The sequence below is a fragment of the Streptomyces sp. NPDC101152 genome (genome assembly GCF_044768275.1).
Taxonomy (GTDB): domain Bacteria; phylum Actinomycetota; class Actinomycetes; order Streptomycetales; family Streptomycetaceae; genus Streptomyces.
In genome coordinates this window covers 1-55,356 of sequence record NZ_JBIWPO010000038.1, presented here as the reverse complement: position 1 = coordinate 55,356, position 55,356 = coordinate 1, and the positions used below count along the sequence as shown (strand labels likewise).

General features: G+C 72.1%; 53 protein-coding genes and 3 pseudogenes (1 of these 56 only partly in view). 24 read left to right on the top strand and 32 right to left on the bottom strand.

The annotated features are described in order from the left end of the window. Together rho and ACIRVK_RS33825 are read left to right on the top strand one after the other, a co-directional pair. Nucleotides 1-250 carry the end of a transcription termination factor Rho gene (gene rho / locus ACIRVK_RS33830; protein ID WP_404253923.1) on the top strand. The gene continues 893 nt to the left of window position 1, outside the view, so 250 of the gene's 1,143 nt are visible here — the last part of the coding sequence; its start codon lies off the left edge, out of view; it ends in the stop codon at nt 248-250. A gap of 98 nt (nt 251-348) precedes the next feature. After that, a pseudogene (locus ACIRVK_RS33825) lies at nt 349-1,179 on the top strand (D-alanyl-D-alanine carboxypeptidase family protein); the annotation flags it as partial. A gap of 83 nt (nt 1,180-1,262) precedes the next feature. On the opposite strand, the gene ACIRVK_RS33820 reads toward ACIRVK_RS33825, so the two are convergent. The 11 genes from ACIRVK_RS33820 to ACIRVK_RS33770 all read right to left on the bottom strand — a co-directional run bounded on the left by ACIRVK_RS33820 (nt 1,263) and on the right by ACIRVK_RS33770 (nt 12,457). After that, nucleotides 1,263-2,615 carry a glycosyltransferase 87 family protein gene (locus ACIRVK_RS33820; protein WP_404253921.1) on the bottom strand — a complete coding sequence of 451 codons (1,353 nt, stop codon included), beginning with the start codon at nt 2,613-2,615 and terminating at the stop codon, nt 1,263-1,265. Continuing rightward, entirely contained in the window at nt 2,612-4,006 is a 1,395-nt protein-coding gene (gene mptB, locus ACIRVK_RS33815) for a polyprenol phosphomannose-dependent alpha 1,6 mannosyltransferase MptB (protein ID WP_404253919.1), read from the bottom strand. The genes ACIRVK_RS33820 and mptB overlap by 4 nt, the downstream gene beginning before the upstream one ends. Before the next feature lie 97 nt (nt 4,007-4,103). After that, entirely contained in the window at nt 4,104-5,042 is a 939-nt protein-coding gene (locus ACIRVK_RS33810; protein WP_404253917.1) for a glutaminase, read from the bottom strand. 50 nt (nt 5,043-5,092) lie between these two features. Beyond that, the gene (gene aspA / locus ACIRVK_RS33805) at nt 5,093-6,505 is read right to left on the bottom strand and encodes an aspartate ammonia-lyase (RefSeq protein WP_404253915.1); all 1,413 of its coding nucleotides are present in this window, start codon (nt 6,503-6,505) and stop codon (nt 5,093-5,095) included. Between the two features lie 144 nt (nt 6,506-6,649). After that, a complete protein-coding gene (locus tag ACIRVK_RS33800; RefSeq protein WP_404253913.1) occupies nt 6,650-7,666 on the bottom strand; it encodes an asparaginase in 1,017 nt (338 codons plus the stop codon). Nucleotides 7,667-7,843: 177 nt separating this feature from the next. Continuing rightward, a complete protein-coding gene (locus ACIRVK_RS33795; RefSeq protein ID WP_404253911.1) occupies nt 7,844-9,271 on the bottom strand; it encodes an amino acid permease in 1,428 nt (475 codons plus the stop codon). After that, the gene (locus tag ACIRVK_RS33790; RefSeq protein ID WP_404253971.1) at nt 9,268-9,945 is read right to left on the bottom strand and encodes a FadR/GntR family transcriptional regulator; all 678 of its coding nucleotides are present in this window, start codon (nt 9,943-9,945) and stop codon (nt 9,268-9,270) included. Before ACIRVK_RS33790 ends, ACIRVK_RS33795 begins: the two co-directional genes overlap by 4 nt. Before the next feature lie 173 nt (nt 9,946-10,118). Next, the gene (gene crcB, locus ACIRVK_RS33785) at nt 10,119-10,496 is read right to left on the bottom strand and encodes a fluoride efflux transporter CrcB (RefSeq protein ID WP_404253909.1); all 378 of its coding nucleotides are present in this window, start codon (nt 10,494-10,496) and stop codon (nt 10,119-10,121) included. Further along, nucleotides 10,493-10,870 carry a DUF190 domain-containing protein gene (locus tag ACIRVK_RS33780; RefSeq protein ID WP_404253907.1) on the bottom strand — a complete coding sequence of 126 codons (378 nt, stop codon included), beginning with the start codon at nt 10,868-10,870 and terminating at the stop codon, nt 10,493-10,495. The genes crcB (ACIRVK_RS33785) and ACIRVK_RS33780 overlap by 4 nt, the downstream gene beginning before the upstream one ends. Then, the gene (crcB, locus tag ACIRVK_RS33775) at nt 10,867-11,328 is read right to left on the bottom strand and encodes a fluoride efflux transporter CrcB (RefSeq protein WP_404253905.1); all 462 of its coding nucleotides are present in this window, start codon (nt 11,326-11,328) and stop codon (nt 10,867-10,869) included. Before crcB (ACIRVK_RS33775) ends, ACIRVK_RS33780 begins: the two co-directional genes overlap by 4 nt. 166 nt (nt 11,329-11,494) lie before the next feature. After that, nucleotides 11,495-12,457: an SMP-30/gluconolactonase/LRE family protein gene (locus tag ACIRVK_RS33770; protein ID WP_404253903.1), complete on the bottom strand. Its 963-nt coding sequence runs from the start codon at nt 12,455-12,457 to the stop codon at nt 11,495-11,497. 179 nt (nt 12,458-12,636) lie between these two features. Between ACIRVK_RS33770 and ACIRVK_RS33765 the strand changes: the two genes are divergently transcribed. Then, entirely contained in the window at nt 12,637-13,476 is an 840-nt protein-coding gene (locus ACIRVK_RS33765; RefSeq protein ID WP_404253901.1) for a ribonuclease BN, read from the top strand. A gap of 15 nt (nt 13,477-13,491) precedes the next feature. Here ACIRVK_RS33765 and ACIRVK_RS33760 read toward each other — a convergent pair whose 3' ends face one another. From ACIRVK_RS33760 to ACIRVK_RS33750, 3 genes and pseudogenes are all read right to left on the bottom strand, one after another. Beyond that, entirely contained in the window at nt 13,492-13,779 is a 288-nt protein-coding gene (locus ACIRVK_RS33760) for an ArsR family transcriptional regulator (RefSeq protein ID WP_404253899.1), read from the bottom strand. 223 nt (nt 13,780-14,002) lie between these two features. Next, nucleotides 14,003-14,314, bottom strand: a pseudogene (locus ACIRVK_RS33755) (glycosyl hydrolase 53 family protein); the annotation flags it as partial. Beyond that, nucleotides 14,314-14,709, bottom strand: a pseudogene (locus ACIRVK_RS33750) (beta-galactosidase); the annotation flags it as partial. The pseudogenes ACIRVK_RS33750 and ACIRVK_RS33755, both read right to left, overlap by 1 nt. Nucleotides 14,710-14,935: 226 nt before the next feature. Between ACIRVK_RS33750 and ACIRVK_RS33745 the strand changes: the two are divergent. Together ACIRVK_RS33745 and ACIRVK_RS33740 are read left to right on the top strand one after the other, a co-directional pair. Next, nucleotides 14,936-15,286, top strand: coding sequence for a VOC family protein (locus ACIRVK_RS33745; protein ID WP_404253897.1), 351 nt, complete (start codon nt 14,936-14,938; stop codon nt 15,284-15,286). A gap of 72 nt (nt 15,287-15,358) precedes the next feature. After that, on the top strand, nt 15,359-15,757 hold the full coding sequence (locus ACIRVK_RS33740; RefSeq protein WP_404253895.1) for a MarR family winged helix-turn-helix transcriptional regulator: 399 nt from the start codon (nt 15,359-15,361) through the stop codon (nt 15,755-15,757). Here ACIRVK_RS33740 and ACIRVK_RS33735 read toward each other — a convergent pair. Next, on the bottom strand, nt 15,752-16,357 hold the full coding sequence (locus ACIRVK_RS33735; protein WP_404253893.1) for a TetR/AcrR family transcriptional regulator: 606 nt from the start codon (nt 16,355-16,357) through the stop codon (nt 15,752-15,754). The two genes, ACIRVK_RS33740 and ACIRVK_RS33735, sit on opposite strands and share 6 nt — an antisense overlap. A gap of 100 nt (nt 16,358-16,457) precedes the next feature. On the opposite strand from ACIRVK_RS33735, the gene ACIRVK_RS33730 reads away from it, so the two are divergent. Beyond that, on the top strand, nt 16,458-17,381 hold the full coding sequence (locus tag ACIRVK_RS33730) for an oxidoreductase (RefSeq protein ID WP_404253891.1): 924 nt from the start codon (nt 16,458-16,460) through the stop codon (nt 17,379-17,381). A gap of 84 nt (nt 17,382-17,465) precedes the next feature. On the opposite strand, the gene ACIRVK_RS33725 is transcribed toward ACIRVK_RS33730, so the two are convergent. The 6 genes from ACIRVK_RS33725 to gndA form a co-directional block, all read right to left on the bottom strand. After that, nucleotides 17,466-18,575, bottom strand: coding sequence for a hypothetical protein (locus ACIRVK_RS33725; RefSeq protein ID WP_404253889.1), 1,110 nt, complete (start codon nt 18,573-18,575; stop codon nt 17,466-17,468). Between the two features lie 73 nt (nt 18,576-18,648). Next, the gene (locus ACIRVK_RS33720; protein ID WP_404253969.1) at nt 18,649-19,050 is read right to left on the bottom strand and encodes an SseB family protein; all 402 of its coding nucleotides are present in this window, start codon (nt 19,048-19,050) and stop codon (nt 18,649-18,651) included. Nucleotides 19,051-19,339: 289 nt separating this feature from the next. Beyond that, entirely contained in the window at nt 19,340-19,996 is a 657-nt protein-coding gene (locus ACIRVK_RS33715; RefSeq protein WP_404253887.1) for a Type 1 glutamine amidotransferase-like domain-containing protein, read from the bottom strand. Next, nucleotides 19,885-20,433, bottom strand: coding sequence for a cysteine hydrolase family protein (locus ACIRVK_RS33710; protein WP_404253885.1), 549 nt, complete (start codon nt 20,431-20,433; stop codon nt 19,885-19,887). The genes ACIRVK_RS33715 and ACIRVK_RS33710 overlap by 112 nt, the downstream gene beginning before the upstream one ends. Then, on the bottom strand, nt 20,430-21,926 hold the full coding sequence (locus ACIRVK_RS33705) for a purine-cytosine permease family protein (protein ID WP_404253883.1): 1,497 nt from the start codon (nt 21,924-21,926) through the stop codon (nt 20,430-20,432). Before ACIRVK_RS33705 ends, ACIRVK_RS33710 begins: the two co-directional genes overlap by 4 nt. Nucleotides 21,927-22,165: 239 nt before the next feature. Next, nucleotides 22,166-23,605, bottom strand: coding sequence for an NADP-dependent phosphogluconate dehydrogenase (gene gndA / locus ACIRVK_RS33700; RefSeq protein ID WP_404253881.1), 1,440 nt, complete (start codon nt 23,603-23,605; stop codon nt 22,166-22,168). A 187-nt stretch (nt 23,606-23,792) separates the two neighbouring features. On the opposite strand from gndA, the gene ACIRVK_RS33695 reads away from it, so the two are divergent. The 6 genes from ACIRVK_RS33695 to ACIRVK_RS33670 all read left to right on the top strand — a co-directional run bounded on the left by ACIRVK_RS33695 (nt 23,793) and on the right by ACIRVK_RS33670 (nt 30,832). Beyond that, nucleotides 23,793-25,247 carry a glyceraldehyde-3-phosphate dehydrogenase gene (locus ACIRVK_RS33695; protein WP_404253879.1) on the top strand — a complete coding sequence of 485 codons (1,455 nt, stop codon included), beginning with the start codon at nt 23,793-23,795 and terminating at the stop codon, nt 25,245-25,247. Nucleotides 25,248-25,351: 104 nt separating this feature from the next. After that, nucleotides 25,352-26,803, top strand: coding sequence for a purine-cytosine permease family protein (locus ACIRVK_RS33690; RefSeq protein WP_404253877.1), 1,452 nt, complete (start codon nt 25,352-25,354; stop codon nt 26,801-26,803). Nucleotides 26,804-26,934: 131 nt separating this feature from the next. After that, a complete protein-coding gene (locus ACIRVK_RS33685) occupies nt 26,935-27,597 on the top strand; it encodes a YceI family protein (RefSeq protein WP_404253875.1) in 663 nt (220 codons plus the stop codon). Nucleotides 27,598-27,746: 149 nt separating this feature from the next. Beyond that, a complete protein-coding gene (locus tag ACIRVK_RS33680) occupies nt 27,747-28,169 on the top strand; it encodes a YciI family protein (protein ID WP_404253967.1) in 423 nt (140 codons plus the stop codon). Then, entirely contained in the window at nt 28,162-29,307 is a 1,146-nt protein-coding gene (locus ACIRVK_RS33675) for an RNA polymerase sigma factor (RefSeq protein ID WP_404253873.1), read from the top strand. The genes ACIRVK_RS33680 and ACIRVK_RS33675 overlap by 8 nt, the downstream gene beginning before the upstream one ends. Nucleotides 29,308-29,449: 142 nt before the next feature. Further along, a complete protein-coding gene (locus tag ACIRVK_RS33670) occupies nt 29,450-30,832 on the top strand; it encodes an MFS transporter (protein ID WP_404253871.1) in 1,383 nt (460 codons plus the stop codon). Between the two features lie 53 nt (nt 30,833-30,885). Here ACIRVK_RS33670 and ACIRVK_RS33665 read toward each other — a convergent pair whose 3' ends face one another. The 4 genes from ACIRVK_RS33665 to lnt form a co-directional block, all read right to left on the bottom strand. Continuing rightward, entirely contained in the window at nt 30,886-32,820 is a 1,935-nt protein-coding gene (locus tag ACIRVK_RS33665) for a helix-turn-helix domain-containing protein (protein ID WP_404253869.1), read from the bottom strand. Between the two features lie 76 nt (nt 32,821-32,896). Further along, entirely contained in the window at nt 32,897-33,697 is an 801-nt protein-coding gene (locus ACIRVK_RS33660; RefSeq protein WP_404253867.1) for a 3-hydroxybutyrate dehydrogenase, read from the bottom strand. Between the two features lie 54 nt (nt 33,698-33,751). Beyond that, a complete protein-coding gene (locus ACIRVK_RS33655) occupies nt 33,752-34,231 on the bottom strand; it encodes an NUDIX hydrolase (RefSeq protein ID WP_404253865.1) in 480 nt (159 codons plus the stop codon). A gap of 10 nt (nt 34,232-34,241) precedes the next feature. Beyond that, nucleotides 34,242-35,864, bottom strand: a complete 1,623-nt coding sequence (lnt, locus tag ACIRVK_RS33650) for an apolipoprotein N-acyltransferase (RefSeq protein ID WP_404253863.1) — start codon at nt 35,862-35,864, stop codon at nt 34,242-34,244. A gap of 259 nt (nt 35,865-36,123) precedes the next feature. On the opposite strand from lnt, the gene ACIRVK_RS33645 reads away from it, so the two are divergent. Further along, a complete protein-coding gene (locus ACIRVK_RS33645; protein WP_404253861.1) occupies nt 36,124-37,125 on the top strand; it encodes an O-antigen ligase family protein in 1,002 nt (333 codons plus the stop codon). A 33-nt stretch (nt 37,126-37,158) separates the two neighbouring features. On the opposite strand, the gene ACIRVK_RS33640 is transcribed toward ACIRVK_RS33645, so the two are convergent. Both ACIRVK_RS33640 and ACIRVK_RS33635 read right to left on the bottom strand, forming a co-directional pair. Then, entirely contained in the window at nt 37,159-37,692 is a 534-nt protein-coding gene (locus ACIRVK_RS33640; protein ID WP_404253859.1) for a hypothetical protein, read from the bottom strand. Nucleotides 37,693-37,775: 83 nt separating this feature from the next. Then, nucleotides 37,776-38,561: a glutamate racemase gene (locus tag ACIRVK_RS33635; protein ID WP_404253857.1), complete on the bottom strand. Its 786-nt coding sequence runs from the start codon at nt 38,559-38,561 to the stop codon at nt 37,776-37,778. A 39-nt stretch (nt 38,562-38,600) separates the two neighbouring features. Between ACIRVK_RS33635 and ACIRVK_RS33630 the strand changes: the two genes are divergently transcribed. After that, a complete protein-coding gene (locus ACIRVK_RS33630) occupies nt 38,601-39,794 on the top strand; it encodes a glycosyltransferase (RefSeq protein ID WP_404253855.1) in 1,194 nt (397 codons plus the stop codon). Between the two features lie 4 nt (nt 39,795-39,798). Here the strand turns inward: ACIRVK_RS33630 and ACIRVK_RS33625 are convergent, their stop codons facing one another. Next, entirely contained in the window at nt 39,799-41,085 is a 1,287-nt protein-coding gene (locus ACIRVK_RS33625; RefSeq protein ID WP_404253965.1) for a TerD family protein, read from the bottom strand. Between the two features lie 295 nt (nt 41,086-41,380). Between ACIRVK_RS33625 and ACIRVK_RS33620 the strand changes: the two genes are divergently transcribed. From ACIRVK_RS33620 to ACIRVK_RS33605, 4 genes are all read left to right on the top strand, one after another. Then, nucleotides 41,381-41,812, top strand: coding sequence for a DUF6643 family protein (locus ACIRVK_RS33620; protein ID WP_404253853.1), 432 nt, complete (start codon nt 41,381-41,383; stop codon nt 41,810-41,812). Between the two features lie 43 nt (nt 41,813-41,855). After that, nucleotides 41,856-42,683 carry an MOSC domain-containing protein gene (locus tag ACIRVK_RS33615; protein ID WP_404253851.1) on the top strand — a complete coding sequence of 276 codons (828 nt, stop codon included), beginning with the start codon at nt 41,856-41,858 and terminating at the stop codon, nt 42,681-42,683. Between the two features lie 195 nt (nt 42,684-42,878). Next, complete coding sequence (locus tag ACIRVK_RS33610) at nt 42,879-43,484, top strand: hypothetical protein (protein WP_404253849.1); 606 nt, start codon at nt 42,879-42,881, stop codon at nt 43,482-43,484. Nucleotides 43,485-43,595: 111 nt separating this feature from the next. Then, nucleotides 43,596-46,037, top strand: a complete 2,442-nt coding sequence (locus tag ACIRVK_RS33605) for a right-handed parallel beta-helix repeat-containing protein (protein ID WP_404253847.1) — start codon at nt 43,596-43,598, stop codon at nt 46,035-46,037. Here the strand turns inward: ACIRVK_RS33605 and ACIRVK_RS33600 are convergent. Next, nucleotides 46,007-48,349 (bottom strand): hypothetical protein, encoded by a 2,343-nt coding sequence (locus tag ACIRVK_RS33600; RefSeq protein ID WP_404253845.1) that lies wholly within the window; start codon nt 48,347-48,349, stop codon nt 46,007-46,009. The genes ACIRVK_RS33605 and ACIRVK_RS33600 overlap by 31 nt on opposite strands. Nucleotides 48,350-48,642: 293 nt before the next feature. On the opposite strand from ACIRVK_RS33600, the gene ACIRVK_RS33595 reads away from it, so the two are divergent. Then, nucleotides 48,643-49,461, top strand: coding sequence for a DeoR/GlpR family DNA-binding transcription regulator (locus ACIRVK_RS33595; RefSeq protein WP_404253843.1), 819 nt, complete (start codon nt 48,643-48,645; stop codon nt 49,459-49,461). A 94-nt stretch (nt 49,462-49,555) separates the two neighbouring features. Continuing rightward, a complete protein-coding gene (locus ACIRVK_RS33590; RefSeq protein ID WP_404253841.1) occupies nt 49,556-50,026 on the top strand; it encodes an SRPBCC family protein in 471 nt (156 codons plus the stop codon). 132 nt (nt 50,027-50,158) lie between these two features. Here ACIRVK_RS33590 and ACIRVK_RS33585 read toward each other — a convergent pair whose 3' ends face one another. Continuing rightward, a complete protein-coding gene (locus ACIRVK_RS33585) occupies nt 50,159-51,283 on the bottom strand; it encodes a PLP-dependent cysteine synthase family protein (RefSeq protein WP_404253839.1) in 1,125 nt (374 codons plus the stop codon). Nucleotides 51,284-51,602: 319 nt separating this feature from the next. On the opposite strand from ACIRVK_RS33585, the gene ACIRVK_RS33580 reads away from it, so the two are divergent. Then, on the top strand, nt 51,603-51,926 hold the full coding sequence (locus tag ACIRVK_RS33580) for a hypothetical protein (RefSeq protein ID WP_404253837.1): 324 nt from the start codon (nt 51,603-51,605) through the stop codon (nt 51,924-51,926). A 205-nt stretch (nt 51,927-52,131) separates the two neighbouring features. After that, the gene (locus ACIRVK_RS33575; RefSeq protein WP_404253835.1) at nt 52,132-52,662 is read left to right on the top strand and encodes an ATP-binding protein; all 531 of its coding nucleotides are present in this window, start codon (nt 52,132-52,134) and stop codon (nt 52,660-52,662) included. 101 nt (nt 52,663-52,763) lie between these two features. Here ACIRVK_RS33575 and ACIRVK_RS33570 read toward each other — a convergent pair whose 3' ends face one another. After that, nucleotides 52,764-53,045, bottom strand: coding sequence for an SHOCT domain-containing protein (locus tag ACIRVK_RS33570; protein ID WP_404253833.1), 282 nt, complete (start codon nt 53,043-53,045; stop codon nt 52,764-52,766). Between the two features lie 167 nt (nt 53,046-53,212). On the opposite strand from ACIRVK_RS33570, the gene ACIRVK_RS33565 reads away from it, so the two are divergent. Beyond that, nucleotides 53,213-53,725, top strand: coding sequence for a DUF4865 family protein (locus ACIRVK_RS33565; RefSeq protein WP_404253831.1), 513 nt, complete (start codon nt 53,213-53,215; stop codon nt 53,723-53,725). Between the two features lie 29 nt (nt 53,726-53,754). Here ACIRVK_RS33565 and ACIRVK_RS33560 read toward each other — a convergent pair whose 3' ends face one another. Next, entirely contained in the window at nt 53,755-54,153 is a 399-nt protein-coding gene (locus tag ACIRVK_RS33560) for a VOC family protein (RefSeq protein WP_404253963.1), read from the bottom strand. 92 nt (nt 54,154-54,245) lie between these two features. Here ACIRVK_RS33560 and ACIRVK_RS33555 point away from each other — a divergent pair, with 92 nt between their 5' ends. Continuing rightward, nucleotides 54,246-55,235, top strand: coding sequence for a helix-turn-helix transcriptional regulator (locus ACIRVK_RS33555; protein WP_404253829.1), 990 nt, complete (start codon nt 54,246-54,248; stop codon nt 55,233-55,235). The last annotated feature ends 121 nt before the right edge of the window (nt 55,236-55,356 follow it).

Here is a 55,356-nt window from a genome sequence, read left to right as displayed (position 1 = left end):
GGAGCTCCGCCTCAGCCAGGAACTCGCCGCGCGCCGGGTGTTCCCGGCCGTCGACATCAACCCTTCGGGCACCCGTCGCGAGGAACTCCTGCTGCCCCAGGCCGAGTTGACCACCGTACGAGGGCTGCGGCGAGCGCTGCAGGCACGGGACGGACAGGGCGGCCTCGAGACCCTGCTGGAGCGTATGCGGGCGACCCCGGACAACGCGACGTTCCTGCGCCGCGTCCAGCCGACACTGCCCGCCGAGTGACCCCACGCCGGATATCCGGCGTCCATCCGAGTGCTGGCGCACCGTGTTCCGGCCCGGTCACCGTCGCGTACCCCAGACCGATTCCTACGTTGATAAGTATGACCATCGGATTCCCATCCCGGACGGGCATCGTGGCCTGCGCGCTCTGCGCGGCGGGCGTCCTGACCTTCGCGCCCGTCGCCCTGGCCGTCGGCGCGCAGCCCCCGACGACCGCCGGGCCACGCCCGACGCTGCCCCGCCCCTCGCTGCTGTACCGGGAGGGCACGCAGGTCCGGGCCGCACGCGGAGTGCCGAGGGTGCCCGGTGTCTCCGCGTTGTCGTGGCTGGTGGCCGACGCGGACAGCGGTGAGGTGCTGGCCGCGCACGACGCGCATCGCAGGCTGCCGCCCGCCAGCACGCTCAAGACCCTGTTCGCCCTCACCGTGCTGCCGGGACTGCCCGCGGGCCTCCGGCACACGGTCACCGAGGAGGAGCTGGCGGACATCGGCCCCGGCAGCAGCATGGTCGGAGTCGCCGCGGGGCAGACGTACGAGGTCTCCGATCTCTGGCGTGGGGTGTTCCTCAACTCCGGCAACGACGCCGTGCACGTGCTGGCCGCGCTGGACGGCGGCTGGCAGGCGACGGCCGGGCGCATGCAGGCCAAGGCCCGTGCGCTGGGGGCACTGGACACCCAGGTCCGCTCGCCGGACGGATACGACACCCCGGGCCAGGTGTCCTCGGCGTACGACCTCGCGGTGTTCGGCAGGGCAGGGCTGCGCAACGCGGACTTCGCGCGCTACTGCGGGACGGCCGAGGCGCTGTTCCCCGGCCTGGGCGGGGCGTCGTACGGGATCCGGAACACCAACCGGCTGCTGACCGGCGCGGACGGCGTGGAGCGGTATCCGGGGCTCATCGGTGTGAAGAACGGTTACACCACGAACGCGGGCAACACCCTGGTCGCCGCCGCCCGACGGGGTGGCCGCACGCTCGTCGTGACGGTGATGAACCCGCAGGCGGGCGGCGGCTTCACCGTCTACGAGGAGGCGCGGGAACTGCTCGACTGGGGGTTCGAGGCGGCCGGGCGGGCGGCACCGGTCGGGTCGCTGGACGGGCTTGTGGTCAGGCCCCGGTCGCAGCCGAGCGCCGTTCCCGCCGCCGCCGTGGTCGCGCCGGATGGCGGGCCGGGGTGGGAGGAGGCGGGTGCCACCCTGGGGGCGGCCGTGCTCGGCGCGGGTGCGGTGGCCCTGGTGCTGCGGGGCAAAAGCGCGTCCGCAGAAGGGAGTTGACCGACCGGCAGCCACAGCAGGAGGCCGAGCGTGATCCAGGCGTAGGTGTTGCTGCCGAGGAATCCGTCGATGCCGGACGCGTCGTGGAACCACAGCCACACCACGCTGGTGCACAGCACCGCGTAGAGGGCGCCCGCGACGCGCCTGTGCCCGGCGCGGACCAGCACCGCGAAGGCGGGCAGCAGCCACACCAGGTGGTGCACCCAGGTGATCGGGCTGACCAGACAGGCGGTCAGACCGGTGAGCGCGAACGCGGCCGGCCAGTCGCCCGCGGTGAGGGCGCGCCGGGCACGGAGCGCCCAGACGCCCAGCACCAGCAGGACCGCCGCCGCCCAGACCGCACGGTCGGTGTCGCCGAGGCGGGCCAGTATCCCCTGCAGGGACTGGTTGGAGACGTAGTCGAGGCGACCCACCCGGCTGGTGTCCCACAGGGCCTCGGTCCAGTAGAAACGTGAGGCCCGGGGGGCCACGAGCGCCGCGAGTCCGGTCGCCGCACAGGTGACGGCGGTCGCCACGGCGGCCGCGCGCCGGCGGCGGGCGAGCAGGAGCAGGGCGATGAAGACGGCCGGGGTCAGTTTGATCGCGGCCGCCACACCGATGCCGACACCCGCCCAGCGGTCCCGGCCGGTGCACAGCAGCCGGGCGTCGACGAGCACCAGGGCCAGCAGCAGCAGGTTGACCTGGCCGAAGCTGAAGGTGTCCCGCAGGGGCTCGAACAGGGCGAGCCCACAGGCGCCCAGGGCGCAGCCGTACCAGCCGTGGCGTCGCCACGCCCCCTCGGTCAGCAGGTGCGCGATCAGGGCGAGCGCCGCGAGGTTGAGCACGAGGGCGAGCGCGATCGCCGTGTGCAGTCCGACCAGGGCCATGGGCGACATGGCGACGGCGGCGAAGGGCGGATAGGTGAAGCCGTAGGTCGTGCCCGGGACCAGGTAGTCGTAGAGGCGTCCGCCGTGGTGGACCCAGGTGTTGACGGCACCGTAGTAGACCCGCAGGTCGAACCAGTCGCGCAGCAGTGGCACGGTCGCGGTGAAGCCCGTGACGGCGGCGGCCACGGCGAGGACCAGCAGCAGCCGGCCGCGGTCGGTGCGGGGCGGGGTCACGCCGGGTGTCCCGGCGCGGGTGCCTGGGCCGCCTGGTGGGCCTGCCAGAGGACCACCAGGGCGAGCGCGCCGCCGGAGACGGCCAGCACCAGTTGGCCGGTGTCCGCCGGGCCGCCGCTGGGGAGGGTGGCGAGCGCCAGGACACCCGTCACGGCCGCCACCCGGCGCCGCACCGAGGTGGTGGGAGCGGCGGCGGCGATCAGGAACAGGCCCCACAGGGCGTACCAGGGGCGGATCGCCGGGCCGAAGGCGGCGACCGCGGCGAGGCTCAGGCCGAGGGCGTAGACGGGGTGGGGCCGCAGCCGCCACCATATGGCCGCCGTCAGCAGCGAGGTGAGCGCGAGGCCGAGTAGGTGCCAGGCCGGCAGGGCGAGCGGCGCGAGGTCGCTGCCGAGGTGTTCCAGGAGGGCGCCGGTGGCGCGGCCGAGGAGGCTGGTGAGCGCCCAGTTGTGCGACGAGACCGGCGTGTCGAGGGCGCCTATCCAGCCGTATCCGGTTCCGGCCAGGGCGGTCGCGGCGACCGTGGTGGCCGCGGCGGCGACGACGGTGGTCAGCACGGCCCGCGCGGGACGGCGCCCGGCGCGCACCTGGAGGACGACGACCGCGGCGAGCCCGAGCAGGGCCGGCGCCTTGACCAGCGCGGCGAGCGTCACGAGTACGGCGCCCAGGACCGGCCACCGGCCCGACGCGGCGACCAGGCCGACGCCGAGCAGGCCGAGCATGATGGCGTCGTTGTGGGCACCCGCGACCAGGTGGAGCAGCACCAGCGGGTTGAGGGCGCCGAGCCAGAGCGCGGCAGCCGGGTCGGCGCCGCTGTGCCGGGCGAGACGGGGCAGCGCGGCGGCCATGAGCGCAACGCCGAGCAGCGCGAGCAGCCGCATCCCGACGAGTCCGGCGGGCAGTTGCCCCCGGGTCAGGTCGGCCAGGCGGGAGGCGACGGCGAGGAACACCGGTCCGTACGGCGCCCCGGTGTGCTGCCACAGCGGCGCGACCTCGCCGGCCAGCGGGCCGCCGAGTTGGGCCGGACCCTGCGCGTAGACGTCCATGTGGGCGTCGACCATGGCGCCCTGGGCGAGGTAGCTGTAGACGTCCCGGCTGAACAGCGGCGGGGCCAGCAGCAGCGGGGCCGCCCAGACGGCGAGCACGCCCAGCAGGGCGCGTGGGCCGGGCGGATCCGCGCTGCGCACGAGTTGGCCGAGCAGCACCCAGGCGGCTATCAGGATGACGACGCCGAAGTAGACGCCGACCAGCCCGAGTGCCGCGCGCACGTTGGCGGGGGCGAGCAGTTGCTGCACGGGCAGGGCGCCGGCCGTCTCGCCGCCCAGGGCGAGGAAGGCGGTGCCGGCCAGGCCCAGGACCTGACAGCGGCGAAGATCGACGGGGAAAGCCATGGCCAACACTCGGGCAGCGTGTCAACGCCGGGTGGCCGGAACCTGACGCGCCGACTTCCGTCCGGGGACCTGCGTGTGACCGGAGTGTGAGCGGCGTTCAGAACACCGACAGTCCGGTCAGGGTCGTGAAGCGGTCCAGGGCGGCGACGCCGGCCACCGAGTTGCCGCGTCCGTCGAGACCGGGGCTCCACACGCACAGCGTGCACCGGCCGGGGACGACCGCGATGATGCCGCCGCCGACCCCGCTCTTGCCGGGCAGGCCGACGCGGTAGGCGAATTCGCCCGCCGCGTCGTACGTCCCGCAGGTCAGCATGACCGCGTTGACCTGCTTGGCCTGGCTGCGGGTGAGCAGCCGGGTGCCGTCGGCGCGCACCCCGTGGCGGGCCAGGAAGGTGGTCGCCAGGGCGAGGTCGGCGCAGGACGCGGTGACCGAGCACTGCCGGAAGTACTGGTCGAGCAGAACCGGCACCGGGTTGTCGATGTTGCCGTAGGACGCCATGAAGTGCGCGAGTGCGGCGTTGCGGTCGCCGTGCCCGGCCTCGGAGGCGGCGACGTCCTTGTCGAAGTCCAGGGCAGGGTTGCCGCTCTCCGTGCGCAGGAAGGTCAGCAGTTCACCGGCCGCGTCCCCGGTTCGTGTGTGCAGGCGGTCGGTGACGACCAGCGCGCCCGCGTTGATGAAGGGATTGCGCGGGATGCCGTTCTCGTACTCCAGCTGGACAAGGGAGTTGAACGGGTTGCCGGAGGGCTCGCGCCCCACGTGCTCCCACAGTTCGTCGCCCTCGCGGGCCAGGTCGAGGGCGAGGGTGAAGACCTTGGTGATGGACTGGGTGGAGAACGGCTCCCGCCAGTCCCCCACGCCGTACACCGTGCCGTCCAGCTCCGCGACCGCCATGCCGAAGCGGCGCGGGTCGCAGGCCGCGAGCGCCGGGATGTAGTCGGCGGGCCGGCCGCGGCCCGGGGTGCGCCCGATCTCCTCGGCGATGCGCTCCAGGACCGGCTGGAAGGAGTGGGCCGACGTCGTTGTCATGATCACCATTGTGCCTCCGTGCCGATCCGGGCGCGTCGTTGTGGTCGTCCCGGTGCGGGTCAGACGAGGGGTGAACCGCTGCCCGCGAGGGCCTCGGGCCGGAGCAGGTCGGCGAGGGTCTCGGCGGGCAACAGGCCCTTCTCCAGGACGAGTTCGGCCACTCCGCGGCCGGTGGCAAGGGCCTCCTTGGCGATGTCGGTGGCGGCGGTGTACCCGATGTGCGGGTTCAGCGCGGTGACCAGCCCGATGGAGTTCTCCACGCTCGCGCGCAACGCCTCGGTGTTGGCGGTGATGCCGGCCACGCACCGCTCGGCGAGCGTGACACAGGCGTTCCGCAGGTGCGTGACGGACTCCGACAGGGAGTGCAGGATGATCGGCTCGAACGCGTTGAGCTGGAGCTGGCCGGCCTCGGCGGCCATGGTGATGGCGACGTCGTTGCCGATCACCTCGAAGGCGACCTGGTTGACGACCTCGGGAATCACCGGGTTGACCTTGCCGGGCATGATGCTCGAACCGGCCTGCACCGGCGGCAGGTTGATCTCGCCGAGGCCCGCGCGCGGTCCGGACGACAGCAGCCGCAGGTCGTTGCAGCTCTTCGACAGCTTGACGGCGATCCGCTTGAGCACGCCGGACATCTGGACGAACGCGCCGCAGTCCTGGGTTGCCTCGACCAGGTTGGCGGCCGTGACCAGGGGCAGCCCGGTGATCGCCGCGAGGTGACGACGAGCCGCCTCCGCGTACCCGGCCGGAGCATTGAGCCCCGTGCCGATGGCCGTGGCCCCGAGGTTGATCTCATGGATCAACTGGACGGCCTCGTCAAGACGGTTGCGGTCCTCGTCCATCATGACGGCATAGGCGGAGAACTCCTGACCCAGCGTCATCGGAACCGCGTCCTGCAACTGTGTACGGCCCATCTTGAGCACGTCGCGGAACTCGACGGCCTTGGCCGCGAAGGCGTCCTGCAGGACGGCCATCGCCCTGAGCAGCCCGCGCACCGCGAACACCGTCGCTATCTTGACGGCGGTCGGATAGACGTCGTTGGTCGACTGCCCCAGGTTGACGTCCTCGTTGGGGTGCAGGAACCGGTACTGCCCCTTCTCATGCCCCAGCAGCTCCAACGCCCGGTTCGCGACGACCTCGTTGGCGTTCATGTTGGTCGAGGTCCCGGCGCCGCCCTGGATCACGTCGACGACGAACTGGTCGTGCAGCTTCCCGTCCCGGATCTCCCGGCACGCCTCGACGATCGCGGCGGCCTTCTCGGGCGCCAGCAGCCCCAGCTCCTCGTTGGCGAGCGCGGCGGCCTCCTTGACGGCGGCCAGGGCGTCGATCAGATGCGGGTAGGCGGAGATCGGCGTCCCGGTGATGGGGAAGTTCTCGGTGGCCCGCAGGGTGTGCACACCCCAGTACGCGTCGAGGGGAACATCCCGGTCGCCGAGCAGATCGTGCTCACTACGGGTGACGGCGGTGGTCATGAGGGTACGGTCCTCTTTCTGAGGTACGGAAGTTACAGCGCCCCTGACGGGGGCGCGGGGCGTCATTGACATGCGGCTACCGCCGTGTGGGCGCGACCAGCCACGAACGGCCCGCAGTCGCCGAATCACACACGTGGCACACCCTTAGGCGCACGTCGACGAAACAACCGGCTCGAGCGAACGAACGGGCCGCACGCACCCGACCGGCCGCCCACCACCGAGAAGGGCCTCCCCCTGGAACTCGGTGAGCAGCGCCGGATCCACCCCGGCCCGCGCCAACGCCGCCGCAGCGACCGGCACCCGCGCCCGGCTCGCCCCGTCCGCGATCTTCACGGCGACGGCACGCCCGTCGGGCAGCGCGGCGACCTCGACGCCCTCGAACCCGTCCTTGGCCAGCAGCCCGGGCACGGCCGCCATCAACGCGGCGACGTCCCGCCCGGTGCCCGACGCCATCTCGGCGTGGGAACGCATCGCGTCGGCCACCCGCGCCTCCGGTGTACCTGCGGCGGCCGTGGTGATCCGCGCGGCGGCCCGGGCGAGACCGTGCAGGGACACGGAGAACAGCGGCGCCCCGCACCCGTCGACCGTCACGGCCGCGATCCGCTGCCCCGTCAGGTCCTCGACGATCTCGGCGATCGCCTGCTGCAGCGGGTGCCCGGCCTCGAGGTAGCCCTCGAGGGGCCAGTCGTTGAGCACACAGGTGTACAGCATCGCCGCGTGCTTGCCGGAGCAGTTCTGGGCGAGCCGGGAGGGCGGACGCCCCTCGCGCACCCAGGTGTCCCGGACGACGGGGTCGAACGGCATGTCCGTGACGTTGCGCAGGTGGTCCTCGGTGAGCCCGGCGAGCTCCAGGATGCGCCGGGTCCCGGCGAGGTGGCGTTCCTCGCCGGAGTGACTCGCCGCCGTGAGCGAGAGGAGCTCGCCGTCGAGCGGCAGCCCGGCCCTGACCATGGCGACCGCCTGGACGGGCTTGAGGGCCGAGCGGGGGTAGAAGGCGGCTTCGATGTCGCCGAGCTGGAAGTCGACCGTTCCGTCGGCGCCGAGGACGACGACGGAACCGTAGTGGATGCCCTCCACGACCCCGCCGCGTATCAGGTGGGCGACGGGGGCGTGGAGGGGCTCGCGGATCAGGGGTGCGTCCGCGACGGAACTGCTGAACATCACTGCCTCTTGTCAGGAAGCGGCGCGTGGCTCACGCGCCGGCTCCGGTCGATGTGGTCCAGGGCGTGTCGGAGCCGCCCTAGGGGGTGTTTCGAAAGTCCTGTGCGGTGCCCCCGGTGTTCGGCGAGGGTGCCTGCCGGGCGCCGTGGGTGCTGTGCGGGGCTTTCAAGACGCCCCCTAGATGTTGGACGTGCGCCCGACCCGGCGGCGGACGCCGAACCATCCGCCGACCAGGGCCCCCACGATCAGCGGCAGGCACAGCACGGTGGTGCGGCCGGCGCCTCCGTCGGCGTACATGAGGACCAGGACGGAGGCGAGGAAGGCCAGCGTCACGAGTTCGGTCCAGGGGGAGCCCGGCAGCCGGTAGCCGGGGCGGGTCAGCTCGCCCTTCTGCGTCTTCTGCCAGAAGAGGAGGTGACAGATCATGATCATGCCCCAGGTGGAGAGGATGCCGATCGCGGCGAAGTTCAGGACGATCTCGAAGGCGTCCGCCGGAACGACGAAGTTCAGGCCGACGCCCAGGACACAGATACCGCTGGTGAGCAGGATGCCGCCGTACGGGACCTGGCTGCGGCTCATCACCGAGGTGAACTTCGGCGCGGAGCCGGACATCGCCATGGAGCGCAGGATGCGCCCGGTGGAGTACAGGCCGGAGTTGAGCGAGGACATGGCCGCGGTGAGGACGACCAGGTTCATCACGCCGCCGGCCGCGGGGATGCCGACGTGGGACAGCACGGTCACGAAGGGGCTCTGGGCGGCGCTGTACTTGTTCCACGGCAGCAGCATCGACAGCAGGACCACCGAGCCGACGTAGAAGAGGCCGACGCGCCACATGATCGAGTTGATCGCCTTCGGCATGATCTTCTCGGGGTTCTCGGTCTCGCCGGCCGCGACGCCGACCAGTTCGACGGAGGCGTAGGCGAAGACGACGCCCTGGATGATCAGCAGCATGGGCAGCAGGCCGTTGGGGAAGACGCCGCCGTTGTCGGTGATCAGGGCCGGGCCGGGGTGCGTGCCGTCGACGGGGTGCTGGGTGACCAGCAGGAAGATGCCGATGCACATGAAGACCACGAGCGCGCTGACCTTGACGATCGCGAACCAGAACTCCAGCTCACCGAAGATCTTGACGGAGATCAGGTTGACCGTCAGGACGACGGCCAGGGCGATCAATGCGATCAACCATTGAGGGATGTCGGAGAACATGCCCCAGTAGTGCGTGTAGGTGGCCACCGCGGTGATGTCGGCGATGCCGGTGGTCGCCCAGTTCAGGAAGTACATCCAGCCGGCGGTGTAGGCGCCCTTCTCGCCGAGGAACTCACGGGCGTACGACACGAAGGCACCGGACGAGGGCCGGTACAGGACCAGTTCGCCGAGGGCGCGCACGACCAGGAAGGCGAAGACGCCGCAGACCGCGTACGCGATGAACAAGGAGGGTCCGGCGTCGGCCAGGCGGCCGCCCGCGCCGAGGAAGAGACCGGTGCCTATGGCGCCGCCGATGGCGATCATGTTGACGTGCCGGGACTTGAGGGACTTGCGGTAGCCCGCGTCCCCGGCGTCCACATGTGCGGCCGCTGTGCGCGTCTCGTCTTTGAGGTGCTCGCTCACGCCTCGGGTCCGCCTTCCGGTGGTGTTTCCGCGCGCGCGGGGCGCACGATGTCGGTGAGGGTCGTCTCGACGCGGTCGAGGTGGTGCGCCATGGCGTCCACCGCGTCGAGTTCGGAACCGTCCATCAGCGCCTCGACGATCGCCCGGTGCTCGCGGTTGGACTGCTCGCGGCGTCCGCCCAGTTCGTTGAGGAAGGCCGACTGACGCGCCAGTGCGTCGCGGATCTCCTCGATGACCCGGCGGAAGACCGGGTTCTGGGCGGCCTGGGCGACAGCGAGGTGGAACAGCGTGTCGAGGGCGACCCACGAGGTGGTGTCGGTCTCCCGCTCCATGCGCTCCAGCAGGTGCGCCAGGTGGTCCAGGTCCTCGGGCGTGCGGCGCAGGGCCGCGTAGCCCGCCACCGGGATCTCCACGTGGCGGCGCACCTCCAGCAGGTCGCTGGCCGCGTAGTCGCCGAAGGTGGGGTCCTCGACGGCGTTCGCGACGACGAAGGTGCCCTTGCCCGTCTTGGAGACGGTCAGGCCCATCGTCTGCAGCGCCCTGAGGGCCTCGCGCAGCACGGGCCGGCTGACCTCGAGTGTGCGGCACAGCTCGGCCTCCGAGGGCAGCTTCTCCCCGACCGCGTACTCGCCGTTCTCGATGGCGGCACGCAGATGCCCGAGGACCGCTTCCAGGGCGCTGACACGCCGCGGACCCTGACTGGCTGTCTTGCTGTCTGACAGGTTCACGGGAGCGATCCTCCGGGTGACGTACGGGAGATGTCAAGGGGCGTGAAAAAGGAGATTCACGGGGCGTGGGGCCTGAATACCACCTCACGCCGGGCGGTCTCAGCTGCTCAGAGTGCCGGTCACCCGGCCCACAAGGCGTGCGCGAGGGACACTCCGACGAACGCCGCGCCGAGGCCCGCCGTCACGCTGCCGACGACGTTGGCGGCAGCGTAGAGCCCGGCACCCGTCTCGGTGAGCCGCAAGGTCTCGTAGGAGAAGGTCGAGTAGGTGGTCAGGGCCCCGCACAGCCCCGTGCCGATCAGCAGCTGCAGATGGACCCCCGCGGCCCCCTCGGCCACCGCTCCGGTCAGCAGGCCGAGGACCAGGCAGCCGGAGACGTTCACCAGGAACGTGCCCCAGGGGAACACGGAGTCGTGCCGCGACTGGACCGCGCGGTCGGTCAGATAGCGCAGCGGGGCGCCGATCATGGCACCCAGGACGACCAACACCCAGTTCACGACTTCCGGCCCCTCGCGCCCGCCGTGCCCGGGCCGTCCTCGCGGCCGACGTACCGGATCACCTCGCAGTCGTCGAGGATCACCAGTCCCTCGGCGACGAGTTCGTCGAGCTGCGGCAGGAAGGCCCGTACCCGCTCCTCGGTGTCCACGACGACGATCGCGACCGGCAGGTCCTCGCTCATCGACAGCAGCCGCGAGGTGTGGATCAGCGAGGAGGCGCCGAAGCCCTCGATGCCGCGGAAGACGCTGGCGCCGGCGAGTCCGGCCGCGTGGGCGCGGTGCACGATCTCCGAGTACAGGGGCTTGTGGTGCCAGGTGTCGTTCTCGCCGATGAAGACGGTCACCCTCAGGGCGCTGCCGGTCAGCCTCGTCATGGCTGCCTCCACTTCAGGACGCGGCGGGCCGCGGCCACCGCGAGCCACACCGCCGTGAGCGCCGCGAGCAGGGTCGCGGCCAGATAGGCCAGCCCCGTGCGGGGATGGCCGGCGTCGATCAGCTTCTGGACGTCGACGGCGTAGGTCGAGAAGGTGGTGAAGCCGCCGAGCACGCCGGTGCCGAAGAAGGGCCGCACCAGGCGGTGGGCGGCCCACACGTCGGTGATGACGACCATGAACACGCCGATCACGGCACAGCCGACGACGTTGGTCCAGAAGGTCGCCCACGGGAACCCGCCGGCCGGGGTGGGCCACCACAGGGAGAGCGCGTAACGGCCGGTGGCGCCGATCGCCCCGCCCAGCGCCACCACCGCGACCACGGGTACCTGGCCACGCCAGGCAGGCCGTCGCGGGGCGCGCGGCCGGGCGCGGAGGCTCTCGGCTTCCGGGGCTGTCATGGTCGTACGTCTCCTACTCGCCGGGGCCCGGGCAGACGGGCGCCGCTGCTTCGCAAGTAGGGACCGTTGGCGGCGTCACTGCCGCGGTTCGGGTACGGCGGGCCCCACCACCGCGCCGCGTCAAGCCGCGGCAGGGCTTCAGGGTAGCGTCCGGGCCGCGCCGTGGTCACTTCGGGGCCGGGCGCTCGCACACCGCCAGGCCCCGTTCCCACAGGCTGCCCAGGACCAGGTGCCCGTCGGCCTCGCAGACGCTGGTCACCATGCGGTAGCCGGAGCGGCGGCGGGTGAGGTGGTGCACGATCTCGCCCCGGTCGTCCACCGCGAGGACGCCGATGGTGCCTGTGGGGCGGTAGGGGGCGCGGACGGCGATGCGGGCGGCGGCGCGGCGGACGGCGGGGGCGGCGCGGTGCAGCAGGTCGAGCGGGGGGACGCGCGGACCGGCCAGGGAGACCCAGATCGGGCCGTCGGGGGCGGCGCGCCAGATGTTGTCGGGCATGCCGGGCAGGTTCTCGGCGAAGGGCTCGGCGTGCCCGGCCCTCGCCCCGGTCAGCCAGTAACGGCTGAGCCGGCGGGCGCCGGTCTCGGCGACGACCAGGAAGGACTCGTCGGCACTCAGTGCCAGGCCGTTGGCGAACTGCAGCCCGTCCAGCAGCACCTCGGGGCGTTCGCTGCCCGGCGGGAGGCGCAGCAGCCGGCCCGTGCCGGTGTGCTCGACGATGTCGCCGATCCACTCGTCGAGGGGGTGGCTGCGGCTGGAGACGGTGAAGCAGACGCTGCCGTCGGACAGCGACACGACGTTGCTGCAGAACCGCAGCCGCTCCCCCGCCACCGAGTCGGCGAGGATCCGGACGATGCCCTCGCGCAGGTCGACGCGCAGCAGCCCGAGTTCTGCGTCGCACACCAGCAGGACGTCGTCGGGCAGGAGTTCGAGGCCGAGGGGGCGCCCCCCGGTCTCGGCGAGCACCTCGACGCGGGCCGGGCCGGGACCGGTCAGTCCGTCGACGCGCAGGATGCGGCCGTCCTCCACTCCGGTCAGCACCCGGCCCCGGGCGTCGGCGACGACGTCCTCGGGGCCCCGGCCGCCGATGGCGACGTACCGCAGCGGGACGAGTTCGGTGGCACGGTCCATGGGAACCTCCTCGACGAGGTCGGACAGTTCATGCTGGCATGCGGGCGATGGCACACCGGGTACCGCATCACCCGAAGGGGTTTACCTCCGGGGTTTCCTGGCCACTCAGGACATCGCCACCAGTGTCCCCACCGGACCATGCGCCCAGAGGCGTACCGGAGACAAGAAGGGGTGGTCCCATGCACCGCTCGGCCGCCTGGTGGCATCGGCTGGGGTTCGCCGAGCTGCACCGGCGGGGCAAGGAACTGGAACTGCTGCACCGGGCCATGGGGTTCGCGACCCTCGCCCTGGTCACGCTGGCGCCGCTGCTGATCGTGGTCGCGGCGGCGGATCCGCTCGGGCACGGCGGGTTCGCGCTGTGGCTGGTGGACGGCATGGACCTGTCCGGCCGCTCGGCGCACGCGCTCACCAGCGTCTTCGGGCCGCCGAAGCGGGTCGTCAGCACCACCAGCGCCTGGAGTGTGGCGCTGCTGGCGCTGTTCGGCCTGTCCTTCGCGTCCAGCGTGCAGAGCGGCTACGAGCGGATCTGGAAGCCGTACGCCGGCCCCTGGCACCGGCTGTGGCAGCAAGTGGTGTGGCTGCTGGTGCTGATGATGTACGTGTACACGCAGGTGCAGACCCGCAACGTGCTGCAGGGACCGCCCCGCATTCCGCTCAGCCTGGCCGTCGGGGTGCTGTTCTTCTGGTGGAGCCCGCGCTTCCTGCTGCACCGCCAGGTCCGCTGGCTCCATCTGCTGCCGGGCGCTCTGGCCACGATGGCGGGCCTGGTGGGCCTGCGCTGGTTCTCGTACGTGGTGTTCACCCCGCTGCTCGTGACCAACGCCATCAGCTACGGCCCCGTGGGCGCCATCCTGGTCGTGGAGTCCTGGCTGGTCGGCGTGGGCTTCGTCGTCTACGGCGGCGCTCTGCTGGGGCGGCTGCTGTGCGAGCGGTTCGGGTACACGGACGAGGACGACGAGGCGGAGCCCCCTCAGAAGCAGGGGCCGACGCCCATGCGGTCGTCGGAGGGCACGGTCTAGGCGGACCGCTACTCCCTACCAGCCTTTCTCGAACATCCGCGCCACCTCGGCGACCCGCATCTCGTCACGCCGGTAGTAGGTGCGCCGGCGGACTCTGCGGGTGCGCAGCAGACCCACCGCGGCGAGCAGGTCGAGGTGGGTGACGGCGACCGCGCGGGGCACGGCGAGTTTCGCGGCGACGGCGTCCGCGGTGACGCCGTCCTCGGCGAGGTCGCCGTGGGGCTGCGGTGGGAAGTGGGCGGCCGGGTCCTTCAGCCACTCCAGGATGTCCAGGCGTGTCGCGCTGACGGGAGTCCTCAACATCTCGTCCCCCTTTCCGGACGGACCGCCTCACACCGCGTCTTCCCACTGTCCCGCACGGCAGACCGCCGTGTCGGGTACTCATGGGCCCTTGGCCGGGACCGGACGGTCCTGTGCGCCCGGAGCCGCCCTCCGGCCGGAGGGCGGGACCGGCACGAGCGAGCATCGTCCGGAAAAGGGCGAGGACCCGGCCGCTCCCCTGCGACCGGGCCTTCGGCCGGTGGGTTCAGCGGTGGCTGAACCAGCTCATGGCCGAGGTGGCCTTGTCGTTGTAGTCGAACAGGGCCTGGTTCTCCCAGCCGTTGCCGGAGCTCGGGTCGGCCGGGTCCCAGCCGTTGCCGGTGACCGCGGTCCAGGGGGCCTCCCAGTAGAAGACGCCGAGTCCCTTGTGGTTCGGGACCGCCTCCACGACGGCGGCGACGGCGTTCATCCACGCCAGCTGTCCCGCCTGGGTGGCCGGATGGCCGGTGACCAGCTCGCTGCTGGTGTCGATCTGGTTCTCCAGCGAGTCGTCCTGGGCGAGGGTGAACGGGTAGGCAGCTCGAGGGCCGGGTGGTCGCCGTAGCGCTCGGCGAGGCGGGTGGTGATGTCCGCGGCGGCGGCGCGGTGCGCGGCGTTGCTGTGACAGATGGCGCCGCGGGAGCCGAACTCGTAGCGCACGCCCGTGTCGGTCACCGGCAGGGCGTCGGGGTGCGCCCGGTAGGACCAGGCCGGCGGGCAGACGGTGGGGGTTCCCAGGTCGACGCGGATGCCGTTGTCGTGCAGCAGGTCCAGCAGGCGGTCGAGCCAGCCGAAGTCGTACGTCCCCGGTGAGGGCTCCAGCAGCGCCCAGGAGAAGATCCCGACACTCACCGTCGTGACGCCGGCCTCCCGCATCAGCCGGACGTCCTCGGGCCAGACGCCTTCCGGCCGGCACCGGCCCCCACGAGCCAGCCGGCACGGTGCTCCTCCCCTTCAATCGGCCTGCGGCCGACTCGGCGGGGCGTGTTCGGAGCGCGTACCCGTCTCGCACGACTGCACGGACGGGTGCCCCTGGCGGAGCGCTGCGCACCCGTCGGCGCAACCGGTCAGGATCCGAGAAGCCACCTGCCGCTCCCCCGTCCTAGCGTGGGACCACCGGCGAAAACCAGTCGGATCCGCCCCTACGGAGGAGCTCGCCATGACCGCAGGCCTGAAGACGATCATCTACCCCGTCAAGGACGTCAACCGGGCGAAGGCCCTGTTCACCGCCCTGCTGGAAGTGGAGCCGTACGCGGACGAGCCGTACTACGTCGGCTTCAAGGACGCCGGTCAGGACGTCGGCCTCGACCCCAACGGACACGCCCAGGGCCTGACCGGGCCGGTGCCGTACTGGCACGTGAGCGACATCCGCGGTCGGCTGGCGGCGCTGGTCGAAGCGGGCGCGGAGGTCGTGCAGGACGTCCGTGACGTCGGCAACGGCCGGCTCATCGCCTCGCTCAAGGACACGGACGGCAACCTGGTCGGGCTGCTCCAGGACCCGACCGCCTGACGACCGCCCGCTGCATGCACCCGCATTGGTTGCACGCTCAACGAATGGCTCGTTCGGTGTTACCGTGCGGGTATGGCAGCGAAGACGGCCGGGGCCGGGCTCGAGGAGAAGTGGCGGGACATCCTGTCCGTGCACGCCCGCACGATGTGCGAGATCGACCGGGTGCTGCACCCGCACGGCCTCGGCGCGAGCGACTTCGAGGTGCTCGACATCCTCGCGTCCGAGGCGCCCCGCGAGGGCGACCAGTGCCGGGTGCAGAACCTGGTCGGCCGGGTGCATCTCAGCCAGAGCGCGCTGTCCCGGCTCATCGGCCGACTGGAGAAGGACGGCCTGGTGGAGCGCTCCGTCTGCACCGAGGACCGACGCGGCGTGTACGTCGCCCTCACCCGCAAGGGCCGCGACCTGCACGCCGAGGTCCTGCCGCTGCAACGGGCCACGTTGGAGCGGATGTTGGGCCAGGGTGCCCTATGACCCGTCCGGCGCACAGCCGCGCAGGGCGAACGCGATCACCTCGTCGAGCCCGGACCCGGCGACTTCGGGCGGCAGCATCCCGGCGGTGACCAGGCCGGCGTAACCGTGCAGGACGGCGAACACCGGGACGCCGACGCGCTCCAGCGGCCCCTCGCGCACCTCACCCCGCCGTTGCCCTTCGTCGATCACCGACACCAGCACCTCCGCCCAGCGTTCGGCCGCCTCCCTGAGCGCCTCGGACGCCTCCGGGTCGTGCTTGATGGAGTACATCAGGTCCAACAGCGCCGCGTTCTGCCGGGCGAAGTCCACGTAGGCGCGGACCATGACGTCCAGGCGCTCCGCGAACGACTCGCCCGCGCTCCCGCGTGACCGCTCGAGCGCCACCGCCAGCCGCTCGAAGCCCGCCAGCGCCAGCGCGTCCAGCAGTGCCTGCTTGTCCTTGAAGTGCCGGCTCGGCGCGGCATGACTGACGCCCAGGTCCCGGGCGAGCTCCCGGAGCGACAGGGCGGACGGCCCCTTCTCCTTCAGCGTCTCCTCGGCGCGGGTCAGCAGCGCGGCGCGCAGGTCTCCGTGGTGGTAGCGGCGGGTGCGGGTGTGCATGGGCGTCAGTGTACCGGTCATGTTTATCCCGCCTACATTGTTGCCACCGTCACCATTGTTGACATTGACAGCATTGTTGGCGACGCCTACATTCGCTGGCATGACTACTGCACCCAGCAAGTGGAACGTCACCGACATCCCCGACCTGACCGGCCGCACCGCCGTCGTCACCGGCGCCAACAGCGGCCTGGGCATCGCCACCGTCGAGGCGCTCGCCGGCGCGGGCGCGCACGTGGTGCTCGCCGTACGGGACCCCCGGCGCGGGGAGGCCGCGGCGGCCGGCGTGCACGGCAGCGTGGAGGTGCGCCGGCTCGACCTGGCCGACCTCGCCTCCGTGCGCGAGTTCGCCGCCGGCTGGCAGGGCGCTCTCGACCTGCTCGTCAACAACGCCGGCGTCATGAACATCCCCGAGTCGGCCACGAGGGACGGCTTCGAGACGCAGTTCGGCACCAACCACTTGGGCCACTTCGCCCTGACGAACCTGCTGCTGCCGCACATCACCGACCGCGTGGTGACGGTGTCCTCCGGCGCCCACCGGATGCCCGGCAGCCCCCGCATCCACTTCGACAACCTCAACCTGACCGGTGAGTACGCCCCGATCAAGGCCTACAGCCAGTCCAAGCTCGCCAACCTGCTGTTCACCCTCGAACTCCAGCGCCGTCTGGCCGAGTCGGGCTCGGCCGTACGAGCCCTGGCCGCGCACCCCGGCTGGGCCGCCACCAACCTGCAGAACCACGACGGCAGCGCGCTGCGCCGCGCCTTCATGCAGGTCGGCAACCGCTTCATCGCCCAGGACAACAAGGCCGGCGCCCTGCCCACCCTCTACGCCGCCGTCCAGGACCTGCCCGGCGCGAGCTACATCGGTCCGGACGGTCTCGGTGAGATGCGCGGCGCCCCCACCCTGGTGGGCCGCTCCGCCGCGGCCAGCGACCCGGAGAGCGCCCGCCGTCTGTGGACCGTCTCCGAGGAACTGACCGGCGTCACCTTTCCGCTGTCGGCGGCCACCGCCGGGGCACGGCCGTGATCGGTCTGCTCATCGCCGCCGTGTTCGTCCTCGGCCTCGCCTGCCTGGCCATGGCGGTCGCCTTCTGATCCGCCGGACCACGGCTCAGCCCGCCGCAGGTGCCTCGGGGCGCCCGTCGCCGGGTCTGCGGTCCGCGGGCCGGCGCGGCGGAACGGGCCTCGACGCGAAGTCGCGCGGCCCCGTCCACAGCGCGGGCACGGCGTCGCAGCGGCGGCACAACTCGTAGGCGATCGCCTCGTAGTTGACGCGCCAGCCGTGGAAGTGCGGCCAGGCCTCGGCGGTGGGGCGTTCGGCACGGAAGCCCGCCGCCTCCAGCATGGCGGCCGCGGCCTCGAACTCCTCGTAGGTGAGCCGCACGGGGGCGTCCGGGGCGGGGTCGGGGTCGAAGGGGATGCGCTGGACGCGGGCCATGTCCCGCAGCGCGGTGAAACCGGCGCGCAGGACGAGGCGGGCGGCAGGCGGGGCGGCGCCCGGGGTGAGCGCGAGCTGCATGGCGGCCGCGTCCATCACGGCGACGAGGCCGACCAGCCAGTGCCGGTAGGGGCGCGGTGAGCGGAACGCCATCAGCACGGGGTACGCGGAATGGCTCTCGCCGATGTCGGAGGCCAGCCGTTCCCAGGCCCGGTACAGCTCCGGAAGGGCGGTCTCGGTGTCGACCAGCCACTGCCTGGCCAGGATCTCCGGACCCCAGGCGGGCTCGCCGGCCCGCGACTGGAGCAGGGTCACCTCCAGCTCGCGGCGATTGTAAGCGGCGTAGAGGGTGGGCAGGTAGGCGATCTGCAGGGCGATGAGGACGGGGCCGGTGGCCGCCGCGACGAAGTCGAGCGCGGACAGTCGCAGCCGGTCGCCGCTGGCGAAGCCGAGGGTGAGCAGGCTGGAGCCCGCCTCGCGGAAGGAACTGCCCCAGGACAGCCCGGACAGGGCGTGCAGCAGCAGCCCGAACCCGAGCAGCGCGCCGCCGAGCCAGGTGGTGAGCATGCCGATCAGGATCAACGGGGCGAGCCAGGTCTGCGCGCGGTCGATGGCGTCGTACCCACCGCCGGGCGCGGCGAGCCGCAGCAGGCGGCGCAGCAGCCACCACAGCCGGTAGACCAGCATCGAGTACAGGCCCCGCGGCACCACGAGGGTGCGCAGGACACTGCCCACGAGGACCACCAGCAGCAGCCCGCCGGCCACGCCGGAGATCCATGTCATGCGGTCATTGTGGCCCGCGGCGACGAACGGGGCCTCGTCGCACCGTCATGGGCGGCCGGGCCGCCCCACGGTCTCAGGGCCTGGCCAGCAGCGTGCGTACGCCTTCCGAGGTGAGCGTGAGCGGGTGCTCGGAGCCGGCGTCGATGGTGAGCGACAGGTCGTCGGCCGGCCACTGCGAGGCGAGCGCGCCGAGCGGTACCAGGCGGTAGCGGGAGACGAACGGCAGCAGCTCGGCCATCTCCCCCTCCGAGGTGAACACGGGCACCACCGGGTCGCCGCCCGGCTGCTCCAGCACGGGCAGGGCCACGGCGCTCGGATCGGTCGCGTCCTCCGGATTCGCGTCGTCGGGCACGGGGACCAGCACCTCGCTGCCGGCGAGCGTGTCCAGCGCCATCGTGTCCTCGGTGTTCACGGCCAGGGCGTCCAACGCCTGCCGGGCCGGCGGGGTGGTGTGGTCGTGGGCGGGTGTCTCCATGGCAGATCCCCTGGTAGCGGTGGTGGTACGGCCCACCCGGGCAAGATCGCTCCCGGGCGCGGTCCTGGTCGCGTACCCGATCCGGAGCGGCCCATTCCTGCCCGGCGCCGGACAATGACCGGCGACCTGCTGCCGGTGCCCCCGGGCTTCCGGTGTCCCGGCTCGTCCGGGCGCGGTCACCTGCCACGCCGCGTACGGCCCGGTGGTCGTGCCGTCCGCCCGCACACCGGTGTACTGGTCCCAGCCGAGCCAGGCGGCGGCCCACCCGAGCGTCCGAGCCGTGCGAAGGTCAGCCGAGCGGGCGTCCCGGCACGACGTGCTCCCGCACCCCGCCCCGCCCGTCGGTCTCGACGCGGTACACATGTGAGCCCGCAGCCCCGGACACCGTCTCCGTCAGCCGCCCGTCCGCGACGAGCGCCGCCGCCCCGTCGTCCAGTGCCCACCCTCCCGGCAGCGACCCGTCGGCCACCGCCGCCCGGTAGGAGGGGCGCCGGCCCGGTTCCACGTCGTAGTGCGGGCAGACCGAGCCGGACAGCAGACCCAGGCCGCCGTGGAGGTTCACCAGCGGGCCGAAGGAGTCCGTGCTCGAGGCCTCGGCCCAGCAGTTGGCGCCGGCACTGGTGCCGCACAGGAGGGCGCCCCGGTCGTAGGCCTCGCGCAGCAGGCGGTCCATGCCGTGCACGCGCCAGACGGCCGGCATGTTCGCCGTGTTGCCCCCGCCCGCGTACACGACGTCCTTCGCGAGCACATACGCGCGCAGCGCCTCGTCGTCCAACTCCCGCTGGAACAACGGCAGTACGGACGGCCCGCAGTCCTGACGCCGGCGCACGGGGGTCATCCTCGCTCCGCGAGGAGCTCGGCGACCGTGGTCAGGCGGATCAACGGCCCGTAGGAGTCCATGAGTCGAAGGGCGCGCTCGTGCGTGTCGTCGTCGGCTCCCGCACACGCGTCGGCGACCACCACGACCTCCACTCCCGCGTCAGCGGCGCCGAGGGCGGTGGACAGCACGCAGCAGTCGGTGCTGACGCCGGTCAGGACGAGGCGGTTGTCGGGGCCGAGGAGGGTGGCGAGTCGCGGGCCCCATTTGCCGAAGGTCGTCGCGTCCAGCGTGGGGTGGGCGTGATCGGTGAAGTCCTCGGTCAGCTCCCACAGTCGGGCGTCCGGCGGCTGGAGCGCGAAGGGCCACCGGTAGTAGTACGCCCGCCAGGCACCCTCGGGTTTCGCCGGGGCCAGGAAGCGGGTGAACGTGACCCGGTCGCCAAAGGCCGGCAGCAGGCCTCGTACACCGGCCGCCGCCTCGGCGTACCGGGGGGCGGCCCAGGGACTGTCCGGCTCGGCGAAGACGCGTTGCATGTCGATGACGGTGAGCAGGCCGCCGGTCATACGGCGGCTCCCGCGTCCCTCGGGCTCGGCGCCTGAGCCTCCTGCGCGTCGACGCGGGCACGACCCGCGAGGGTGCCGAGGAAGCCGAGGACGAGCGCGGCGAGGACGCCGAGGTTGGCGTAGGCCCAGGCGCCGGATTTGCCTCCGAGGCCGAAGGGGTCGAGCAGGTAGCCCTGCCACGTGAGCCAACTGGCGGCCGAGTTGGTGACCAGGCCCCACCCGAGGGCGGTGGCGACGACGGTCAACAGCAGCGGCAGGAGCGGTACGTCGCCGTAGCGGCCCGTGGGCCGGTAGAGGTCGGCCTCGTCGTAGTCGCGCCGCCGCAGGAGGAGGTCGGCGAGCATGATCCCGCACCAGGCGGCGATCGGGACGCCCAGCGTGGTGAGGAAGCCCGTGAACTGGCCCAGGAAGTCGCCGGCGAAGAAGACGATGTAGACGGATCCCGCGATCATCAGCACGCCGTCGACGAAGGCGGCCAGGTGGCGGGGGATCCGGATGCCCGCCGAGAGCAGGGCGAGGCCCGAGGAATAGATGTCCAGGACCGCGCCGCCGACCAGGCCGAACACCGCCACCACGGCGAAGGGGACCAGGAACCAGGTGGGCAGGATGGTGGTCAGCGCGCCGATCGGGTCGGCGGCGACCGCGGCGTTCAGCTTGGTGGAGGAGCCGGCCAGCAGCAGGCCGAAGACCAGCAGGAGCAGCGGGGCAACGGACGCGCCGAAGGTGGTCCAGCCGATCACGGCCCGGCTGGAGGAACGGCGGGGCAGATAACGGGAGTAGTCGGCGGCCGCGTTCACCCAGCCCAGGCCGAAGCCGGTCATCATGAACACCAGCGCTCCGATGAACTTCTCCCCGGAGCCGGCCGGGATCGCGCTGACGGTGCTCCAGTGGATGTGGTCGGCGACGAGCCCGATGTAGACGACGGTGAGCACACCCGTGACGACGGTGATCACGGTCTGCAGCCGCATGATCAGGTCGAAGCCCATCACGCCGCCGACCACGGTCAGCGCGCCCACGACCACGAGCGCGACGGCCTTCGTCCCGGTGCCGCCGCCCCAGCCGAGCCGTCCGAAGACGGTGGCGGTGGCCATGGTCGCGAGCGCGCAGAGCACGGTCTCCCAGCCGACGGTGAGCACCCAGGAGATCACCGAGGGCAGCCGGTTGCCCCGGACGCCGTAGGCGGCCCGGCTGAGCACCATCGTGGGCGCGGAGCCGCGCTTGCCGGCCACGGCGATGAGGCCGCACAGCAGGAACGAGAAGACGATGCCGATGACCCCGGCGATCAGCGCCTGCCAGAAGGAGATCCCGAACCCGAGCGCGAAGGCCCCGTAACTCAGGCCCAGGATCGAGACGTTGGCGCCGAACCAGGGCCAGAACAGGGCACGCGGGGTGCCCTTGCGCTCGGCGCCGCCGATCACGTCCAGCCCGTGCGTCTCCACCTGGAGCTGCCGGGCCGTGGGTCTGCTGTCGGGGGAGTCCTGAATTTCCGTCATCGCCGCCCTACCCGTCCAGATGTGTCCAGTGGAGGCTAGGCAGGCCACACAGGGGCGTCAACCGGCTTTCAGCGGGCCCAGAACGGCAGGGGCGGGCAGACGTCGGCGCAGGAGCAGGGGCGGTGGCGGTCAGGGCCGCCGGGCGGCGAGCGCCACGGCGGCCGTACCGAGTCCGCGTCTGATGTGGATCATGCCATCGGGAACGACGGGTTCCGCCCGATGGTCACGCCCGGTGTGCGTCAGGCGGGGGTCTCGTGGCGCTCCGGGGCGGCCCAGTGGGTGTGGAAGGCGCCGGGGCGGTCGGTGCGCCGGTAGGTGTGGGCGCCGAAGTAGTCACGCTGGCCCTGCAGGAGGGCGGCGGGCAGGCGGCCGGCGCGCAGGGTGTCATAGTGGGCGAGGGCGGCGGAGAACGCGGGCACGGGGATGCCGCGGCGGGCGGCGGAGGCGACCGTCTCCCGCCAGGGCACCTGTGCGTCGGTGATCTCCATGGCGAACTCCATCTCGCCCAGCAGGCTGACCAGTTCACGGTCGAAGGCATAGGCGGCGCGGATGCGGTCGAGGAAGGAGGCGCGGATGATGCAGCCGCCGCGCCAGATGCGGGCGACCGTGCCGAGGTCGATCTTCCAGCCGTACTCGGCGGCCGCGTCCTGGATCATCTTCCAGCCCTGGTCGTAGGCGATCACCTTGGACGCGTACAGGGCGTGTTCGACCTGGGAGGCGAAGCGTTCGGCCTCGGTACGGCTGAGGTGCGGCCGGGTGCCGCCGGGCAGGCCCGCGTAGGCGGCGCGCAGTTCGCTCTGGCCGGAGGCGGCGCGGGCGAAGGTGGCCTGGGCGATGGCGGTGACCGGTGAGGCGAGGTCGAGCGCGGTCTGCACGGTCCAGCGCCCTGTGCCCTTCTGGCCCGCGGCGTCGGCCACGATGTCGACGAAGGGCGCGCCGGTCTCCGGGTCCGTGTGGGCGAGGACCTCGGCGGTGATCTCGACCAGGTAGGAGCCGAGGCGGCCGGCGTTCCAGCCCCGGAAGACCTCCGCGATCTCGGCCGGAGTGTATCCGGCCACCTGGCGCAGCAGGTCGTACGCCTCGGCGATGAGCTGCATGTCGGCGTACTCGATGCCGTTGTGGACCATCTTGACGAAGTGGCCGGCGCCGTCGCTGCCGATGTGGGCGGCGCAGGGCTCGCCGTCGACCTTGGCGCTGATGGTCTCGAACATGGGCCCGAGCACGTCGTACGCCTCCGCCGAGCCGCCGACCATGATGGACGGTCCCTCCAGGGCGCCCTCCTCGCCGCCGGAGACGCCGGCGCCGACGAAGTGCAGGCCGCGCTCGCGCAGGGCGGCCTCGCGGCGGCGGGTGTCGGCGAAGTGGGCGTTGCCGCCGTCGATGATCATGTCGCCGGGCTCCAGGAGCGGCACGAACTCGTCGATGACCGCGTCGGTGGCGGCGCCGGCCTGCACCATGATCATCAGGCGGCGGGGGCGTTCGAGGGCGGCGACGAACTCCTCGGCCGTCTCGGCGGCGACGAAGGACCCCTCGTCGCCGTACACCTCCATCAGCGCGCGCGTGCGGCCCACCGTGCGGTTGTGGACGGCGACGGTGTACCCGCGGCGGGCGAAGTTGCGCGCCAGGTTACGGCCCATCACACCCAGGCCGGTCACGCCGATGGCTGCGGTTGCGTTCATGGTGTTGGTCCCTCGATCGGTTCCGGTGGCGGTCGGCGGGGCGGGCAGGCCCCCATGACCGTGAGGTACGGACGGGGAGCCGGATCGTCTCGATTCACTCCTGGTTCACCCCCTGGCACCCCCGTTCGACGGATCGAAACACGAAAGGTTTAACATATGAGCGCCGCCTAGCTCGAAAGATGGATCAGTGACCCTCAACGACGACTCGTTCACCAACTGGAAGACCCGCGAGGAGATCGCGGAGTCGATGATCCCGATCATCGGAAAGCTCCACCGCGAGCGGGACGTCACCGTCCTGCTGCACAGCCGCTCCCTGGTGAACAAGTCGGTGGTGAGCATCCTCAAGACCCACCGCTTCGCCCGGCAGATCGCCGGCGAGGAGCTCTCGGTCACCGAGACCCTGCCGTTCCTCGAGGCACTGACGACGCTCGACCTCGGCCCCTCGCAGATCGACATCGGCATGCTGGCCGCCACGTACAAGGACGACACCCGGGGTCTGACGGTGGCGGCCTTCACCGCGGAGGCGGTCGCCGGGGCCACCGGCGCCAACAAGATCGAGGGAGGCGTCGGCCGCGACGTCGTCCTCTACGGCTTCGGCCGCATCGGCCGCCTGGTCGCCCGCCTGCTCATCGAGAAGGCGGGCTCCGGCAACGGCCTCAGGCTGCGCGCCATCGTGGTGCGCGGAGGCGGCGATCGGGCCCCCGAAGATCTCGTCAAGCGGGCCTCGCTGCTGCGCCGGGACTCCATCCACGGCCAGTTCCAGGGCACGATCACCGTGGACGAGGAATCGAGCACCATCTTCGCCAACGGCAACGCGATCAAGGTGATCTACGCGAACCACCCGTCCGAGGTCGACTACACGGCGTACGGCATCAGCAACGCCATCCTGATCGACAACACCGGCAAGTGGCGCGACCGCGAGGGCCTGTCCCAGCATCTGCGTCCCGGCATCGACAAGGTCGTGCTGACCGCGCCGGGCAAGGGCGACGTCCCGAACATCGTGCACGGCGTCAACCACGACACGATCAAGCCGGACGAGCAGATCCTGTCCTGCGCCTCCTGCACCACCAACGCGATCGTGCCGCCGCTGAAGGCAATGGACGACGAGTACGGCGTGCTGCGCGGCCACGTGGAGACCGTGCACTCCTTCACCAACGACCAGAACCTGCTGGACAACCACCACAAGGCCGACCGCCGTGGCCGTTCGGCGCCGCTGAACATGGTCATCACCGAGACCGGCGCCGCCTCCGCCGTCACCAAGGCGCTGCCCGGCCTCCAGGCCCGGATCACCGGCAGCTCGATCCGGGTCCCGGTGCCGGACGTCTCGATCGCGATCCTGAACCTGCAACTGGCCCGGCCGACCGACCGCGAGGAGGTCCTCGACCACCTCCGCAAGGTCTCGCTGACCTCGCCGCTCAAGCGCCAGATCGACTTCACCACCGCCCCCGACGCGGTCTCCAGCGACTTCATCGGCTCGCGACACGCCTCGATCATCGACGCGGGCGCCACCAAGGTGGAGGGCGACAACGCCATCCTCTACCTCTGGTACGACAACGAGTTCGGCTACTCCTGCCAGGTCATCCGGGTCGTCCAGCACGTCTCCGGTGTGGAGTACCCGACGTTCCCGGGCCCGGCCGCCTGACCTGGGCCGACTGTCTGGTCAAGGGTCGGCAATATGACCTTTGGCCAGACCATTCCGGGGGAATGAATCCGGCCACAGGGGTGGGGGAGCACTCTGGAGGCGCCGTGACCACAACGTCGGAACCAAGGGTGTCGGGCCTGGAGATACGTTCCATCGACTACGTCCCGCTGGACGAGCGCCACGGCAAGCTCTGGCACCTCGGCCCGCTGTGGTTCATGTCGAACGCCCAGATCGCGACCCTGGCCGTGGGCCTGATCAGCATCACCGAGGGCGGCAACCTGATCTGGTCGCTGATCGCGATCGTCGCCGGCACCGTCCTCGGCACCTTCTTCATGGCCTTCCACTCCGCCCAGGGCCCCCAGCTGGGCCTGCCGCAGATGATCCAGTCGCGGCCCCAGTTCGGTTACATCGGCGCCCTGCTGGTGTGGCTGTTCGCCTACATCCAGTACGCGGGCTTCAACGTCTTCAACACCATCCTCGCCGGCGAGGCCATGCACACCACCGTGCACGGCGGCGTGAAGCTGTGGGTGGTCGTGGTCACCGTCGTCGCACTGGTCATCGCGCTGGTCGGCTACGACGTCATCCACCGGGCCGAGCAGTTCCTGACGTACACCTTCCTGGTCGTCTTCGGGATCTTCACCGTCGGTGTCCTGGTCACCCTGCACTACCCGGCCGGCTCCTTCGACCTCGGTGCCTTCAAGTGGACACCGTTCCTGGCGCAGTTCGGCGTGGTCGCCGGCTACCAGATCAGCTGGGCGATCTACGTCTCGGACTACTCGCGCTACCTCCCCCCGGACGTCACGGTCCGCAAGACCTTCTACTGGACCTACTTCGGCTCCGCCCTCGGCGGCATCTGGCTGATGGTGCTCGGCGCGCTGCTGGCGGCCTGGGCGGGCAAGGACTTCGACACGATCAAGTCGATCAACGCGGCGGGCGACAAGGTGTTCACCGGCTTCGGCGCGATCGTGCTGCTCTTCGCCGTCCTGGGCCTGGTCTCCGTCACCGCGCTGAACATGTACGGCGGCTCGCTCACGTTGATCAGCGCCGTCGACTCGATCAGACGGGTGCGCCCGACGCTGAGCGTACGGCTGGTGACGATCGGTCTCACCGCGGCGCTCTCGCTGGTCGGCGCACTGGCCGCGACGTCCAACTTCCTCGCGAACTTCAACAACTTCCTGCTGCTGGTCCTCTATCTGTTCATCCCGTGGACCGCGGTCAACCTGATGGACTACTACGTCGTGCGCCGTGGCCACTACGCCATCGCCGAGATCTTCAACCCGCGCGGAATCTACGGGCGCTGGGGCTGGCACGGCATCATCGCCTATCTGGTGGGCTTCGCTGTCATGGTGCCGTTCTTCTCGGTGGGCACCCTGTACACCGGCCCGGTCGCGCACTCCCTCGGCGGAGCGGACATCTCCCTGTTCGTCGGTCTGCCGGTGGCCGCCGTCCTGTACTGGCTGTTCACCCGCTCCATCGACGTGGCCGCGGAGGCCCGGCTGGGCGAGGCGGAGGCGGCGGAATTGGAGCAAGCGGCACACGAACACCGCGAGCCCTGACGGATATCGCCGAATCAGACATTCCTGCCGCGAACCGATTCCGTGGCGAATATGTGTGGATTATGTTCGGGCAGGTACTGGGCCTGAAGCGGGCTTGCGGCAATAACTTTCTTCAAGTAATCACGTGAAGCATGAACTTGTTCACCCGCGCTGCGTCCCTGCGCCGCCCGGCTCCCCCCGCAGCTTCACCGTCCTCCGCACACGCACCGGCCTTCTCCCCCACCGCCGGCCCGGCCGACCCCTCGCTCGCCTCCCTGACCGGAGAATGGATGATCGACCCGGCGCACAGCCGGATCGGTTTCTCCGTCCGGCACGCCATGGTCACCACGGTGCGCGGCGCGTTCACCGAGTACCGGAGCAGGCTCTTCTTCGACGGCCGCGATCCCGCCCGCTCGCAGGCCGAGATCGTGCTGTCCACGGCCAGCGTCGACACCGGCGTGGAACAGCGCGACGCACACCTGGTCGGGCGGGACTTCCTGGACGCCCGCACCTACCCCAGCATGAAGTTCCGGAGCACCGCCGTCGAGGTCGACGGCAACGATGTCTACCGCATGACCGGCGACCTCACGATCAAGGCCGCAACGCGTCCGGTCGTACTGGAACTCACCTACATAGGACAGGTCACCGACCCCTTCGGTTATGACCGCGTCGGATTCGACGGCACCACGACGATCAATCGTTCCGAATGGGGTCTGACCTACAACGCGAAACTGGCCGAGGGCGGAGCCATGGTGAGCGAGAAAGTCCGCCTCCAATTCGACATCGCCGCCATCCGCACCGCCCCCACCGGATGACGCGGTGAAGCCGGCCCGCGCTCCGTGACCGCGGTCGCGGGGCGCGGGCCGGAAAAATCTTCCCCGGAGGATGTCGAGAACCCGTGGCCCGCTCCGTCCCCGAGGTGAACGCGACCACAATGGGTCGCACCAGCACCGAGGAGACCACGATGGCCAAGTACCTGCTGCTCAAGCACTACCGAGGCGCCCCGGCTTCCGTGAACGACGTACCGATGGACCAGTGGACGCCGGAGGAGATCTCGGCGCACGTGCAGTACATGAACGACTTCGCGGCCCGCCTGGAGAAGACCGGCGAGTTCGTCGACAGCCAGGCGCTCGCCCCCGAGGGGACGTGGGTCCAGTACGGCGGTGAGGGGCGCCCGCCGGTCACCGACGGCCCGTTCGCCGAGACCAAGGACCTCATCGCCGGCTGGATGATCATCGATGTCGACAGCCACGAGCGCGCCGTCGAGCTGGCCGGGGAGCTGTCGGCGGCGCCCGGGGCGGGCGGGAAGCCGATCCACGAGTGGCTGGAGCTGCGACCGTTCCTGCACGCGCGTCCCACGGTCACGGAGTGCCTGCTTCATGGATGAGGCACTGCTGCGCAGCCTCACACCGAGTGTCCTGACCGTCCTCGTCCGCCGCGGAGCCGATTTCGCGGCGGCCGAGGACGCCGTACAGGAGGCCCTGCTCGAAGCGGTGCGCGTCTGGCCGGCCGACCCGCCTCGGGACCCGAAGGGCTGGCTGGTCACCGTGGCCTGGCGGAAGTTCCTCGACCAGACCCGCGCGGACAGCGCGCGTCGCCGGCGTGAGGACCGTCTGGACGAGGAGCCACCGTCCGGATCCGTTTCGGACGTGGACGACACGCTCCAGCTCTACTTCCTGTGCGCCCACCCGTCGCTCACGCCCTCGTCCGCCGTCGCGCTCACCCTGCGCGCCGTCGGCGGGCTCACCACCCATCAGATCGCCCAGGCCTACCTGGTGCCGGAGGCGACCATGGCACAGCGCATCAGCCGGGCCAAGCGCACGGTCTCCGGCGTCCGGTTCGACCAGCCCGGCGACGTCGCCACCGTGCTGCGCGTGCTCTACCTGGTCTTCAACGAGGGGTACTCGGGCGACGTCGACCTCGCCGCCGAGGCCATCCGGCTCACCCGGCAGCTCGCCGCCGGCATCGACCATCCCGAGGTGGCGGGGCTGCTCGCCCTCATGCTGCTGCACCACGCCCGGCGCGCCGCCCGGACCGCGCCCGACGGCAGCCTGGTGCCGCTCGCCGAGCAGGACCGCGGCCGGTGGGACACCGGGTTGATCGCCGAGGGCGTCGCGATCCTCCAGGGGGCCCTCGCCCGCGACCGGCTGGGCGAGTTCCAGGCCCAGGCCGCCGTCGCGGCCCTGCACGCGGACGCGCCCAGCGCCGAGGAGACCGACTGGGTGCAGATCGTCGAGTGGTACGACGAACTCGTCCGCCTGACCGGCAGCCCCGTCGCCCGCCTCAACCGCGCGGTCGCCGTCGGCGAGGCGGACGGGCCGCGCGCCGGGCTCGCCGCGCTGGCGGAGCTGGACGCCTCACTGCCCCGCCACACGGCGGTGGCGGCCCACCTTCACGAACGCGACGGCGACATGGCGACGGCGGCCCGGCTCTACGCGGAGGCCGCTCTCAAGGCCCCCAACCTCGCCGAACGCGACCACCTGACCCGCCAGGCGGCACGACTCAACGCCGCGCGCCGCCGATGACGTGGTCCCCGCACGCCGAACGTACCGGCCTACACCGCCCACCTCACAACTATGGTGCCCCACCACATGTCCGCCTGACCTGCGCCTTCCTACGGTGTGCCGACACCCACCCGTCCCCACCGCACACGAGGAAGTGGCGCACATGGCCTCCGCAACCACCGCACCACCACCCGGCAACCTCAAGCGCATCGTCGCCGCCAGCCTCATCGGCACCACCATCGAGTGGTACGACTTCTTCCTGTACGGTTCCGCCGCCGCGCTCGTCTTCAACAAGCTGTTCTTCCCGGACTCCGACCCCATGGTCGGCACGCTGCTGTCGTTTCTGACGTACGCCGTCGGATTCGCCGCCCGCCCGCTGGGCGCCCTGGTCTTCGGGCACTACGGCGACCGGATCGGCCGCAAGAAACTGCTGGTGGTCAGCCTGCTGCTGATGGGCGGCGCGACGTTCGCGATCGGGCTGCTGCCCACCCACGCGACGGTCGGCACCGCCGCTCCCGTGCTGCTCACCACCCTGCGGCTCGTCCAGGGCTTCGCACTCGGCGGCGAATGGGGCGGGGCCGTGCTGCTGGTGTCCGAGCACGGGGACGCGCGGCGCCGCGGCTTCTGGGCGTCCTGGCCCCAGACCGGGGCGCCCGCCGGCCAGTTGCTCGCGACCGGCGTGCTCTCCCTGCTGACGGCGCTGCTCTCCGACGCCGCCTTCGGCTCGTGGGGCTGGCGGATTCCGTTCCTGCTGTCCGGGGTGCTGGTGGCCGTCGGTCTGTGGATTCGTCTCTCTGTCGATGAATCGCCTGTCTTCCGCGAGGCGTTGGCGCGGGCCGAGGCCCGCAGGGCGGCCCGCGACGGTGAGGCCGAGAGGCTGCCGCTCGTGTCGGTGCTGCGCCACCACTGGCGCGACGTGCTGGTGGCGATGGGCGCCCGCATGGCCGAGAACATCAGCTACTACGTCATCACCGCGTTCATCCTCGTCTACGCCACCACCTCGGCCGGCGTCTCCAAGCAGACCGCGCTCAACGCCGTACTGATCGCCTCGGCCGTGCACTTCGCGGTCATCCCCGCCTGGGGCGCGCTCTCGGACCGGGTGGGACGGCGGCCGGTGTATCTGCTGGGCGCCGTGGGCGTCGGCCTGTGGATGTTCCCCTTCTTCTCGCTCGTCGACACCGGCGGCTTCGGCGACCTGGTCCTCGCCGTGACGGTGGGCCTGGTCCTGCACGGGGCGATGTACGCGCCCCAGGCCGCCTTCTTCTCCGAGATGTTCGCGACGAGGATGCGCTACTCCGGCGCCTCCATCGGCGCCCAGTTCGCCTCCGTCGCGGCCGGCGCGCCCGCGCCGCTGATCGCCACGGCACTGCTGTCCGACTACGGCAGCTCCACGCCGATCGCCCTGTACGTCATCGCCGCGGCCGTCCTGACGGTGGTCGCCGTGGGGGTGGCGAAGGAGACGCGGCGACGAGACCTCGCCGACCTCGGGTCCTCCGGTGAGGCCCGGTCGGCGCCGGCGCCCTCGGCGGACGCCCGGCCCGTCTGAGCCCGCCTGTGCCGCCCCCCGTACATGCGCTCGTGTACGGGGGGCCGGCGCTGTCAGGCCGCCGCCAAACGGTGCAGGCGCAGGGCGAGTTGGATCTCCAGGGTGCGAGCGGGGGTCTGCCAGTCGTCGCCGAGGAGGCGGCCCACGCGCTCGAGGCGCTGGGCGACGGTGTTGACGTGGACGTGGAGTTCGTCCTTGGTGCGGGCGGGGCTCATGCCGCAGGTGAAGTACGCGTCGAGAGTGCGGACCAGGTCGGTTCCGCGGCGCTCGTCGTAGGCGACGACCTGGCCGATGGTGCGGTCGACAAAACCCGCGATGTCCCGGTCGCCGGCGAGCAGCAGACCGAGGAAGCCGAAGTCCGCTGCGGCGGCTCCGTCACCGGCGCGGCCGAGCAGGCGCAGGGCCTCGAGGCAGCGCCGGCCCTCGGCGTAGGCGGCGGCGACGGCATCGGGGTGAGCGGCGAGGTCCCCTACGGGAGCCGAGGCACCGACGGTGACCGCTTCGTGGACGGCCGTGCCCAGGTGGCGGGCGGTGCGGCGGGCCAGGCCGGTGGCGGTGTCGCCGGTCCGCAGCGGCAGGAGGAGGACCGTGCCGCCGTCGCGGGCGGCAGCCAGGCCGTGCCGGGTGGCGGCGAGGTGGGAGGCGGCGGACCACAGGCGCCGTCGGGCGTCGGCCTCCTGCTCGGCGTCCGCGGTGGGGCCGCCGAGCCGGGCGGCGAGCACGACATGGGTGGCGTCGAGGTCGGCACGCAGGCGTGCGGCTCGCTCGCGCAGCAGGCGCGGATCGCGGTCGCGGGCGTCCAGGAGGTCGTCCAGCAGTTCGCCGCGGACGCGTTGTTCGGCCTCGGCGGCGGACCGTCTGGCGAGCAGAAGCAGCGAGGTGACCGTCGCGGCGCGCTCCAGGGTGAGCTGGTCGACGGGGTCGAGCCCGGGGTGGCCGCGCAGGACGAGCGCGCCGAGGAGTTCACCGCCGGCGGCCACGGCGGCGATCCAGTCGTCCCCGTGGCGCACGGCGTGCCCTTCGGCCCGGGAGGTCTCCAGTGGTGCCGACGGTGTGTCGTCGGACTCCGTGAACTCGACGGTGCCGTCGAGGACCTGGGAGACGGCCGCGGCCACGTCGTGCACCCCGCCGCCGCGCAGCACGAGTTCCGTGAGCCGGTCGTGGACGTCGGAGGCACGCTCGATGACCGCGCTGCGGTCCCGGATGATCTCGTTGGCCCGCTCGAGGCCCGCGAGGGCGGAACGGGTCTCGGTGAGGAGGTTCGCGGTGTCGATGGCGGCTGCGGCGAGCGCGGCGAAGGAACCGAGCAGGGCGATCTGCTCCCGCTCGAAGACCCGGGCACGCCGGTCCGCGGCGAACAGCACGCCGATGACGTGGTGGCCCAGCATGAGGGGCACGCCGAGGATCGCGACCAGGCCCTCGTCGCGCACACCGGCGTCGATCGCGTGGGTGTGCTGGAAGCGGCCGTCCTTGAAGTAGTCGTCGGTGACATAGGGGCGGGCGGTCTGGGCCACGAGGCCGCCGAGCCCCTCCCCCATGCCGATCCGCAGCTGCTGGAAGCGGGCGGCGACCGAGCCCTCCGTCACCCGCATGTAGGTGTCGCCGCGCAGCGGGTCGTTCAGGCTGAGGTAGGCGACGTCCGTGCCCAGCAGCGAGCGGGCGCGCTGGACGATCGCCCGCAGGACGGAGTCCAGGTCGCGCAGGCCCGCCAGGTCGTGGGCGGTCTCGAACAGCGCGGACAGCTCCGCCTCCCGCCGGCGCCGCCCCTCCAGTTCCGCGCGGACCCGCAGTGCGAGTTGCTTGGCGTGCTCGAGGGCGTCGACGGTCTCGGCGGGTGCCCCCGCGGCGCGGGCCAGCAGCACGGGCTGCTCGTAGGCGTCGGCGGACGCGCCCCTGGCCAGCAGTTCCAGGAACGGTGTCTCGGTGGGCGCGGCCACCGGCGTTCGGCCGTCGGCGTGCTCGGCGGACTGCACGTGATCGCGGGACATGCTCACAGGATTCCCCATCGCACGTTCACCCCGTCAGCCCTGTGGACAACTCGGGCCGACCTGGCTTCGGGCCTGCTCAGTGGGCGGTCCAGCCGCCGTCGAGGACGAGGGAGGTGCCGGTCACGAAGGACGACTGCGGGCCGCACAGGTACGCGACGGCCTCGGCGACCTCCTCCGGTTCGACGAGCCGTTTGACTGCGCTGTCCTGCAGGAGCACCTCGGTCAGCACCCGCTCCTCGGGGATGCCGTGGGCCTGCGCCTGGTCGGCGAGCTGCTGTTCGACCAGGGGGGTGCGCACATAGCCGGGGTTCACACAGTTCGAGGTGACGCCGTGGGGTGCGCCCTCGAGGGCCGCGGTCTTGGACAGGCCCTCCAGACCGTGTTTGGCGGCCACATAGGCCGACTTGTAGGCGGAGGCGCGCAGCCCGTGCACCGAGGAGATGTTGACGATCCGGCCCCACCCTTGGCCGTACATGTGGGGCAGGGCGCCGCGGATGAGCCGGAACGGCGCCTCCAGCATCACGGTGAGGACGGTGTGGAAGACGTCGGGCGGGAACTCCTCGATGGGGCGGACCAGCTGCAGTCCGGCGTTGTTGACCAGGACGTCGGTGCCCGCGGCGGCCTGTTCGGCGGCGTCGAGGTCGGTGAGGTCGAGGACGTGCGACTCGACCGTGCCGGCCAGGCCCTCCGCCAGCCCGGTCAGCGCTTCCAGGCCCGCCTCGTCCCGGTCGACCGCTCTGACCTCGGCCCCGGCTGCCGCGAGCCGCAGCGCGCAGGCGCGGCCGATGCCCCCGGCGGCGCCGGTGACCAGGGCGGTGCGCCCGCCGAGGTCGAGGGAGGGGGTGTGGGGGGCGGGAGCGGCGCTGGGCGGGGTCATGGAACGACCCTAGGCAGGGCGGGTACCGGACCACATGTGGTCGCAGCCCATACTTCACCCGGATGTAGTGGGGTCAAACCATGTGGGTGCGTCCGACAGCGCCTGCTTGATCCGGAACAGCGCGTATTCGTTCAGCTCCGGCAGGGCGTCGACCTCGAACCACCCCACCTCCAGCGACTCGTCGTCGTTGACCCGGGCCTCGCCGCCGACGGCCCGGCAGCGCAGCGAGATGTCCATGTACTGGCAGGTGTCGCCGTTGTCGTAGGTGACGGGCTTCAGTGCCTGGACGAGGAGCACCCGCTCGACGACACAGTGCACTCCCGTCTCCTCCTGCACCTCGCGCACCGCGCAGGCCGCGGGCTGCTCCCCCGGTTCCGGGATGCCGCCGATGAGCGACCACTTGCCGTTGTCGGAGCGGCGGTTGAGCAGCACCCTGCCCTCGTCGTCGAGGACGACGACGCTGACACCCGGCAGCCACAGCAACTGATGGCCGATGGAGGACCGCAGATCACGGATGAAGTCAGGGGTAGCCATGAGGCCGACCCTAGCTGGCCGTGTCCGCTCCCCCGCGGCGCCACCCGCGCACCCCGGCCCCGATCGCCCAACCCAGACCGCCCGCGGCGACCAGCATCAGGGCGATCTCCGGCAGGATGCCCAGCTTGGTGGCCGGCGTCTCCGAAGAGCGCAGCGGCACCTTCTGGACCAGGTAGGCGGGGACGAACATGCCGGTCCTCTGGGTGATCTTCCCGTCGGGCATGATGATCGCGCTGACGCCGCTGGTGACCGGCACGGTGACGCTGCGACTGTGCTCGACGGCCCGCACCCGGGACATGGCGAGCTGCTGGTAGGTCATCTCGCTGCGGTCGAAGGTCGCGTTGTTGCTCGGCACGGAGATCAGCTGCGCGCCGTCGGTGACCTCCGAGCGCACCGCCCAGTCGAAGGCGGCCTCGTAGCAGGTGACCAGGCCGACCTTGGCGGGGTCCATGGCGAACACGCCGGGCTTGGTGCCCCGGCTGAAGTCCTGGTGGACCATCGACGTCCAGTGGCTGTTGATCGCGCCGATGAGACCGCGCAGCGGCAGGTACTCGCCGAACGGCTGGATCTGCCGCTTGTCGTAGGTGTCGGTGGGGCCCTTCTTCGGGTCCCACAGGATCTGCTCGTTCCACCACTTGCCGTCCCGCTCGACGACCCCGCCGACCGAGATGGGCGCGCCGATCGCCTTGGCTGCGCCGTCGATCACGGCGTAGGCGTCGGCGTTGGCGAAGGGGTCGACGTCGGAGGAGTTCTCCGGCCACAGCACGAAGTCGGGCCTCGGCGTCCGGCCGGCCTTGACGTCGGCGGCCAGCCGCAGCGTTTCCCGCGCGTGGTAGTCGAGCACAGCCCGGCGCTGGGCGTTGAACTCAAGGCCGGAGCGGGGCACGTTGCCCTGGATCAGGGCGACGGTGGCGTAGCCGTTCTCGGCCTTGTCGCTGACCAGGGCCTGGGCGGCCACCGCGCCCGCCACGGGGACGGCCACGCTCAGCAGGGCCACGGCCGCCGCCGACCGCTGCACGGCCCGCGTCCTGCGCCCCTCGACCACCAGGCGGACGGCCTCGTACAGCCCGAAGCCGCACAGGACGACCCCGAAGCCGAGGGCCGGGGTGCCGCCCACCGCGGCGAGCGGCAGGAAGACGCCGTCGGCCTGACCGAAGGCGATCTTGCCCCAGGGGAAGCCGTGGAAGGGCACGCGCGCGCGTGCGGCCTCGCCCGCGATCCACAGTGCGGCAGCCCACACCGGCCAGGCGGGCAGCCGGGAGACCGCCGCCACACCCACGCCGACCAGGGCTATGAAGATCGCCTCGATAGCGGCCAGCGCGATCCACGGCACCGGGCCGACCTCCACGCCGGTCCACACCAGCAGCGGCAGCAGGAAGCCGAGACCGAAGAGGTAGCCGAGGGCGAGGGCCGCCTTCCAGCTGCGCCCGCGCAGTACCCAGCCGAAGCCGGCGAAGGCCGGCAGGGCCAGCCACCACAGGGTGCGCGGCGGGAAGCTGACGTAGAGCAGCACTCCGCAGAGCGCGGCGACGAGGGCCGGGACGAGGCGTACGAGGCGCGCCGTGCGCGAGGCGGGCGCGGGCTGCGGTCGCAGCTGGTCCGACTCGTCCACGGAGGTTGCGGTGACGGTCACCCCGGGAGTGTACGGCGGGTGACCTTGACACGGACAGTTCGGTCCGGATGGCAGCACGGGGTGACGCGGTGCGTCTGCAGCATCGTTCCTGCGCAACTCGGCCCAACTCATCCACAAAACGCCCACCAGCCGTTACCGTGCGAGGTCCGGGGGGCTTCGGTCGGTTTCGGGGGGCGGGGTGGGTTCAGCGGGGACGACGTCCGGTGCCGGTCCTGGGGAGGACGGCGACAGACGAAACGTTTCGGACGCGGCGGGCGTCGTGGTGCTCGGTGCCTGCGCCACGTGGTCGCTGATCACGGGGGCGGTGCACGAGGGACGCCCTGAGGGCGTGCTGTTGGCGGTGCTGGCGGTGGCCGCCGGCTATGCGGCGGGACGCATCTGCGGGGCGCTGCTCCCGGTCGCGGCGCCGTGCGCCGCGGCACTGGCCGGGCTCGGCCTTTCGGTGGCGGTACCGCGGCTGACGCCGGGACCGCAGATCGTCGCACCGCTGGGACACGCGGGCGCCACCGCGGCCGTACTGACCCTGTGTGCCGGCGCCGCCTGCTGTGCCGCCTGGGCCGCCGAGGCCCCGGTGGCACGGTTCGCGCTGGGCTCACTCGCGGCCGGGATCACGGTGGCCGCGATCACGCTCGGCTCGGTCAGCGCGTTTGTCGCCTGTGCCGCCGTCCTGCTGTGCTCGCTCGCCGCCCGGCGGATGCGCAGCCGCGCGGTGGGCATCGCGGGTCTGGCCGCCGCGGCGGTCGTCATGGGCGGCGCGGTCCTGGCGGTGGCCGGCGGCAGGCTGCCGGGCGGCCTCGCCGCGTCGCTGGAGGGCGGGCTCACCCGGCACCGCGTCGAGCTGTGGCGCGCGGCCCTGCACCTGGCGCGCCGCAACGCCGCCGTGGGAGTGGGCCCGGGCCGTTTCGGCGAGGCGGCGACGACCGCCGACCCCGCGCTGCTCTCGGACAGCAAACCGCACTCGGCGCTGCTGCAACAGGCGGCGGAACAGGGTGTCGTCGGCGTCGTCCTTCTTGCGGTCACCTTCTACTGGATCCTGTACACGCTGTGGCGCTCCGCGCGCCCCACCCCCGTCGTGCTCAGCGCGGGCGCGGCCCTGACGGCCGTGACCGCCATCGCGGCGGTCGGCAACGCTCTGAGCTTCACCGCCGTCCCGTTGGGCGCCGGGCTCCTGGCGGGCCTGGCGACGGCCCGGCCGCTGACCGAGGAGCCGCCCCGGCTGGAGAGCGCCGTAGGACCGCGCCGTGACCGGCTGACGCCGTGAAATCGGTGCTGGTGAATACAGAGTGAATACAGACTATGGCCTGCCCGGCCGCAGTCGGTCGCGGATGACCCGTACCGCCGCCTCCGCGTTGTCCACGGTGATGGTGAACGTGTGGCCGTCCCACAGGCGCAGCACCACGCCCTCACCACGTCGTACGACGACCGCGGTGCCCTTCTCGGGCCGCCAGCGGTAGCCCCAGCCGCCCCACTGACGCGGGGTGACGTGCGGGGCGAACTCGGCGCCCGCGACATGGTCGAGGGGGATACGGCGGCGCGGGACACCGATGTGCCCGCAGCGCACCTCCAGGGACTCCTTGTCCAGCCTGAGGTCCACGTGCACGAAGGCGAGGGTGCCGAACAGGACCAGCAGTCCGGCCAGGATGCACCCGACGACGGACATCACGAGCGGGGCGATGCCGGAGTTCCAGGCGGAGTCGACGGCGAGTTCGATGCCGAGCGCCATGAAGGCGGCCCCGCCGAGCGCGAGCAGCCACTGGGCGCGGTTGGTGGCGCGTCCGGTCCAGACGTCGGGGTGCTTGGCGTGCTCGCCGTGGGGGTGGTCCCTCATACCCATGAGGTTACTCAGGTTTCGCTGCGGTGGTACCGGGTCGCGGAGAGTGACTGGGCCGGACGGGCACCGCGGACCGAGGGTCACCGCGCGGGGCTGACCGCCTGGAGGATCCGGCCTTCCTCGTAAGCGAGCGCGGGCGTCGGGAGGGCGCCCTCGCGTCCGCTCAGCAGCACGGTGAGCGTGCCGGTGGCCGGGGCGTCGGGGAGGGGCCGACTGCCGAGGCGGCGCAGCGCCTGCGCGGCCACGGCGCCCGCCGAGCCGTGCAGGACGAGGGGCGGCCGGCCCGGCTGCTGGACGGCCGCGCGGATGCGCTCGGCGACGAGTTCGTAGTGCGTGCAGCCCAGGACGACGGTGGTGACGTCGTCGGGGGTGAGCGCGGCGGCCGCGGTGACGGCGGCGGCGATGGCGGCCTCGTCGGCGTGCTCCACTGCCTCGGCCAGCCCGGGGCAGGGCACCTCGGTGACGCGGACCCCGTCGGCGAACCGCGCGATCAGGTCGCGCTGGTAGGGGCTGCCGGTGGTGGCGGGGGTCGCCCAGATCGCGAGGGGACCGCCACCGGACGCCGCGGGCTTGATCGCCGGGACGGTGCCGATGACGGGCAGCTCCGGCTCCAGGCGGGCGCGCAGCGCGGGCAGCGCGTGCACGGTGGCGGTGTTGCAGCCGACGATCAGGGCCTCGGGCCGGTGCGCGGCGGCGGCCTCGGCGACCGCGAGGGCCCGTCCGGTCAGGTCCTCAGGGGTACGCGGACCCCAGGGCATTCCATCAGGGTCCAGGGAGAGGACGAGATCCGCGTCGGGGCGAAGACGACGTACCGCGGCGGTGGCCGCCAGCAGACCGATTCCGGAGTCCATGAGCGCGATCTTCACCCGGCCACGATAGACGATGAGCCCTTGGGGGCCGGTGGCGTGGGGCAGACTGCGCGGGTGAGCGCCATCGATTGGATCGCCGCCGTCTCCCTCGCCGCCTGGCTGTGGCTGCTGCTCTGCCAGGGCTTCTTCTGGCGCACGGACGTCAGACTGCCGCGCCGGGAGGATCCAGGCGACTGGCCGCCGGTGTGCGTGGTGGTCCCGGCGCGTGACGAGGCGGCCGTGCTGCCCGGGAGTCTGCCGTCGCTGCTCGCGCAGGACTATCCGGGGCGGGCCGAGGTCTTCCTCGTCGACGACGGCAGTTCGGACGGTACCGGGGAGCTCGCCCGTGAACTGGCTCGCGAGCACGGCGGTCTGCCGCTGACCGTCGCCTCACCGGGAGAACCGCCGGCCGGCTGGACCGGCAAACTATGGGCCGTGCGGCACGGCATCGCTCTGGCACGCGCGCGTGGACCCGAGTACCTGCTGCTGACGGACGCGGACATCGCCCACGCGCCGGACAGTCTGCGCGAGCTGGTCGCGGCGGCCCGGACCGGCGGCTTCGACGTCGTGTCGCAGATGGCCCGGCTGCGGGTGGAGAGCCTGTGGGAGCGGCTGGTCGTACCGGCGTTCGTCTACTTCTTCGCCCAGCTCTACCCCTTCCGCCGGATCGGCAGGAAGGGCGCCCGTACGGCGGCCGCTGCGGGGGGCTGCGTCCTGCTGCGCGCCCGGACCGCCGAGCGGGCGCGCATCCCGGACGCCATCCGGCACGCCGTCATCGACGACGTGGCGCTGGCGCGGACCGTCAAGGGCGGCGGTGGGCACATCTGGCTGGGGCTGGCCGAGAAGGTCGACAGCGTGCGCCCCTACCCCCGGCTGCACGACCTGTGGCGGATGGTGTCCCGCAGCGCGTACGCGCAGCTGCGGCACAACCCGCTGCTGCTGCTCGGTACGGTGCTCGGACTGGTCCTGGTGTACCTGGTGCCGCCGGTGACCCTGGTCGTGGGTCCGGCGACCGGGAACCTTCCGGCGGCGGGGGCCGGTGGCCTGGCGTGGCTGGTGATGACGGGCACGTATCTGCCGATGCTCCGCTACTACCGCCAGCCGCCCTGGCTGGCTCCCCTCCTGCCGTTCACCGCGTTCCTGTACCTCCTCATGACGGTCGACTCGGCGGTACAGCACTACCGCGGCCGTGGCGCCGCGTGGAAGGGCCGCACCTACGCCCGCCCGGACACGGTGCCCGACAAAGGCTGAGCGGCTACTTGCGGCCAGGAGTCCAGTTCATGCCCCACCCGTAGGCGCGGTCGATGGTCCGCTGCGGGCTGACCCCGCGTTCGGGCACCAGGTAGCGCGCCTCGCGCTGGACGACCAGGTCGTTGCCGGTGTTGGTGATCAGGGCGAGGGCGCAGACCGTGGACGGCACCGTGCACTCGTCCAGGGAGAAGTCGACCGGGGCGCCGTACTGCGGTTGCAGGGTGACCGTGGCGTGCAGGTCGGCGAAGGAACGCGCGCCCTCGTAGATGGTCACGAAGACGAGGATCCGCCGGAACGACTGCCGGTGGTCGAGGTTGACGGTGAGGTTCTCACCGCTCTCGACGGCGCCCGTGCGGTCGTCGCCGTCGAGGTGGATGTACGGCGGACGGTGCAGGGAGCCGAAGGCGTTGCCGAGTGCCTGGACGACTCCCTTGCTGCCGTCGGTGAGTTCGTACAGGGCGCACAGGTCGAGGTCGAGGTCGGCGTGCAGGGCGACGGCCTCGCCCCGCTTGCTGCCCCATCCCGAGAACTGCTTGCGGACCTGCCAGTTGAGGTTCACGCGCAGGGCACCCGAGGTGCCGCCCTGTTTGGCGAGGGAGACGGCGGGTGCCGCCTTGGTGAGGGTGACCTTGGACAGCCGTACCGGTGCGGTGGGCGGGGGCGGCGGGAGAGGGGCCGGGGGGCCGGAAGGCGGTGGCATCGGCACGGACGCCGCGACGGGGGGCGGCGGCGGGGCCGGGGGCAGGGGCGGGGAGACGGCTGCCGCGCGCTGCGGCTCGTCCACGGTGATGCCGAAGTCGGTGGCGAGACCTTCGAGTCCGCTGCCGTAGCCCTGGCCGACGGCACGGAACTTCCACACACCGTTGCGGCGGTAGAACTCGCCGAGCACGAAAGCGGTTTCGACCGTGGCGCCGGCGCTGTCGAAGCGGGCGACGACGGTGTTCTGGGCGGCCTCGCGGACCTCGATGTACAGGTCCGGGACCTGTCCGAACGTGCCGCCGTCGGCGGAGGCGGCGAGGACGACGGTCTCGATCGATCGCTCCACGCGCGCGAGGTCGACGAGCAGCGTGTCGGTGACCCGGCCACCGACGTCCCGCTTGCCCTCGTGGCGCACGGCGCCGGAGGAGTGGGCCGGCTGGTTGTAGAAGACGAAGTCGCCGTCCGAGCGGACCTTGCCGCCCACGAGCAGCAGCGCCGAGGCGTCCGCGTCGGGCACGCCGGGGCCGGATCGCCAGCCCAGTTCCACCCGCAGCGCCGTTTCCGGCACCGGCGTGTTCGACCCTTTCGACATTGGCATGTCCGCCCCCATCACGTGTCACCGAGCCCATCCGGTTCCGGCAGCCTTCGGCCCGCCCTCACCCAACCTAATCCCCCCGGCGTCGAAGTCCCGTGAAAGGCGCGGGGCGACAACAGCCCGACCCGCCGGTAACCCGCCCGGAACTTGGCCTTTACCGGATCACAACCTCGGCCGCCGCCCCTTTTTGACGAGTTCGCTCGCATTGGGGATCCCAGGTCACTGCGGACACGGAAAACAACCCTCTTATCGGTCTCCCCAACCAGCACATCGTGGGCTTAACTTATGTGCCATGACCTCCCCCCGCTCCACTTATGGCGGTGGCTACTACTCCGCCTTCCCGGACACCCCGATCTACGACAGGCTCGTCGCCGAGCGGGGCACCCCGCAGATCGCCCCGATCCGGGTCCCCGCCGCCTACGACATGCCGAGCAGCCTGCCGGCCCTGCCGTCGGCCCTGCCCGCCCTCCCGGCGGGCCCCTCCCAGCCCTCCTACGGCTATCCGCAGGCGCAGCAGCCTGCTCCGCTGCAGCAGGCGCCCGCCGCCTACATCCCGCAGCAGGCCTCCGCGCCCCGGGGCTATCCCGGCCAGCAGCAGCCGCAGCCGATGCGCCCGATGGCGGGCGGCGCCGGCTACGAGGCGATGCGTCCCGCCGCGCCCCGCCCCGCCGCGGCTCCCTACCAGGATCCGTACGGCAACCCACAGCAGTACCGCGGCTACTGAGCCGTCCTGCCGGGCCGTCGGTGCGGCCTGGCACGATGGCCTCATGGGGAACGCGCTGCTGCAGTCGATTCACATCCATCCGGTCAAGGCGTTCCGGGCCGTCGCGGCCCGGGAGGCCGTCGTGGAGCCCTGGGGGCTGGCCGGGGACCGGCGCTGGGTGCTGATCGACGACGGGGGAAAGGTCGTCACACAACGTCAGCAGCCGCGCCTCGCGCTGGCCGCCGCCGAGCTTCTGCCCGGTGGCGGCGTTCGGCTGTCCGCGCCGGGCGTGGAGGCACTGTCCGTGCCGGTCCCCGGGGCGGGGGCCACGGTGCCGGTGGAGATCTTCGGCGACAAGGTCGAGGGCGTACCGGCCGAGGACCCGGCCGCGCACGCGTGGTGCGCCACCTACCTCGGTGCCGGGACGCGGCTGGTGCACATGGACGATCCGGCCACGCGCCGGCCGGTCGATCCGGAGTTCGGGCTGCCGGGCGAGACGGTGACCTTCGCCGACGGCTTTCCGCTCCTGGTGACCACGACCGCCTCCCTCGAGGCCCTCAACTCCCTGATCGCCCAAGGCGCGCATCCCGCCGAGGGTCCCCTGCCGATGAACCGTTTCCGGCCGAACCTGGTCGTGGCGGGCACCGACGCGTGGGCCGAGGACGGCTGGAGACGCATCACCGTCGGCGAGGTCGCCTTCCGCGTCGCCAAGCCGTGCGGGCGCTGTGTGGTGACCACCACCGACCAGGCCACCGCCGTGCGCGGCAGGGAGCCCCTGCACGCGCTCGGACGCCACCGCCGCATCGACGGCAGGCTGGTCTTCGGGCAGAACCTCGTACCCCTGTCCGGGGGCACGATCCGCGTCGGTGACCCGGTGACGGTCCTCGACTAGTGCCGCGGCACGACGCGGGGAAAGATCCGGACAAGCCTCCTCGCGCGGGAACCTCCGCCGGGTACCGCGGCGTTGGGTTCTTCGTGAGAAGTTCATGAGAGGCCCGGCGCAGGTGATTTCGCTCTCTCTTTGACCCGGCCCTCGCGTGAACGGCTCCGCCAGGAGTTATCACGGAGCGGGAGGGGGTGCGGGACGGTGCGAACAATCGGCGGACTCTGGCGTTGGCGGCACAATCCGCTGCGCCGCACGAGCGATCTGGTCGAGGCGTGGCTTGCCCTGGTGACCCTGCTGCTCATCCTGGTCGCCGCCCCCGTGATCGGCTCGCTCGTCGGCCGGGTCGCCGAGGACGCCCTGCAGCAGGCGGCGCGGGAGCAGCAGGCCACCCGCCATCTCGTGACGGCCACCGTGGTGCGCAAGCTGGACCGCTCCCCGCTGGACGGCGACCCCGAGACCTCCTCGGGCAGGGACCTGCGCAGCCGCGTCCTCGCCGACTGGACCGCACCGGACGGCACCGCCCAGCACGGCACGGCCCTGGCGGCCCTCAACTCCCCGCAGCGCGGCGACCACTTCGCGATGTGGACCGACGCGCACGGCCGGATGGTGGCCCGTCCGCTGGACTCCGCGACGGCGACGACCCACGCGGTGCTCGCCGGGTTCGGCGCCGCCCTGCTGACCGCGGGCGCCCTGGAGGGCGGCCGCAGGGTGATCGTCTGGCGCATGGTCCGTCGCCGGTACGCCCGTTGGGACCGGGCATGGGAGAAGGCGGGCCCGGACTGGGGCCGGACCGGCACGGGCAGTTGACGGCCTTCCGGCTCTGGTCAACCCACCACCCGCGCGCACGCTACGGTGGACCGGCCGAGGTTCCTCGGCAGCACGAACCCGCGTACGACGAGGTGGGGGCACGGCAACGCCATGACACAGGGCACGGTCCAGGTGACGCACACCGGCACATCGCGGTGGCGGCGCCGCACGGGTGAGTACGCGTCGCTCGCCGCCGCCCTGGAGGCCGCGGCCGACGGCGACGTCCTCACCGTCGCCCCCGGCACCTACCGGGAGAACCTCGTGGTGCAGCGGGCGGTGACCCTGCGCGGCCCCGAGGGCTCGGCCGGCTCGGTGCGGATCGCTCCCGTGGACGGGGTGCCGCTGACGGTACGTGCCTCAGCTGTGGTGCAGGACCTGCATGTGGAGGGCCAGGACGCCGCCGCGCCGGCGTTGCTGGTCGAGGAGGGCACGCCCGAGCTGCTGGACGTGCGGATCGTCACCCGGTCCGCGGCCGGCATCGAGGTGCGCGGCGGAGCGCGTCCGACCGTGCGCCGCTGCACCGTCGACAACCCGGCCGGCGTCGGCATCGCCGTACTCGACGGCGGGGGCGGGGTGTTCGAGGAGTGCGAGGTCGTGGCCGCCGGACAGGCCGGTGTCTCGGTCCGCGGCGGCGGGCATCCGCGCCTTGAGCGCTGCCGCGTCCACCACGCCTCGGGCTCGGGGTTGACGGCGACCGGGGAGAACTCGGCGCTGGAGGCGGTCGGTTGCGAGGTGTACGAGGTCCGCGGCAGCGGCGTCCAGGTCACCGGCCGGGCCACCGCCCACCTCACGGACTGCGATGTGCACCGCACCACCGCCGACGGCGTGACACTCGACACGGACGCGGTGCTCACCCTGGCCGACTGCCGGATCCACGACATCCCGGAGAACGCGCTCGACCTGCGCTCGCGTTCGGTGCTCACGCTGACCCGCACGACGGTGCGTCAGTTCGGGCGCAACGGCCTGTCGGTGTGGGACCCGGGCACGCGCGTGGACGCCAACCAGTGCGAGATCTTCGACAGCACCGGCGACTACCCGGCGGTGTGGGTCAGCGACGGCGCCACCGCCGTGCTGGACTCCTGCCGGGTGCACGACGTGCCGGACGCGCTGTTCGTCCTGGACCGCGGTTCGCGCGCGGACGTCGTGGACAGCGACCTGTCCCAGGTGCGCAACACGGCCGTGTCGGTGAGCGACGGGGCGACCGCCCAGCTGGACGACTGCCGTATCCGGGACGCGGCGACGGGCGCCTGGTTCCGCGACCACGGCAGCGGCGGCACCCTCAACAACTGCACCGTGGACGGCACCCAGACCGGTGTGATCGTCACCAAGGGCGCCGACCCCACCATCGAGCGCTGCACGGTCGACTCCCCCGCCGAGGCCGGCTTCTACGTCTCGGCGGGCGGCCGCGGCAGCTTCCTGAACTGCCGGGTGACGGGCAGCGGCGGCTACGGGTTCCATGTGATCGACGGCTGCCGTACGACCCTGCGCAAGTGCCGCACGGAGCGGTGCGCCCGCGGCGGGTACGAGTTCGCGGAGGGCGGCCCCGACGCGGTGCCCGGCACGGGTCCCGTGGTCGAGGACTGCACCAGCGACGAGAGCGGCGCCGGGGTGCGACCGCCGACGGTGCGCGAGCCCGCCGTGCAGACCGCGGGTCAGTCCCCCGGCCTGCTGGGGTCCATCCCCGGGCAGCGCAGCACCGAACAGGAACCACTCGCGAACGCCGGAGAGCCGGAGCAGCCCACGCGCACGTCGAAGGCCGTGCTCGGGGAGCTCGACGCGCTGGTCGGCCTGGACAGCGTCAAGCGCGAGGTGCGGGCGCTGACCGACATGATCGAGGTGGGCCGGCGCCGTCAGCAGGCGGGCCTGAAGGCCGCCTCGGTCAAGCGGCACCTGGTCTTCACGGGCTCCCCCGGCACCGGCAAGACCACCGTGGCCCGCCTATATGGCGAGATCCTCGCCTCCCTCGGCGTCCTGGAGAAGGGGCATCTCGTCGAGGTCTCCCGCGTCGACCTGGTCGGCGAGCACATCGGTTCCACGGCGATCCGCACCCAGGAGGCCTTCGACCGGGCGCGCGGCGGGGTGCTGTTCATCGACGAGGCGTACGCGCTGTCGCCGGAGGACTCCGGCCGGGACTTCGGCAAGGAGGCCATCGACACGCTGGTGAAGCTGATGGAGGACCACCGGGACGCGGTGGTGGTGATCGTCGCGGGCTACACGGCCGAGATGGAGCGGTTCCTCTCGGTCAACCCCGGCGTGGCGTCCCGCTTCTCGCGCACCATCACCTTCAGCGACTACAACCCCGAGGAGCTGCTGCGGATCGTCGAGCAGCAGGCCGACGAACACGAGTACCGGCTGGCCGAGGGCACGGCGGAGGCCCTGCTGAAGTACTTCACGGCGATCCCCAAGGGCCCGGCGTTCGGCAACGGCCGTACCGCACGCCAGACCTTCGAGGCGATGGTCGAGCGGCACGCCGGCCGGGTCGCCCAGCTCGCCGAGCCGAGCACGGACGACCTGACCCTGCTCTACGCCGAGGACCTGCCCGGCTCGCCCTGAGGTCGCGGCGGCGGGACGTCCGGGTGCAGCCGGGCCAGCAGACGTTCGCGTTCCTCGGCGAAGGCCGGGTCGGCCTGGTAGTCGCAGTGGCCCAGGATCGGCGCGGGCAGCGGGTTGCGGGCGGTGCGGCCGTAGGCGAGGGGGTCCTGCAGCGGGGGCCGGTCCACCTCGGGTCCGCAGTCGCCGGTCAGCCGCATCGGACCGCCGATCGGGTCGGTCAGCCGGTGGAGGTTGCGCCAGCAGTCGACCTCGCGGTGCAGGGAGCTGAGCGCGGCGGGGCCGAAGTGGGCCGGGAACCAGCGGCCGTAGAGGCGCTCGAGCGGTGAGCCGTACGTGAGCAGGGCGACCCGTCCGCGGTCGGACGGTGTCAGCTGCCAGGCGGCCGCGGCGGCCAGCACACTGCCCTGGGAGTGGCCGGAGATCACCAGGCGGCCGCCGGTGGCGCGGGTCCAGGTGGCCATCCGCCAGGTGAGGTCGGGGACGGCACGCTCGGCGTAGCAGGGCGGGGCGAAGGGGTGGGCGGCACGTGGCCAGAAGGTGCCGACGTCCCAGAGGATGCCGATGGTGCGGCGGGCCGAGGCGTCCTTGTAGGCGCGCCTGCCCCAGGTGACGAAGAGGAGGAAGCCCAGGCCGATCAGCCAGGAGCCCAGCGCCTGCACGGTCTGCGCGGCGCCGTGCACGAAGGCGTGGGCGTGCCGGGCGGCCGCGCCGGGCGCCTGGCCGGTGAACGTCGCGCCGGCGACGGCACCGGCGCCGAGCAGCAGGGTGGTGGCGGAGGTGACGGCCACGACGAGCGGGGTGCGGTCGGTGAGGGTGGCCATAGCGCGCGTGGTGGCGATCGCTCGGGTGCGGGAGGGGTCCTGCGGTTCGCCGGGGTAGTCGAGTGGCACCTCGCCCAGTTCGGTGCGCCGCAGCAGCCAGGCCCGCCGTCCCAGCCCTGCGCCCAGCACCAGCAGGACGAGGAGCAGTACCGGGATCACGGACGCCTGCCAGGTCAGCAGGACCGGCGGGCCGGCGAGGAAGGTGCCGGTGCCGTCCAGCCAGTCGGCGACTCGCTGGGCTACTCCGCCCGACATCAGCCCGCCGAGCGCGCAGGCCAGCAGGGCGACGGCAGGACCGCTGAGGCCGCGCAGGGCGGCGCGCGGGTCGGGGCGGGTGCGGTGCAGCCGCCGGGCGATCACGGCGAGGGTGACGACCAGGGCGCCCTGGATCAGGGCGAGGCCGCCGAACGTGGTGCCGCCGCCGGGCAGCCGCCCCGCCGACTCCCAGCCCGGGCGCTCCCAGCCGGCGTAGACGGCGGCGAACAGCAGCAGGACGAGTGCGGCCAGGGGCAGGCGCCGTACGAGACGCGTGTCCAGTTCCTGGTCGAGGCGGTTCTCGCTGCGCCCCCGACGGCAGACCACCCACAGCCCGACGACGCCGGTGGCGCCGAGCGCCGCGAACAGGAGCAGGCCGAGGATGACGAGAACGGCGGGACCGCCGGGCCGGTGGTCGAAGCGCAGGGCCGCCGAGGCCACGGCAGCGGCGACCGTCAGCAGCCCGGCCGCGGTGTGGGCGGCGCGCAGACGGGCGACCAGCCGGCGGCCGTACCAGAACCCGGGGCGGCCCAGGGAGGTCTGGGCGGTGTCCTCGTCGGGCTCGGGCCGGTGCGGGAGCGGTTGCTGGGACTCGTACGCGCTCCAGGTGCGGTGGGAGAGGTACCAGAGCAGGCCGGTGAGCGCGACGGGCACCACGGCGGCCAGGGACAGGCGGCGGCCGGGTCTGCTCCACCAGGCGTCGTGCGACACCTGGGGCGAGAGGAAGCCCAGCCAGGTGTGCCGCTCGGCGCACGCGCGGGTGCCCGCGCACTGCCAGGCGGCGAGGTCGAGGGCGACCTCGCAGGCGGCGGCGACCAGCAGCACGGTCAGGGTCAGACCGACCAGGCGCACCAGCAGCCCGTAAGAACGCACGGTGCGCTCCCTGCCCCGGGCGGTGGGGCGCATCCAGTGCGCGAGGTTGGCGACCATGAACGGCAGTAACAGGAGCCACAGGGCGCGGGTACTGTTTCCGGAGGTGAGATTGCACCAGACGTACGCCTCCTGCACCGGTCCGCCGCGATGGTCGCGCGGTCCGTCCTCGGCGTCGACGTCCTCGGCGCGCCGGAAGACGGCGGCCGTGTCGTCGCCGGTGATCCGCACCGTGCGCGGATCACCGAGCATCTCCTGCGGAGTGGTCCCGCCCACGCCGTGGACCAGCAGTTCCAGGGCGATCCCGGAGGTCTCGGGCCCGTGCGCCGGGCCGTCGGTCAGAGCGCGTTCCTGCGCACGTTCCACTGTTCGCACTTCCCCCGTGACGCGCCGTCGGCCTGTGTCCGTGCGGGAACCAGGCTGGCCCCCGGAGCGCCCGCCCACGCTTCTTCTCCAGGAATCTCCCCGATACGTGTGACAGGCGGGGAGCGCATGAGCCGCGAGGGGCCTGAGCGGGTCGTGACGGTCGGGGGCACAGCCGGTGCCGGGCCGTGCGAGGATGGGACGTCCCGTGCACCGGGAAAACGGCGAGAATGTCCTTGTCGGAGGGGGTGCGCAGGGCGTGTCGGACGGCTTGAGGCGAAAGGACCGGAGCGTACGTGAGTGAGAATCAGAACCTCCTCGCGGAGCAGCGGCGCGCCCTGATCCTGGACGAGGTGCGGCGCCGGGGCGGGGTCCGTGTGAACGAGCTGACGCGCAAGCTCGGCGTGTCGGACATGACCGTGCGCCGTGATCTGGACGCGCTGGCCCGCCAGGGCGTGCTGGAGAAGGTGCACGGCGGCGCGGTGCCGGTCGTGGAGGCGAGCACGCACGAGCCCGGCTTCGAGGCCAAGTCAGGTCTGGAGCTGACGGCGAAGGAGGACATCGCGCGCTCGGCGGCCGACCTCGTGACGCCGGGTACCGCGATCGCGCTGTCGGGAGGGACGACGACGTACGCGCTGGCGCACCAGCTGGTCGACGTGCCGGATCTGACGGTGGTGACCAACTCGGTGCGGGTGGCCGACGTCTTCCATGCCGCGCAGCGCATCTCGGGTCCCCGGCAGGGCGCCGCCACGGTGGTGCTGACCGGCGGGGTCCGCACGCCGTCCGACTCCCTGGTCGGGCCGGTCGCCGACCAGGCGATCGCGGCGCTCCACTTCGACGTGCTGTTCCTGGGCGTACACGGGATATCGGTCGAGGCGGGCCTGTCGACGCCGAACCTGGCGGAGGCCGAGACCAACCGGCGCCTGGTGCAGTCGGCGCGGCGGGTCGTGGTGGTCGCCGACCACACCAAGTGGGGTGTGGTGGGCCTGAGTTCCTTCGCGGCGCTGGAGCAGGTCGACACGCTGGTCACCGACGCCGGGCTGCCGGGCGAGGCGCGCGAGGAGATCGCCGAGCACCTGCGGCGGCTGGTGGTCGCGGGCGAGCCGGAGGACTGACCGGCGCCGGGCGCGGTGCAGACATCTGACGGGTCGCCAGTTATGGTGACGTTGCCCGGGTCAACTTCCCTTCTCCGTCAAGGGGTTCGTGTCCATGGCTCACCGTCTGCGCCCTGTCGGGCTCGACTTCATCGACGTCGCGCCCGTTCGCCTGGTCTTCGCGCAGGAGATCTCCGCGGCACCGGAGGGGGTCTTCCACGCCCTCAACGACGACGTGCCGGGGTGGGCGCAGTGGTTCGCGGCCGTGACGCACGCCCGTGCGACCGACGACGGCGCGGGGCGCGACATCCGGCTCAGGGGCGGCGGACGCTTCCAGGAGACGATCCTCGCGTCGAAGGAGCCCGAGGTGTACGCGTACCGGGTGGACGTGACCAACGCGCCCGGGGCCCGCGCTCTCGCCGAGGAATGGCGGCTGGCGCCGTCCGGGACCGGCACCCGCGTTCAGTGGACCTTCGCGGCGGACGGAACGGCCCTGTTCCGGTTCACTGTGAACGCGGCACGCGCGGGTCTCGGCCGCGCCTTCCGCGACGCGGTGGTCACCCTGGACCGACGGCTCGCCCACTAGGGTCCTTCTGACGGATCTCCCCGGCGTCGCGACGCCCGGCACGCACGCTCGACTTCGCTCGAGCGGGAGGGGCCCCACAACGCCGCTCCTTCATCCGCGGAGATCCGTCAGAAGGACCCTAGGGCGGCGGCGCTAGCACGGCCACACGCCCGTCTCCAGCAGGGTGTCGATCGCGGCCGTGTACGGCTCGATGTCCAGACCCTGCTCCGCGAGCCACGTGTCGGAGTAGTACTTGTCGAGGTAGCGGTCACCCGGGTCGCACAGCAGCGTCACCACACTCCCCCGCCGTCCCTGTGCCACCATCTCGGCGACGATCTTCAGCGCGCTCCACAGCCCGGTCCCGGTGGAACCGCCCGCCTTGCGGCCGATGGCCCGCTCCAGGGCCCGTACGGCGGCCACGCTCGCCGCGTCGGGGACCTTCATCATGCGGTCGATGGCGCCGGGGACGAAGCTCGGTTCCATCCGGGGGCGGCCGATGCCCTCGATGCGGGAGCCGCAGTCGCAGGTGACGTCCGGATCGCCGGCGGTCCAGCCCTCGAAGAAGCAGGAGTTCTCGGGGTCGGCCACGCAGATGCGGGTGTCGCGCTGCGTGTAGTGGACATAGCGCGCGAGGGTCGCGGAGGTACCGCCGGTGCCGGCCGTGGCGACGATCCACGCGGGCTCCGGGAACCGCTCCAACTCCAACTGGCGGAAGATGGATTCGGCGATGTTGTTGTTGCCGCGCCAGTCCGTGGCCCGTTCCGCGTAGGTGAACTGGTCCATGTAGTGGCCGCCCGTCTCCACCGCGAGTCGGGCCGACTCCTCGTACATCCTGCGCGAGTCGTCCACGAAGTGGCACCGCCCGCCGTGGAACTCGATGAGGCGGATCTTCTCGGCGCTCGTCGTGGCGGGCATCACCGCGATGAAGGGTACGCCGATCAGCTTGGCGAAGTAGGCCTCGGAGACGGCCGTCGAGCCGCTGGACGCCTCGATCACGGGGCGGTCCGGCCGGATCCAGCCATTGCACAGGCCGTACAGGAAGAGCGAACGGGCGAGCCGGTGCTTGAGGCTGCCGGTGGGGTGCGTCGACTCGTCCTTGAGGTAGAGGTCGATGCCCCATCCCTCGGGCAGCGGGAAGCGCAGGAGGTGCGTGTCGGCCGAGCGGTTGGCGTCGGCCTGCACTTTCCGGACGGCTTCTTTCAGCCAGTCGCGGTAGACGGCGTCACTGCGGTCGACGTCGAGGGTGGCGCCGGTCCGGGTCTGCTGGGGGGTGCTCACGACGAGGCTCCTCACGCTTCGAGCCGACGGCGTGTCGCGCTGCCGACGTACCGATCATAGACACCTTCCGCACGCTTCTCACCTGCATAAACGCCACTTTGAGCAACCCAAAGGACGGCCTGGGGACCGCAGAGGGGCGCCCGTGGGGGCGCATTCGCGAAGTGCTCCGGACGCCCCGTGCGAGCGTGCCGTGCGCACTGGTGCTCGACGCCGGGTGCGGGCAGACTGCACCGAGCGGGGGCACACTGGATCACGAACGCGCCGAGCCGGTACCCACGAGCGGCCGGCGCGACCGGACGCGTACGAGGGGGCGGGCGGCATGGCGGAGCCGGAGTTCACGGCGACGGGCGTGCGGATCGACAAACGGCTGCGTTCACTCACCCGGGCCGGACAGGTCCGGATCAGCGACGGCAGGCTGCAGTTGCTCACCAGCTACGGCAGCGAGATCGACAGCGCGCCCGTGCAGGCGGTGCGGGCGTCCAGGCCCTGGTTCGCGGCGGAGGACCGGGCACTCGCCGACCTCAACGGCAAGCGGTACACGCTGACCCTGGGCGAGCACGACCCCGCCCCGGGCGAGCCGGGGCCGCCCGCGGCGCGCCGGTTCATCGAGGCCGTGCGCAAGGCGGCCGGGCGCGGCGGCTGACCGGCGGCGGGGCACGACGGCGACGTAGCGCGAGTTGCGGTGCCGCACCCCCTGGGTCACGCTGTTCTCACGTCACTCTGGGTTTACCGGCGATAACGCTGCGAACCAGCCCGCCGGGCACGACAGCAGGCGTCCGTCTCTCACCGGCACGCCACTGGATCCGAACTCCGTGTTCTCCGGACCTCTCAGTCGGGGAGTCGCAGCCGTGATCGGTCACCCAAGCAGGCACTGCACGGTGGAGCTCCAAGCCCTGCCGTCGCGGATCGGCCAGGTCCGCAGAATCCTTTCAGCGCAGTTGCGCTACTGGCATATGGACGCCCTCATAGACCGTGCCGCGCTCGGCGTGACCGAGCTGCTGAGCAATGTGCACCGGCACGCCCAGCCCGACAAGCTGTGCACGGTCGAGATCGAGCTCGTGCTGGACCGGCTCACCGTCTCCGTGCGCGACCACGACCCCCGCATGCCCGAGGTGCGGTACGTGGAGTCCTCGGCCACCAGCGGGCGCGGGCTCGCCATGGTGGCGGCGGTGAGCGAGAGCTGGGGCGTGCGGCCGGACGGGGAGTCCGGGAAGGTCGTGTGGTTCACCCTGCCCACGTCCGGGGCGGGCATCACGCCGCCCGCGCGCGCTCTGCGCCGTCCGGCCGAGAAGCCGGTGCGCCGGTTCGTCGAGGTCGAACCCCTGGTCGAGGGCCGCAGGTCCGGACACGCTCCCGCCCGGTCAGCCGTTGGCGGTTGACCGGGCGGTGACCGTACGGGACGGGCCGGATGTCTGCGAGGGCGCCTGCCTCGCGGCCGGCGCGCCGAGAGGCCGGGTGGGCCGGGGGCGGCCGCCGGGTGTCACACCGCGCCGCCCTTGCGGCCGAACTGCTCGTCCAGGACGGACAGCCGGCGCCAGTACTCGTCCTCGTCGATCTCACCGGAGGCGAAGCGGCGGCCGAGCACGGCGAGGGGCGAGTCCCCTGACGGCCGGTCGTCCGTCATGCGCCACGGTCCCCGGCGGCCGCGCCAGACGGTACGGCGCAGGAAGGTGGCGGCGCCGATCACGACGGCTGCCCAGATCAGCGGGAAGAGGAGGATCCAGGGGCCGGGGCCGCCGTGCCAGTCAGCGAGGGTCAGCATGTCGGGTCATCTCCTGAGGTCGGTCCGTCGGTGATGCCTCGAGCTTCGCGCCCGGAGGGGTTCCGGGTCGTCGTACGGCCAGCGGCAGTGCGTGTACCTCCCGGGGAGTACGAACGTCTCCTCGTGCTGCTCCCCGAAGACGGCGGGCGGGCGCCGGACAGGGCAGCATGTACCACCACTTCAAGGGCAAGCCGGATCTCGCGCCGGTGGCGATCAGGCGGACCGCCGAGGAACTGCGCGACACCGCCGAGGGAGTACTCGGCGGCCCGGGAACGCCGTACCAGCGCATCGAGGCGTATCTGCTGCGCGAAGGCGAGGTGCTGCGCGGTTGTCCGCTCGGGCGGCTGACCATGGATCCGGACGTCATCGCGAACGACGGACTGCGCGCCCCGGTCGACGAGACACTCGACGCGATCCGCGAGCTGATCGCCGGGATCGTCGAGGAGGGCTACGAAGAGGGCGCCGCCGCCGGGTCACCACCGCGGTTCGCCGTACGGCGGCGTCAACCCGTCCCAGAGGGCGCGGAGTTGGCGGAGGTGATGGCGGACGCGGTGCGGGAGACCGGGCGGTTGGCCGGGGAGGACGGGGCCGTGCTCGCGACGGCCGCGGTGGACACGAGCCGCTGGCTGCACCTGTCGGCGCCCGGACGCGGGCGGTTGGCGCGAGGCCGGCAGTGGTGAGCCGTACCTGAGCGGCTGTGCACCTCGCCTCAGCGTGCGAACTTCTCGATGGCCGCCGGGGTGACCGGAGTGAAGAAGTTGACGAGGTTGCCGTCGGGGTCGCGGAACAGCAGTGACCGGTTGCCCCAGGGCATCGTGGTGGGCTCGTTGACGAAGTCGGTGACGAAGCCGGCCAGGTTCTGGTGAACGCGGTCCACGTCGTCGACGAGGAACTCGGTGATCACGCTGTGGTTGTCCGCCGGGCGGGCGGAACCCGGGGCGAACAGCGGGACGGTGCGGGTACTGGCGATCGCGAGGGTGGCGCCCGCGGTGGTGAGTTCGGCGAAGTCCTCGGTGGCCCACACCGCCCGCGCCCCTGTGGCTCGTTCGTAGAAGTCGACGAGGCGGGCGACGTCGCTGGTGATGATGCGGATCGAGACGAAGTTCATGGAGATCTCCTTGGCCGTGCTGCTGTCGTGCACGTCGCAGGCTAGGAGAGATAGCGGACAGAATCCGTCCTGTATTCGCGTAGGCTGCGAACATGTCTCGACCCACCGGCCGCGTGCTGACCCTCCTGGAGCTGCTGCAGTCGGGCGGCACCCGGACGGTGGCCGAACTCGCCGACCGGCTCGGCGTCGACGGGCGCACCGTGCGCCGGTACGTGGACCAGCTGATCGACCTCGACGTGCCCGTGGAGTCGGTGCGGGGCCGCTACGGCGGGTACCGGCTGGGCCCCGGGTACCGCTTGCCCCCGCTCATGCTCAGCGACGACGAGGCACTGGCCGTGCTGCTCGGCCTGGTCGCCGGCCGCCGGGCGGGGTTGACGACGACGGAACTGACCGCGAGCGAGACGGCAGCCGCGAAGATCCGGCGGGTGCTGCCCAGACACCTCGCCCGCAGACTCGACACCCTCCTCGACGCTCTCGACTTCACGGATCAGCCCGGCAGGTTCGACACCCCGGACGCCGGGGTCCTGCTCACGATCGCCGACGCGGTGCGCCACCGCCGGCCCGTCTCGATCCACTACACCGACCGCGGCGGACGGCGCAGCGAACGAACGCTGCACGCGTACGGGATCGTCGCCCACGCGGGCCGGTGGTACGTCACGGGCCAGGACGCCCGGATCGGCGAGGACCGCACCTTCCGGCTCGATCGCATCGCGGACGCGCGGACCCTGCCCGGCTCGTTCGACGCACCCGTGGGTCCCGGTCCGGCCCAGCGCGTGTTGTCGGCGTTCGCCACGGCCGAGTACCGGCATGAGGTGAGCCTGCGGATCCACGGGACTGTCGAGCAGATCCGCGCCCACCTCCCGGCCGGCGTCGCTAACCTGGAGGAGTACGAGTCAGCGGCCGGCGAGGACCGGACGTCCGAGCGCTGGCTGCGCGTCGAGCTGCGGGCGGAGCGGCTCGACTGGTTGCCTCCGGTCCTCGCCGCGCTCGACCGGCCGTTCGTCATCGAGCGCCCCGACGAACTGCGCGACCTCGTCACCGCGCTCGCCGATCGCCTCACGTCATCAGCGCGCCGAACCTGAACAGCAGCGAGTGCAACACGCGCCTAAGTGGTCTGCGTCGTAAGTCCTTCGGGGGTTGATCATGCGGCTGGGGCGGCGGAGGATTCTTCTGGGTGATCGGTGGTGTGCCGGTCGAGCCTGG

Bases quoted from the DNA above. Each gene is read 5' to 3' on its own strand.
- ACIRVK_RS33680 (WP_404253967.1), top strand. From the start codon at position 27,747: ATGGCCAAGTACCTGCTGCTCAAGCACTACCGAGGCGCCCCGGCTTCC.
- ACIRVK_RS33720 (WP_404253969.1), bottom strand. From the start codon at position 19,050: ATGGAGACACCCGCCCACGACCACACCACCCCGCCGGCCCGGCAGGCG.
- ACIRVK_RS33590 (WP_404253841.1), top strand. From the start codon at position 49,556: ATGGCTCACCGTCTGCGCCCTGTCGGGCTCGACTTCATCGACGTCGCG.
- ACIRVK_RS33640 (WP_404253859.1), bottom strand. From the start codon at position 37,692: ATGAGGGACCACCCCCACGGCGAGCACGCCAAGCACCCCGACGTCTGG.
- ACIRVK_RS33620 (WP_404253853.1), top strand. From the start codon at position 41,381: ATGACCTCCCCCCGCTCCACTTATGGCGGTGGCTACTACTCCGCCTTC.
- crcB (WP_404253905.1), bottom strand. From the start codon at position 11,328: ATGACAGCCCCGGAAGCCGAGAGCCTCCGCGCCCGGCCGCGCGCCCCG.
- ACIRVK_RS33740 (WP_404253895.1), top strand. From the start codon at position 15,359: ATGGCAGCGAAGACGGCCGGGGCCGGGCTCGAGGAGAAGTGGCGGGAC.
- gndA (WP_404253881.1), bottom strand. From the start codon at position 23,605: ATGAACGCAACCGCAGCCATCGGCGTGACCGGCCTGGGTGTGATGGGC.
- ACIRVK_RS33725 (WP_404253889.1), bottom strand. From the start codon at position 18,575: ATGACATGGATCTCCGGCGTGGCCGGCGGGCTGCTGCTGGTGGTCCTC.
- ACIRVK_RS33810 (WP_404253917.1), bottom strand. From the start codon at position 5,042: ATGGTGATCATGACAACGACGTCGGCCCACTCCTTCCAGCCGGTCCTG.
- ACIRVK_RS33675 (WP_404253873.1), top strand. From the start codon at position 28,162: ATGGATGAGGCACTGCTGCGCAGCCTCACACCGAGTGTCCTGACCGTC.
- ACIRVK_RS33625 (WP_404253965.1), bottom strand. From the start codon at position 41,085: ATGTCGAAAGGGTCGAACACGCCGGTGCCGGAAACGGCGCTGCGGGTG.
- ACIRVK_RS33765 (WP_404253901.1), top strand. From the start codon at position 12,637: ATGCACCGCTCGGCCGCCTGGTGGCATCGGCTGGGGTTCGCCGAGCTG.
- ACIRVK_RS33660 (WP_404253867.1), bottom strand. From the start codon at position 33,697: ATGACCCCGCCCAGCGCCGCTCCCGCCCCCCACACCCCCTCCCTCGAC.
- ACIRVK_RS33605 (WP_404253847.1), top strand. From the start codon at position 43,596: ATGACACAGGGCACGGTCCAGGTGACGCACACCGGCACATCGCGGTGG.
- ACIRVK_RS33655 (WP_404253865.1), bottom strand. From the start codon at position 34,231: ATGGCTACCCCTGACTTCATCCGTGATCTGCGGTCCTCCATCGGCCAT.
- ACIRVK_RS33730 (WP_404253891.1), top strand. From the start codon at position 16,458: ATGACTACTGCACCCAGCAAGTGGAACGTCACCGACATCCCCGACCTG.
- mptB (WP_404253919.1), bottom strand. From the start codon at position 4,006: ATGGCTTTCCCCGTCGATCTTCGCCGCTGTCAGGTCCTGGGCCTGGCC.
- ACIRVK_RS33760 (WP_404253899.1), bottom strand. From the start codon at position 13,779: ATGTTGAGGACTCCCGTCAGCGCGACACGCCTGGACATCCTGGAGTGG.
- ACIRVK_RS33560 (WP_404253963.1), bottom strand. From the start codon at position 54,153: ATGAACTTCGTCTCGATCCGCATCATCACCAGCGACGTCGCCCGCCTC.
- ACIRVK_RS33685 (WP_404253875.1), top strand. From the start codon at position 26,935: ATGAACTTGTTCACCCGCGCTGCGTCCCTGCGCCGCCCGGCTCCCCCC.
- ACIRVK_RS33800 (WP_404253913.1), bottom strand. From the start codon at position 7,666: ATGTTCAGCAGTTCCGTCGCGGACGCACCCCTGATCCGCGAGCCCCTC.
- ACIRVK_RS33615 (WP_404253851.1), top strand. From the start codon at position 41,856: ATGGGGAACGCGCTGCTGCAGTCGATTCACATCCATCCGGTCAAGGCG.
- ACIRVK_RS33555 (WP_404253829.1), top strand. From the start codon at position 54,246: ATGTCTCGACCCACCGGCCGCGTGCTGACCCTCCTGGAGCTGCTGCAG.
- ACIRVK_RS33665 (WP_404253869.1), bottom strand. From the start codon at position 32,820: ATGTCCCGCGATCACGTGCAGTCCGCCGAGCACGCCGACGGCCGAACG.
- ACIRVK_RS33735 (WP_404253893.1), bottom strand. From the start codon at position 16,357: ATGCACACCCGCACCCGCCGCTACCACCACGGAGACCTGCGCGCCGCG.
- ACIRVK_RS33570 (WP_404253833.1), bottom strand. From the start codon at position 53,045: ATGCTGACCCTCGCTGACTGGCACGGCGGCCCCGGCCCCTGGATCCTC.
- ACIRVK_RS33705 (WP_404253883.1), bottom strand. From the start codon at position 21,926: ATGACGGAAATTCAGGACTCCCCCGACAGCAGACCCACGGCCCGGCAG.
- ACIRVK_RS33710 (WP_404253885.1), bottom strand. From the start codon at position 20,433: ATGACCGGCGGCCTGCTCACCGTCATCGACATGCAACGCGTCTTCGCC.
- ACIRVK_RS33770 (WP_404253903.1), bottom strand. From the start codon at position 12,457: ATGGACCGTGCCACCGAACTCGTCCCGCTGCGGTACGTCGCCATCGGC.
- aspA (WP_404253915.1), bottom strand. From the start codon at position 6,505: ATGACCACCGCCGTCACCCGTAGTGAGCACGATCTGCTCGGCGACCGG.
- ACIRVK_RS33780 (WP_404253907.1), bottom strand. From the start codon at position 10,870: ATGACGAGGCTGACCGGCAGCGCCCTGAGGGTGACCGTCTTCATCGGC.
- ACIRVK_RS33565 (WP_404253831.1), top strand. From the start codon at position 53,213: ATGTACCACCACTTCAAGGGCAAGCCGGATCTCGCGCCGGTGGCGATC.
- ACIRVK_RS33745 (WP_404253897.1), top strand. From the start codon at position 14,936: ATGACCGCAGGCCTGAAGACGATCATCTACCCCGTCAAGGACGTCAAC.
- ACIRVK_RS33670 (WP_404253871.1), top strand. From the start codon at position 29,450: ATGGCCTCCGCAACCACCGCACCACCACCCGGCAACCTCAAGCGCATC.
- ACIRVK_RS33580 (WP_404253837.1), top strand. From the start codon at position 51,603: ATGGCGGAGCCGGAGTTCACGGCGACGGGCGTGCGGATCGACAAACGG.